Origin of the sequence: Pseudoalteromonas sp. SWYJZ12 (assembly GCF_015864395.1) — a bacterium.
Lineage (GTDB): Bacteria > Pseudomonadota > Gammaproteobacteria > Enterobacterales > Alteromonadaceae > Pseudoalteromonas > Pseudoalteromonas arctica.
Genome location: NZ_JADYXH010000023.1, coordinates 1 through 57,671, shown reverse-complemented (window position 1 = coordinate 57,671; position 57,671 = coordinate 1). Strand labels below are relative to the sequence as shown.

General features: G+C 38.2%; 48 protein-coding genes (1 of these 48 running past the window's edge). 21 read left to right on the top strand and 27 right to left on the bottom strand.

The window, feature by feature from the left end:
• From I6F42_RS17885 to murJ, 13 genes are all read right to left on the bottom strand, one after another.
• A protein-coding gene (locus I6F42_RS17885) for a type IV pilin protein (RefSeq protein WP_010555102.1) crosses the window boundary here: on the bottom strand, positions 1-35 show its 5' end (the start). It extends 388 nt beyond the left edge of the window; 35 of the gene's 423 nt are visible here — the first part of the coding sequence; it begins with the start codon at positions 33-35; its stop codon lies off the left edge, out of view.
• A 10-nt stretch (positions 36-45) separates the two neighbouring features.
• Positions 46-3,318, bottom strand: a complete 3,273-nt coding sequence (locus I6F42_RS17880) for a PilC/PilY family type IV pilus protein (RefSeq protein WP_197152958.1) — start codon at positions 3,316-3,318, stop codon at positions 46-48.
• Between the two features lies 1 nt (position 3,319).
• Complete coding sequence (locus tag I6F42_RS17875; RefSeq protein WP_197152957.1) at positions 3,320-3,850, bottom strand: pilus assembly protein PilX; 531 nt, start codon at positions 3,848-3,850, stop codon at positions 3,320-3,322.
• Entirely contained in the window at positions 3,838-4,848 is a 1,011-nt protein-coding gene (locus I6F42_RS17870; RefSeq protein WP_197152956.1) for a PilW family protein, read from the bottom strand. The genes I6F42_RS17875 and I6F42_RS17870 overlap by 13 nt, the downstream gene beginning before the upstream one ends.
• Position 4,849: 1 nt before the next feature.
• On the bottom strand, positions 4,850-5,416 hold the full coding sequence (gene pilV, locus I6F42_RS17865) for a type IV pilus modification protein PilV (RefSeq protein ID WP_197152955.1): 567 nt from the start codon (positions 5,414-5,416) through the stop codon (positions 4,850-4,852).
• A gap of 183 nt (positions 5,417-5,599) precedes the next feature.
• Positions 5,600-6,301 carry a LytTR family DNA-binding domain-containing protein gene (locus I6F42_RS17860; RefSeq protein WP_197152954.1) on the bottom strand — a complete coding sequence of 234 codons (702 nt, stop codon included), beginning with the start codon at positions 6,299-6,301 and terminating at the stop codon, positions 5,600-5,602.
• Entirely contained in the window at positions 6,298-7,332 is a 1,035-nt protein-coding gene (locus tag I6F42_RS17855) for a sensor histidine kinase (protein WP_010555108.1), read from the bottom strand. The genes I6F42_RS17860 and I6F42_RS17855 overlap by 4 nt, the downstream gene beginning before the upstream one ends.
• A 39-nt stretch (positions 7,333-7,371) precedes the next feature.
• A complete protein-coding gene (gene ispH, locus I6F42_RS17850) occupies positions 7,372-8,301 on the bottom strand; it encodes a 4-hydroxy-3-methylbut-2-enyl diphosphate reductase (RefSeq protein ID WP_007581370.1) in 930 nt (309 codons plus the stop codon).
• Positions 8,301-8,741 carry an FKBP-type peptidyl-prolyl cis-trans isomerase gene (gene fkpB / locus I6F42_RS17845; RefSeq protein ID WP_002958231.1) on the bottom strand — a complete coding sequence of 147 codons (441 nt, stop codon included), beginning with the start codon at positions 8,739-8,741 and terminating at the stop codon, positions 8,301-8,303. Before fkpB ends, ispH begins: the two co-directional genes overlap by 1 nt.
• Complete coding sequence (gene lspA, locus I6F42_RS17840) at positions 8,738-9,238, bottom strand: signal peptidase II (RefSeq protein WP_197152952.1); 501 nt, start codon at positions 9,236-9,238, stop codon at positions 8,738-8,740. Before lspA ends, fkpB begins: the two co-directional genes overlap by 4 nt.
• A 12-nt stretch (positions 9,239-9,250) precedes the next feature.
• Positions 9,251-12,079 (bottom strand): isoleucine--tRNA ligase, encoded by a 2,829-nt coding sequence (ileS, locus tag I6F42_RS17835; RefSeq protein WP_024589422.1) that lies wholly within the window; start codon positions 12,077-12,079, stop codon positions 9,251-9,253.
• Between the two features lie 5 nt (positions 12,080-12,084).
• Positions 12,085-13,035 (bottom strand): bifunctional riboflavin kinase/FAD synthetase, encoded by a 951-nt coding sequence (gene ribF / locus I6F42_RS17830; protein WP_024607280.1) that lies wholly within the window; start codon positions 13,033-13,035, stop codon positions 12,085-12,087.
• 84 nt (positions 13,036-13,119) lie between these two features.
• Complete coding sequence (murJ, locus tag I6F42_RS17825) at positions 13,120-14,658, bottom strand: murein biosynthesis integral membrane protein MurJ (RefSeq protein ID WP_374939251.1); 1,539 nt, start codon at positions 14,656-14,658, stop codon at positions 13,120-13,122.
• A gap of 295 nt (positions 14,659-14,953) precedes the next feature.
• On the opposite strand from murJ, the gene rpsT reads away from it, so the two are divergent.
• A complete protein-coding gene (gene rpsT, locus I6F42_RS17820; protein WP_002958225.1) occupies positions 14,954-15,214 on the top strand; it encodes a 30S ribosomal protein S20 in 261 nt (86 codons plus the stop codon).
• 75 nt (positions 15,215-15,289) lie between these two features.
• On the opposite strand, the gene I6F42_RS17815 is transcribed toward rpsT, so the two are convergent.
• Positions 15,290-15,673 carry a response regulator gene (locus I6F42_RS17815; protein ID WP_008168737.1) on the bottom strand — a complete coding sequence of 128 codons (384 nt, stop codon included), beginning with the start codon at positions 15,671-15,673 and terminating at the stop codon, positions 15,290-15,292.
• A 113-nt stretch (positions 15,674-15,786) separates the two neighbouring features.
• Here I6F42_RS17815 and I6F42_RS17810 point away from each other — a divergent pair, with 113 nt between their 5' ends.
• Both I6F42_RS17810 and I6F42_RS17805 read left to right on the top strand, forming a co-directional pair.
• Positions 15,787-16,230, top strand: a complete 444-nt coding sequence (locus I6F42_RS17810) for a hypothetical protein (protein WP_010555112.1) — start codon at positions 15,787-15,789, stop codon at positions 16,228-16,230.
• Positions 16,231-16,336: 106 nt separating this feature from the next.
• Complete coding sequence (locus I6F42_RS17805) at positions 16,337-16,582, top strand: hypothetical protein (protein ID WP_002958222.1); 246 nt, start codon at positions 16,337-16,339, stop codon at positions 16,580-16,582.
• 204 nt (positions 16,583-16,786) lie between these two features.
• Here I6F42_RS17805 and I6F42_RS17800 read toward each other — a convergent pair whose 3' ends face one another.
• Both I6F42_RS17800 and I6F42_RS17795 read right to left on the bottom strand, forming a co-directional pair.
• Positions 16,787-16,933: a hypothetical protein gene (locus tag I6F42_RS17800; protein ID WP_010555113.1), complete on the bottom strand. Its 147-nt coding sequence runs from the start codon at positions 16,931-16,933 to the stop codon at positions 16,787-16,789.
• 97 nt (positions 16,934-17,030) lie between these two features.
• Positions 17,031-17,951 carry a glyoxylate/hydroxypyruvate reductase A gene (locus I6F42_RS17795; protein WP_010555114.1) on the bottom strand — a complete coding sequence of 307 codons (921 nt, stop codon included), beginning with the start codon at positions 17,949-17,951 and terminating at the stop codon, positions 17,031-17,033.
• 129 nt (positions 17,952-18,080) lie between these two features.
• On the opposite strand from I6F42_RS17795, the gene I6F42_RS17790 reads away from it, so the two are divergent.
• The gene (locus tag I6F42_RS17790; RefSeq protein WP_010555115.1) at positions 18,081-19,787 is read left to right on the top strand and encodes a GNAT family N-acyltransferase; all 1,707 of its coding nucleotides are present in this window, start codon (positions 18,081-18,083) and stop codon (positions 19,785-19,787) included.
• A gap of 47 nt (positions 19,788-19,834) precedes the next feature.
• Here the strand turns inward: I6F42_RS17790 and dapE are convergent, their stop codons facing one another.
• A complete protein-coding gene (gene dapE / locus I6F42_RS17785; protein WP_010555116.1) occupies positions 19,835-21,019 on the bottom strand; it encodes a succinyl-diaminopimelate desuccinylase in 1,185 nt (394 codons plus the stop codon).
• 263 nt (positions 21,020-21,282) lie between these two features.
• Here dapE and I6F42_RS17780 point away from each other — a divergent pair, with 263 nt between their 5' ends.
• On the top strand, positions 21,283-21,936 hold the full coding sequence (locus tag I6F42_RS17780) for an OmpW family protein (protein ID WP_002958218.1): 654 nt from the start codon (positions 21,283-21,285) through the stop codon (positions 21,934-21,936).
• 80 nt (positions 21,937-22,016) lie between these two features.
• Here I6F42_RS17780 and I6F42_RS17775 read toward each other — a convergent pair whose 3' ends face one another.
• Positions 22,017-22,550, bottom strand: coding sequence for a thioesterase family protein (locus I6F42_RS17775; RefSeq protein WP_002958217.1), 534 nt, complete (start codon positions 22,548-22,550; stop codon positions 22,017-22,019).
• A 105-nt stretch (positions 22,551-22,655) separates the two neighbouring features.
• Between I6F42_RS17775 and I6F42_RS17770 the strand changes: the two genes are divergently transcribed.
• Positions 22,656-23,150 carry a hypothetical protein gene (locus I6F42_RS17770; RefSeq protein WP_010555117.1) on the top strand — a complete coding sequence of 165 codons (495 nt, stop codon included), beginning with the start codon at positions 22,656-22,658 and terminating at the stop codon, positions 23,148-23,150.
• Between the two features lie 28 nt (positions 23,151-23,178).
• On the opposite strand, the gene tyrR is transcribed toward I6F42_RS17770, so the two are convergent.
• The 3 genes from tyrR to bcsE form a co-directional block, all read right to left on the bottom strand.
• The gene (tyrR, locus tag I6F42_RS17765; protein ID WP_010555118.1) at positions 23,179-24,735 is read right to left on the bottom strand and encodes a transcriptional regulator TyrR; all 1,557 of its coding nucleotides are present in this window, start codon (positions 24,733-24,735) and stop codon (positions 23,179-23,181) included.
• A gap of 193 nt (positions 24,736-24,928) precedes the next feature.
• Positions 24,929-26,509 carry a cellulose biosynthesis protein BcsG gene (gene bcsG, locus I6F42_RS17760; RefSeq protein ID WP_010555119.1) on the bottom strand — a complete coding sequence of 527 codons (1,581 nt, stop codon included), beginning with the start codon at positions 26,507-26,509 and terminating at the stop codon, positions 24,929-24,931.
• Between the two features lie 169 nt (positions 26,510-26,678).
• Positions 26,679-28,301, bottom strand: coding sequence for a cellulose biosynthesis protein BcsE (gene bcsE / locus I6F42_RS17755; protein ID WP_197152950.1), 1,623 nt, complete (start codon positions 28,299-28,301; stop codon positions 26,679-26,681).
• A gap of 114 nt (positions 28,302-28,415) precedes the next feature.
• Here bcsE and bcsR point away from each other — a divergent pair, with 114 nt between their 5' ends.
• The 12 genes from bcsR (at position 28,416) to I6F42_RS17695 (ending at position 48,407) form a co-directional block, all read left to right on the top strand.
• Positions 28,416-28,619: a BcsR/BcsP family cellulose biosynthesis protein gene (gene bcsR, locus I6F42_RS17750; protein WP_010555121.1), complete on the top strand. Its 204-nt coding sequence runs from the start codon at positions 28,416-28,418 to the stop codon at positions 28,617-28,619.
• A gap of 8 nt (positions 28,620-28,627) precedes the next feature.
• A complete protein-coding gene (bcsQ, locus tag I6F42_RS17745; RefSeq protein ID WP_010555122.1) occupies positions 28,628-29,344 on the top strand; it encodes a cellulose biosynthesis protein BcsQ in 717 nt (238 codons plus the stop codon).
• Position 29,345: 1 nt separating this feature from the next.
• Complete coding sequence (gene bcsA, locus I6F42_RS17740; protein WP_197152942.1) at positions 29,346-32,015, top strand: UDP-forming cellulose synthase catalytic subunit; 2,670 nt, start codon at positions 29,346-29,348, stop codon at positions 32,013-32,015.
• Positions 32,008-34,254: a cellulose biosynthesis cyclic di-GMP-binding regulatory protein BcsB gene (bcsB, locus tag I6F42_RS17735; RefSeq protein WP_024589434.1), complete on the top strand. Its 2,247-nt coding sequence runs from the start codon at positions 32,008-32,010 to the stop codon at positions 34,252-34,254. Before bcsA ends, bcsB begins: the two co-directional genes overlap by 8 nt.
• A complete protein-coding gene (gene bcsZ, locus I6F42_RS17730; protein WP_010555125.1) occupies positions 34,254-35,384 on the top strand; it encodes a cellulose synthase complex periplasmic endoglucanase BcsZ in 1,131 nt (376 codons plus the stop codon). Before bcsB ends, bcsZ begins: the two co-directional genes overlap by 1 nt.
• The gene (locus tag I6F42_RS17725; RefSeq protein WP_010555126.1) at positions 35,375-39,193 is read left to right on the top strand and encodes a cellulose synthase subunit BcsC-related outer membrane protein; all 3,819 of its coding nucleotides are present in this window, start codon (positions 35,375-35,377) and stop codon (positions 39,191-39,193) included. Before bcsZ ends, I6F42_RS17725 begins: the two co-directional genes overlap by 10 nt.
• Positions 39,194-39,439: 246 nt before the next feature.
• Positions 39,440-40,933, top strand: a complete 1,494-nt coding sequence (locus tag I6F42_RS17720; protein ID WP_010555127.1) for a peptide MFS transporter — start codon at positions 39,440-39,442, stop codon at positions 40,931-40,933.
• A gap of 146 nt (positions 40,934-41,079) precedes the next feature.
• On the top strand, positions 41,080-43,827 hold the full coding sequence (locus I6F42_RS17715) for a metallophosphoesterase (protein WP_010555128.1): 2,748 nt from the start codon (positions 41,080-41,082) through the stop codon (positions 43,825-43,827).
• A 303-nt stretch (positions 43,828-44,130) separates the two neighbouring features.
• The gene (gene hppD, locus I6F42_RS17710) at positions 44,131-45,177 is read left to right on the top strand and encodes a 4-hydroxyphenylpyruvate dioxygenase (protein WP_010555129.1); all 1,047 of its coding nucleotides are present in this window, start codon (positions 44,131-44,133) and stop codon (positions 45,175-45,177) included.
• 136 nt (positions 45,178-45,313) lie between these two features.
• A complete protein-coding gene (gene fahA, locus I6F42_RS17705) occupies positions 45,314-46,627 on the top strand; it encodes a fumarylacetoacetase (protein WP_010555130.1) in 1,314 nt (437 codons plus the stop codon).
• 144 nt (positions 46,628-46,771) lie between these two features.
• Positions 46,772-47,935, top strand: coding sequence for a M23 family metallopeptidase (locus tag I6F42_RS17700; protein ID WP_010555131.1), 1,164 nt, complete (start codon positions 46,772-46,774; stop codon positions 47,933-47,935).
• Entirely contained in the window at positions 47,925-48,407 is a 483-nt protein-coding gene (locus tag I6F42_RS17695) for a polymer-forming cytoskeletal protein (RefSeq protein ID WP_024607173.1), read from the top strand. Before I6F42_RS17700 ends, I6F42_RS17695 begins: the two co-directional genes overlap by 11 nt.
• A gap of 21 nt (positions 48,408-48,428) precedes the next feature.
• Here the strand turns inward: I6F42_RS17695 and I6F42_RS17690 are convergent, their stop codons facing one another.
• Positions 48,429-48,902 (bottom strand): hotdog fold domain-containing protein, encoded by a 474-nt coding sequence (locus I6F42_RS17690; protein WP_193226136.1) that lies wholly within the window; start codon positions 48,900-48,902, stop codon positions 48,429-48,431.
• 183 nt (positions 48,903-49,085) lie between these two features.
• Here I6F42_RS17690 and I6F42_RS17685 point away from each other — a divergent pair, with 183 nt between their 5' ends.
• The 3 genes from I6F42_RS17685 to I6F42_RS17675 all read left to right on the top strand — a co-directional run bounded on the left by I6F42_RS17685 (position 49,086) and on the right by I6F42_RS17675 (position 51,458).
• Positions 49,086-50,285 (top strand): multidrug effflux MFS transporter, encoded by a 1,200-nt coding sequence (locus I6F42_RS17685; protein ID WP_007581320.1) that lies wholly within the window; start codon positions 49,086-49,088, stop codon positions 50,283-50,285.
• Positions 50,282-50,926, top strand: coding sequence for a LysE family translocator (locus I6F42_RS17680; RefSeq protein ID WP_010555134.1), 645 nt, complete (start codon positions 50,282-50,284; stop codon positions 50,924-50,926). Before I6F42_RS17685 ends, I6F42_RS17680 begins: the two co-directional genes overlap by 4 nt.
• A gap of 67 nt (positions 50,927-50,993) precedes the next feature.
• On the top strand, positions 50,994-51,458 hold the full coding sequence (locus I6F42_RS17675) for a methylglyoxal synthase (RefSeq protein ID WP_002958191.1): 465 nt from the start codon (positions 50,994-50,996) through the stop codon (positions 51,456-51,458).
• Positions 51,459-51,477: 19 nt separating this feature from the next.
• Here I6F42_RS17675 and yegD read toward each other — a convergent pair whose 3' ends face one another.
• The 5 genes from yegD to I6F42_RS17650 all read right to left on the bottom strand — a co-directional run bounded on the left by yegD (position 51,478) and on the right by I6F42_RS17650 (position 57,202).
• Positions 51,478-52,842: a molecular chaperone gene (gene yegD, locus I6F42_RS17670; RefSeq protein WP_007581315.1), complete on the bottom strand. Its 1,365-nt coding sequence runs from the start codon at positions 52,840-52,842 to the stop codon at positions 51,478-51,480.
• A gap of 62 nt (positions 52,843-52,904) precedes the next feature.
• Complete coding sequence (locus I6F42_RS17665) at positions 52,905-53,747, bottom strand: DNA ligase (RefSeq protein ID WP_010555135.1); 843 nt, start codon at positions 53,745-53,747, stop codon at positions 52,905-52,907.
• A gap of 33 nt (positions 53,748-53,780) precedes the next feature.
• On the bottom strand, positions 53,781-54,437 hold the full coding sequence (locus tag I6F42_RS17660; RefSeq protein WP_010555136.1) for an HAD family phosphatase: 657 nt from the start codon (positions 54,435-54,437) through the stop codon (positions 53,781-53,783).
• Positions 54,438-54,512: 75 nt separating this feature from the next.
• A complete protein-coding gene (locus tag I6F42_RS17655; RefSeq protein WP_007581307.1) occupies positions 54,513-54,812 on the bottom strand; it encodes a hypothetical protein in 300 nt (99 codons plus the stop codon).
• A gap of 116 nt (positions 54,813-54,928) precedes the next feature.
• Positions 54,929-57,202, bottom strand: coding sequence for a TonB-dependent receptor (locus I6F42_RS17650; protein WP_010555137.1), 2,274 nt, complete (start codon positions 57,200-57,202; stop codon positions 54,929-54,931).
• Between the last annotated feature and the right edge of the window lie 469 nt (positions 57,203-57,671).

The following is a 57,671-nucleotide window of genomic DNA, read 5'->3' as shown; positions in this document are numbered from 1 at the left end:
TCAATTAAGGTAAACCCACGTTGTTTTTTTATCATTCAAACCTCCTTAATCGTCTTCATTCTGTATGTTTTCATCATTTTCTTCACGCTTATAAATATATGTTTGTTGTGTTTTAAACCCAAACCCCAATGCTTTGTCATTAACAAGTTGTATCTTATCATCTACAACTTTTAATCCTGGGCCTGTAATTTCAAGTGGTTGGAGCGGGTTTTCAGCATTTTCACCTTTGATGCCCGGACCAATTAAATAAAACTGACTTTTTACTTCCTCATCAGGATCATCATCGCATTTTCCGTTATCATCACTATCTGCACATGAAGAACCAAAATAAAGTTGGGGCGTATCTGGCACCTCTGTACTTGTAGCAAATTTCAGATCGTCATAAACTTTAGTACCGTAGTGTAAATGAAATGCGTAAAGAGAGCCCCCTCCTCCACTTAATGAGCATTGATTTTTAATTGATGAATCCAATGTAGGAGTAAAAGATGTAAAATAAGCAACCCCACCAACAACGGTTGCTGCTGCTAATGACTTTTCACCAGTAGCTAGTTTATAACGCCACCCAACAAAATCATTCGCAAGTTCATCTTCTAATTTTACAAACTCAGTTACATCATCTAATGCACTACCAAATTTATCATTATTCATCCCCATTAACATACTGGGCGTTATAGTTTGAGGCGCAGATTCGAATAATTTAGTAACTGTATTTTCATCTCTAATCATAAATAATTCATCAGCAGTGCCTCCTCCATTAGGATTAGAACGATTTCCACTACCAATCACAATTGCATCATAAGGTGTATCTAATCGAGTGACTACACCATCATCGGTTATAGTTACTTTACTAAACATAGTTCTCGCCACTACGGGCTTGTAAAAAAAGCGTCTATCTACATCACTACCAAGATCGGCTAACTGAAAATGACTAAATTCACCTTCATCTGATATATCTATACGCCAAATACCTCCACCGGTATCTGCAGCATATATACGGTCAGTATAGCCATCATAATTAGAATCCAATAACGTTACATCAGCAGCAATACTATATTCTCCCTTAAACTGAGCATCCTTAGATGCATCTTCCTTAGGAGCTAAAATCCAAACTTTCTCACCTGTTTTTGCATCAACGATATAAATACCGCGGCCAACTTTGTCTTTAGTTTTTATATTAGCTTTATCGGCATCATTCGAATCTTTATTGTCATCATAGCCTGCCCCAAATATTAAAAGGGGGGTATTTCCTTTTGATTTTATATAAGCAACTTGGGGTTTAGACCACGTTTGGCCAAGGTTTTTATATTTCCCTTCGCCGCCTTTAATAGTCCACATTAAACTTGGGGAGTCTGGCTTTGTAATATCTAAGCCATAATAATTACGACCGCCTCTGCGCATACCTACAGCAGCCCAGACTTGGTCGCCTTTATTTGCGTTAATAGTTCCATCATTTAAACCTTTATCATTTAGGCTCTTATTGTTGAAATAAACGCTAATAGGCCCATCTATACCGTATTTTTTGCTACTCTCTTTTTCTCGAAGCGGCTTAATAATTTTGTATAGTTCAGATGGGATAAATGCCCAACTTTCACTAACTTTATTGTTCGTATCATCGTCTTTAAACATATGCAAAAAACCAGCATTAGTACCAATTAGAATACGAATGTCACCGTTACCATAATCTATTGCAACTGGCTTTGAGTGCAGTGGATCACCAAATATATCACCGCGCACTGCTGATGATGAAAATTCATTATCAACATCAACTCCACGCGCCCAGTCTATAGTATTTTTTAAGTCAGATTCATTTACATCAAAAACAACAGCAGCTTTTTTATTAGTGTCATAGGCATCTTCAATCTTATCAAGATTAAAATCTATTAATGCATTAGTATTTGCGTTTGTAAGTATATTACGAGTTTTGTCACTGCTTATTAATGCTGCATTGACTCCACCCTCTTTTACAGAGCTACCATCGGAAGTTCCATCAGGACTCCAAAATGTATGCGCACTCGTCTTTATAAGGCCATCACTATCAAACGCTTCTATATCTTTGGAATCAATAACTTTGTTACCTGATAATTTCAGTTTTTTTAGATTACCACGCCATCTAGTATGCTTTTCAGGATAAAACATACCTAAGTATATGGCATCTCGACTACGTGTTTGATCTACATTATTGCTTGCAACAGAAGGGGCTGTAAAAGTACTATTTTCCTGTCTAATTTCCGCTACGGCATTATTTAAAGCTTCAGAAAGCTTTTCTGGTGTAGTTGCAGGTAAATTTTTACCACCACCTAATGTTGAGGCTAGTTTTAATAAGTTTTGACCTTTTTCAGTCATGCCAGAACCAAAGCCGATGGTATATAGACGCCCTGTTTCATTAATATCGGGAGTAGATGGATACAAATCAACAATAGTGTCGCCTGTTCCATGAATAACTTTAGCAAGCTGATGCAGCATGTTATTATAATAGCGATCACCGTTAGTTAAATAACTACCAAAATACTTATTATGCTCAACGCTAATGTCATAATCTCTCTCATTATCACTTCCCGAAGATGGGTCTCCATCAGTCATATAAATTATATTTACTGAGTTATCACAGCGCTTGGCTTCAGCTACACTATCAGAAAAAGGAGATATATAAGAGTAACTAGAAACAACATCTTCTAAAACGAAATTACATGTTTCTTTTTTATTCTTTCCATTCTTTCCATTATTCCCATTCTTTCCATTCTTTCCATTATTCCCATTCTTTCCATTATTCCCATTATTCCCATTATTTTGAGTGACACAACGCTCAACTTCTTCTTGGGTAACAATTGCAGATTCGATACCTGCATCTCTTTTATCTCGATCTACCAGAAGAGCATAGTTCAACTCTTTTCCTGTAATATATAAATACGCTTCCCATAAAGTTTCAGCAAGAGGCGTTCCACCGCTAGCTGGAAGTGATTCTATAGATGCATAAATATCAGAGGCAGGGCTACCAATGCCATTTAATACGTAGCCCCCCTTGGTACCATTAAAACGCATTAATCCGAAATCGATTGAGTCCTTATTATCATTGACTACTTTGCTCATAGCTACTTGAGCTGCTTTAAGTCTACTAACACATGAACCAGAACAGCTGCTACTTCCTGTACTTGAAGAGTAAGCCATACTCCCAGAGGTATCAAAAATTAATAGTACTCGCGGTTTTTCATCTGAATTAGCATCTTTATTTACGTAAAGCTCAATATCCTCAGCGTGTGCATGCATATTAATTGCTGATGTAAATAATAAAGCTAGTGTTATATAAAGTTTAAATTTCATATTAAATTCCCTTACCCGTACTGGCCATCTCTTGAGCTATACCTGTCACAATAGTTAACTGGTGCTTGCTTTTAGAGCCATATTCTATCGTAGTAGATACTTGAACCATGTTGCATGAAACACCCGCTGTAAAACTATAACTACGAGGGCAATTAAGTTCTAATAAACCATTATTTAAGTTCGTCATTATACTTTTCATTTCGTGTCCAGGCTCTGTAATATCTTTTTCTGGTATAGTGATTTTATTACCATCACCATCAAGCTTACCCGAATCTGTAGCGATCTCATCTGGAGTAAGAAAAAAGTCACTATCAGCACCTTCTTTAGCTTCTGACGCAATCACTCTTTGCACTTCGCCAATCAATTGATTTTCTGCAACTTCTCGTTCTTGCGCTGCATTAGTAATTTTAATATCAATTGTACTACTACTCATAAGAGTAACTGCAATGCCGGTAACTGCTATCACCATAATTAATGCGGTTAAAAGCACCACACCTTGTTGCTTACTTGGTAACAACTTTAAATTTTCCATAGATTACCTCCAACATTACTTAAACGAATAGTTGTTGTGAAAACAGTGCGCCTATAATTATCATCAAAACTTATTTCCCTAGGAGTCTCTCCTTCCCCAAGTATGTATTTTTTATTTTTTATTTTTAAACCAGGATCGGGTTCTAGTGATCTAATTAATAAGAAAAGTTGAACGGTTAAAATACCTTTACGGTTTTCCCATTCTGTAGCAGTTATATCTGCAGCACTTTTATAAGTGTCAACCTTGCTATCACTGTTTGTGTCAAGACCAAAAAGAAAACGCATATTTTCAACACCTTCCATTATCGTTTCAGTGTTCATTTTTCCTTTTACTAATCGTTTTCGTTTTAATACAGGTACTTTTATTTTTTTATTATTAACTTCATACTCTTGCTCTGAAATATAATAAACATGGTGACTATATGGCCAAATAGTTGCGTTGATATTTGTCGGAGTATATTTACCGGTTACAAAACTTGCTTGTTCTTGCTCGGCAATAAAATAATCTATGTTATCGGTTGTACTGTTAGTACCTGTAATACCATTATACTGGGAATCTCCTTGTAAAAATTTAAGTTGGAGAATATCGGTCTCTTTATCATCAGCAGGAATAATGCCATCGTTTATGCAATTCAGGTTATCTTTGCTCTTAGTAGTTTTTGCATAAATAGTGCGAAAATTACTACTACTAGTTAAATCTGGAAAGCTGCCGTTATTAGTCCCCTCTGAGCAATCACCTGTAATCGTCGTTGCAGAAACGGTTGTATTTACTGCAGTGAACGAGTCATCGTAATAAGTTCCCCAAAATCCAACTTGCTCAATATCACGTTGCATAATATTTATAGCTAAGCGTCCTGACTCTTGGAGTTCACCAATGGTCATCGTGTCCTTTGTAGTTAATTTCATGCCAAGGTAAGTAAACATGACACCACCTAAAATTAAACCGCCAATAAATAGTGAAATCATAACTTCAACAAGAGTAAACCCTTTTTGCTTCATATTAACTCCTCACATATATATAACTGGTTAAAACCACTAAACGGCGTTTATTGTTAGTTTTATTACCACAGGTGATTTTTCCTGTATCTGTATTTGCTTTAAACTCTTGTCGCCCTTGCCATGATATAATTACTTCAATGTTGAACCCTTTTCCTCCAGTATCTGCCACTGATGTTGGATTTATACATATTGTCGCATCATCTAAAGTACCTGTATTTTCACGAGCTTGAATGGCACGTTTCCATTGCACTATATCCATATCCGCTATTGCTGATGAATTACAGGGACTTCCAAAACAAGCCTTAGTTGTAGCAAGTGCACCGCTACTATCTATTTTCGCCTTTCCATATTTTTCAATAGATGCAATGGTATCGTTGGCTCGGATACGCTGCACAATATCATTACCAAGTGCAACTGCAGCAGCACGTTGCATAGAGTCAAAGCTCGCCTGCTTTGCTTTTGCTTGCAAGGCAACTGCACCTAAAAGGCCAAAACTAAGAATAATAAATGCAATTAGCACTTCAATCAGAGTGAAGCCTCTTTGCACTTTTACGTGAGGTGATTGCATAATAAAACCAAATAAAAATTATCTGATTATAAGTTTATGCTATTTATTTGAGGAATCAATGAGGACTAAGACAAGCGGTTATATTTGTTGATAAACGGTTAATTAAATCGGCTCATTCAACAAAACAGTAGTAATTAAGCGTAAATGCATTTAAGTCAGAGGCAACTTAATTGCGAAATAAGTCTAAAGCGTATTTTTAACTAATTTAAGCTCGCGGCGGCTCACTGGCAATAACTCACTGCACCCTTGTAGCTCAATCATATGATTGCCATTCGCTTTTGAATGCAAAGCAATTACTTTTTGTTTATTCACTAAAGTATTGCGGTGAATTCGTAAAACATATGCGGGATATTGCAGCTCTAATTGCTTTAAGCTTTGTTCAAGTAAAGCCTCTCCACCTGAGAATATCATTTTGGTATATTTTTCTTCTGCACTAAAGTACAAAACATCATTTATATCAACACTACGTAAAGTACCCGCTAACTGATAAGATACTTTTACATTTTGTTGTTTTTGAATATGTACTTTATTTAAACGGCCTACTTGCTTAAGTACCTTCTGCAGTGATTGCTCTGTAATAGGTTTAACTAAATAACCTGCAGCACTTAACTGTAAAGCATCGAAGGCATGCTCAGGGTGGGCAGTTATAAAAACAACAGCAGGAGGTAGGGTTAAACTATTAAGTTCATTAGCAACTTGTAAACCATTCATACCGGGCATATCAACATCTAAAAAAATCAAATCTGGCGTTTGCTTTTTAGCAAGTGCTAAGGCTTCATTACCATTACTTGCCTCACCTTGCACAACTATACTTTTATCATGTGCTAACAAACGGATTAAGCGAGATCTCGCCAGAGGTTCATCATCAACAATGAGTACATTCATACACTGCCCTCAATTAGCTTAGGGATAACGACCTTGACCCTAAACACATCATTTTTATTAGTAATTGTTAACTGCGCTTTATTTTTATAATAAATATTTAATCGCTGGCGAATATTTTCAAGCGCCATTCCGTTATTAGGCCTAGTTTGAGCATTAGAAATTGTTATAGGGTTAGAAACAATCATGGTTATATAGCCGGTAGTGATATGTAGCTCTACTTTTATTTCAGCACCATGCTCACTTGTTTCAACGCCATGGCATACGGCATTTTCAATTAATGGCTGCAGGGTTAAGCAGGGAATACTTAGTGCTGGCAGCTCATTGGGGATTTGCCAATCAACCCTTAAACGGTTACCAAAACGCCATGTTTCAAGTGCGATATATTGTTTACTCAGCGTTATTTCATCTTCAAGAGATACATTCTTCCCCGAGTGCATTGCAGCCTGCGATAAAGCGGCTAGTGCTAAAATGGCTTGCTCTGCTGCATCAGCGTCATGATGAGTAAGCTCTGCGGCAGTGTTTAAACTATTATATAAAAAATGAGGGCGTATTCTAGCTTGTAAGGCATCAAGCTCTGCACGAGAAAGTGCTTTAGTTTGCTGCTCTTTTTCAAAATGAATTAATAAAAATTGGACGAATAAAGCCGCCAGTAAAGCCACTATAATACAATTGCGAAGTGTGAAATAAATTAGGTTATTTGTATCATCTATATCAAAAGCAAAATGAGAAAATAAAATACTAAAAATACAGGTAGATAATAAAAAAAAGGCAAAAAATAGACTTAATTGAAAAGTTTGAGTACGTTTTTGTAAGAAAAATCTACAGAAGTATAAAGAAGAGGTACCGACTAAAACAATTAAATGCATAAACAAACTAATGATCCCAAGTCGTAGCCAAATATCTCCTTCTACATTAGGTGCAAAAGCTAAAACAATAGCAATAACTTGAGAAACAATAAGCGTGGCTAATACGCCTCGCTCATTAAAAAGAGCCGAAAAAAGCAAACCATCATTTTGAAGTGACTTGCTCATAACGACTCTCCTTTAATCTAAATGTTTAATATATTTAAATTAACGTAGCTCTACAGGAACAGCAAATACTATATTTTCTACTTCACCTGGGTTCTCAACAACCTGTGTGCCACCTAGCTCTTTTAATCGGCTTATTACTTGTTGTACAAGTACTTCTGGCGCAGATGCTCCCGCAGTTACGCCAACTGATTTAGAGCCTGAAACCCACTGCTCTTGTACATCAGTTGCGTCATCAATTAAATAAGCAACTGTGCCCATTTTATCTGCAAGTTCACGTAAGCGATTAGAGTTAGAGCTATTTTTAGCGCCAACAACTAATAGCACATCAACTTTATCAGCTAAGTCACGAACAGCGTCTTGACGATTTTGCGTTGCATAACAAATGTCATCTTTACGAGGTCCGTCAATTGATGGAAACTTATTGCGTAGCGCATCAATAACATCTGCTGTGTCATCAACTGAGAGTGTTGTTTGGCTGCAATAAAAAAGATTTTCAGCATTTTTTACATTAAGCGCAACAACATCATCAACGGTTTCAACAAGATAAATGCCACCGGCTGAGTTATCATATTGTCCCATTGTTCCCTCTACTTCAGGGTGGCCATGGTGTCCAATTAAAATACACTCAATACCTTTACGACTCGCACGTGTAACTTCCATATGTACTTTAGTTACAAGCGGACACGTTGCATCAAATACTTTTAAATCACGACGTTTAGCTTCGCTGCGAACAGCTTGCGAAACACCATGTGCACTAAAAATAACAATGCTGTCGTCAGGTACTTGATCAAGCTCTTCAACAAATACCGCACCACGACTTTTTAATCCATCAACCACATAGCGGTTATGTACTACTTCGTGGCGCACATAAATTGGCTTTTCAAAAATATCTAGGGCGCGCTCAACAATACTAATAGCACGGTCAACACCAGCGCAAAAGCCGCGTGGATTAGCTAGTAATATTTCCATTAACCTTCCACCTCAATAATATCAACTTCAAACGTTAAACGTTGGCCAGATAAAGGGTGATTAAAATCAATCGTTACCGACTCACCTTGCACTTCGCGAACTAATCCAGGAAGCTCAGTACCGTCTGGTTGAGTAAACGCAATAATTGCACCTACCTTAGCTGGTGTTTCTGGGCCAAATTTACTACGGTCAACGTAGTAAATATTATCTGGATTTGGCTGACCAAACGCATCTTCAGGTTCTAATTCAAACGTTTTACTTTCGCCTGCAGTTAAACCTAATAAACACTTTTCGAAGTTTGCCGTTAAACTGCCATCGCCCATTGTTAATTTAGCAGGTTTGTTGTGCACCTTGGTAGAATCGGCGGCAGAGCCATCTTCTAATTTAATAGAAAAATGGAAAATAACTTGCGAGTTTTCACCAATTACAGCTTGGCTCATGCTTTATGCTCCTTCGGACTCTCGCCGGTAAAGGCATCAAATAACAATAATGCTGCGCCAATACAAATAGCGCAATCAGCAATATTAAATACAGGAAAATGTGAGTCTTTATAAAATACGTGAATAAAGTCGATTACATAACCATACGCAATACGATCGTATAAATTACCAATAGCGCCTGCAAGTACCAGTGCATAAGCACCGCATAGTACTTTGTTTGTTGCAGGTAAGCGTTTTAGCCACCACACAAGCAAAGCACTAATAGCAATAGCAATCGCACTTAAAAACCAACGCTGCCAACCACCCGCTTCACTTAAAAAGCTATAAGCAGCACCATAGTTATGCACATAAGTAATACTAAAAACAGGGAGTAAGTTTATCGACTCTTGATAAGCCATAGTCCCTACAACAAGTGTTTTACTGGCAAAGTCTATTACTAATAGTAATAGACTCAACCAAAGCCACACTAAACCACTTTTTTTGGCTAGTTTGCTCACTAAGAATAACTCCTAAGCGAATTGACGCTTTTCGCCTTCGCCGTCAACATTACTTACACAACGACCACAAATTTCAGGATGAGCAGGGTTAACACCTACATCTTCGCTGTAATGCCAACAACGCTCACATTTAGCAGCATCTGTTGCAGCAACACTAATGAATAAACCTTCAATTTCGGTAGCTTGTGTATCAGCTGGCTGACTATCAACTTCAGAAACATTTACGGCCGATGTTAATAATACAAAACGCAGTTCATCACCAAGCGCATTTAATTTAGCGGCAAGCTCTTTACCAGTAAATAAATTAACCGTTGCTTGAAGCGTTGCACCAATGACTTCTTCTTTACGTGCAGCTTCTAATAAGCGGTTTACTTCGTCGCGTACTGTTAGAATTTCTAACCAGTCATCGTTACTAAATTGGCTATTTGTTGGCGCTTGTAAGCCATCGTACCAAACAGATGTAAATACGTAGTCACTACGCTCACCTGGTAAAGCTTCCCAAATTTCTTGTGCGGTAAAGCTCATAATAGGTGCCATCCAACGCGTCATTGCTTCTGCAATATGATAAAGCGCTGTTTGACAAGAACGACGTGCATGGCTGTCACTCTTAGCTGTGTACTGACGATCTTTAATGACGTCTAAATAGAACGAACCAAGCTCACCCGTACAGAAGTTCATTAGCTTTTGCGTTACTAATAGCATTTGGTAGCTATCGTATGCGGCTAAAATTTCGTCTTGCAACTGAGCAGCACGACCAACAATCCACTTATCAAGCTCAACCATATCATCAACAGCAACTTGATCTGTTTTTGGATCAAAACCATTTAGGTTAGCAAGCAAGTAACGGCTAGTGTTACGAATACGGCGGTAGCGATCGGCAGAGCGTTTAAATATTTCATCCGACACAGTCATTTCTGCCGTGTAATCGGTAGAGGCAACCCATAAACGTAGAATGTCGGCACCTAGTTTATTCATCACATTTTGTGGTGAAATAACATTACCTAGTGACTTAGACATCTTGCGGCCGTTTTCATCAACAGTAAAACCATGAGTCAATACTTGGCGGTATGGCGCATGACCATTAATAGCCACTGATGTCATCATTGATGACATAAACCAACCACGGTGTTGATCAGAACCTTCAAGGTATAAATCAGCTGGACCAACCAAGTCTTCACGTGCGTCTACAACACATGCGTGAGAAACACCTGAGTCAAACCATACATCTAGCGTATCTTGCACTTTCATGTACTGCTTGGCATCTTCTTCACCAAGTAATGTAGCTGGTTCTAAATCGTACCATGCCTGAATACCAGATTTTTCAACTAGCTGTGCAGCTTGCTCAATGAGTTCTTGAGTATTTGGATGAAGTGCACCGGTATCTTTATCTGCAAACAATGCAATTGGCACACCCCAAGTACGTTGGCGAGATATACACCAATCTGGGCGGCTTTCAACCATGTTCGAAATACGGCTTTCGCCCCACTCTGGCAACCACTGCGTGTTTTTAATTTCTTTTAAAGAATCTTCACGCAAGTTAGCCTGATCCATACTTACAAACCATTGTGGTGTAGCACGGAAAATAATCGGTGTTTTATGGCGCCAACAATGTGGGTAACTATGAGTTATAGCATGATGATGCATTAATGCACCGTGCTCTTTTAATACTTCAATTACGCTCGCATTTGCTTTAAATACATGCTGACCTGCAAAAAGTTCAGTATCTGGTAAATAAACGCCATTAGCGCCAACAGGGTTAGCTACTTCAAGGTTGTAATTTAAACCCGCCACGAAATCTTCTTGACCATGCCCTGGTGCTGTATGTACAACACCGGTACCTGAGTCAGTCGTTACGTGTTCTGCAACAATCACGGGTACATTAAAATCATAAAAAGGATGGGCTACTTGTAAGTTTTCAAGTGCAGCACCTTTTACATAACCTAATACGTGGAAGTGATTAAAACCAAAGCGGTCCATTGCATCTTTAACAAGCTCAGAGCCTAAAATTAGACGTTGTTGTACGCCTTCATCTTCAACCTGCACCAATGCATATTCTAAATCGGCATGCACAGCTACTGCGCGGTTTGCTGGAAGCGTCCACGGTGTTGTTGTCCAAATAACAGTACCAACACTGCCTTCACCTTTATGACCATCAGCCAAATCAAATGCACTTACAACAGCATCTTGATCAACAAATGTAAAACGTACATCAATCGCTGGTGATTGCTTATCTTGGTATTCAACTTCAGCTTCTGCTAATGCAGAACCACAATCTGTACACCAATGCACAGGCTTAGCACCTTTATGCAAATGACCTTTTTCAATAATACGACCAAGTACACGAATTGCATTCGCTTCAAAGTCAAAGTTCATTGTTAAGTAAGGCTTATCCCAATCTGCAAATACGCCTAAACGTTTAAAATCAACTTTTTGACCTTCAACTTGTTTTTTAGCGTATGCACGGCATTTTTCACGAAACTCGCTCGCGGTTACTTTTACGCCCGGCTTGCCTACTTTTTTCTCAACCATTAACTCGATTGGTAAACCATGACAATCCCAACCTGGGACTAATGGTGAATCAAAGTCAGATAATGTTTTAGACTTAACAATAATGTCTTTTAATATTTTATTAACTGAGTGGCCTAAATGGATATCGCCATTTGCATACGGAGGGCCGTCATGCAAAATAAAGGTCTTTTTACCTTTCTTAGCGCTGCGAATTTGACCGTACAGGTCGTCTTCATACCATGCTTTAAGCATTTTTGGTTCACGTTGTGCCAAATTGCCACGCATTGGAAACGGTGTTTCCGGTAAGTTCAAAGTATGTTTATAGTCGCTCATTTATCCTACATTCCGTCTCTATCGGCTACCTGATTTAAACCAAAACACTGCTTAGCGGCAGCAACATCAGTTGCTATTTGCGCCGTTAATTGTGTTAATGTCTCGAATTTTTTTTCGTTGCGAAGTTTTTTTATTAACTCCACATGCATAAATTGTCCGTAAATATCCTGTGCGAAATCAAAAAGGTGAACTTCTAATAATGCACGAGTTCCATTAAATGTCGGCTTATTGCCTACATTTGCAACTCCAAAAATCTGTTTTCCTGCAATCGTTGCTTGCACTGCAAACACCCCGTTGACAGGACACACTTGGCGTTTTAGGGCAATATTTGCCGTTCTAAAACCGAGTTCACGTCCTCTTTTCCAGCCGTGTATAACACGCCCAGAAATAGCATAATCGTGACCAAGCATTGTTTTAGCACTTGCTAAGTCACCAGATGCCAAAGCATCTCGTATTAAAGTGCTGCTTACTCTAGCATTTAATTGACGAAAACTCGCGGTGCTTTTTACGTCCATGCCCGCTTGCTTGCCCATGCTAGCAAGTAAGTCAAAGTTACCTTGGCGCTGTTTTCCAAACTTAAAATCATCGCCAACAGTGAGAGCTTTAACACCTAACTTTTTAATCAAAATATCATTAACAAATTGCTCAGCATGCATGTTTGCAAATTGCTGATTAAAGCTAATGCAAATAACTCGCTCAATACCTAAATCACTAAGCAAACGTAGCTTATCTCGTAAGCGCGTTAGCCGTGCTGGGGCATTGTTTTTAGCAAAAAATTCTTGTGGCTGGGGTTCAAATAGCATTACAGTGCTAGACAAACTATGCGCTTTAGCATCAGTAAGTAAGCCTTTTAGTACTTCTGCGTGGCCTAAATGAACACCGTCAAAATTACCAATAGTTAACACACAACCAAAGTGGTGTGGGCGAATATTGTGTATACCTCTAATTAACTCCATGCCACCTAATGCCTTGTTTAGCGAGCTATTAATTACGACTAAAAATTAATTAAAGCCGCAGAGTTGCCGATTATAATCTTTTTTTTAGTTTGATTCAGTAATTGCTACACTTTTTATCGTATTTAGTCTAACGCCCATCAAAAATAGCATTGCAAAGTAACTAATACCTGCCAAAGCCACGAGTGCTATTAATAAGACTACCTGCTGTGTAAAAGCCCATGTAGCCCAGTAATAGTAACTGCTCACAAACCATGTAACAGCTCCCATAACCATACTTGCAACAACACATTTTAGTGTAAAGCGCATACTCATTGATGAAAATTGATACACATTTTCTATTTTAAGCTGCCTATACAGCAAAAATGCATTACAACTAGCCGATAGCGAAGTAGCGAGTGCTAACCCTAAATAACCAATAAAAGGAGCCAGCATAATATTAAATACCATATTCAACACTAAGGTAATAATACCAATACGCACCGGCGTTTTTGTGTCTTGACGAGCATAAAAGCCAGGAGCAAGTACTTTAATCAGCATAAAGCTTACAAGCCCTACTGAATATGCGACTACGCCTAAACTTACTGCTTTAACATGATCAACACTGTCTTCTTTAAACGCACCGTGGTCGAACAATACGGTGATAATAAGCGGGCTGATGATCATTAGACCTATCATTGCTGGTAGGCCTAAAAATATAACAAAACGCACCCCCCAGTCGAGGGTATGCTGAAAGTCACTACTTTTTTTACTGCTATGTAACCTAGAGAGCGCCGGTAAAATAACTGTCGCAATACCAATACCAAATAAGCCCAATGGAAATTCAATTAAACGGTCTGAATAATAAAGCCATGCAATCGAGCCTGTCATCAGTAATGAAGCAATCATGGTATCAAGCAACAAATTAATTTGGCTAATAGATACACCAAACAAAGCAGGAAGCATAAGTTTACGTACTTTTTTTACGTTTTCGTCTTGCCATGCCCAGCGTGGACGCGCCAACATTTTTGCACGGTATAAAAATGGAAGTTGAAACAATAACTGCACAACGCCACCAATAAATACGCCAATTGCGAGAGAATAAGCCCCGACACTAAATTTATCATGTAAAAAAATTGCACACGTAATAATAGAAACATTGAGTAAAACAGGTGTAAATGCAGCAACAGCAAAACGGTTATACACGTTCATTACCGCACCACTAAGCGCAACTAAGCTTACAAAAAACAAATAAGGGAATGTAAATTTAAGTAATGAACTTGCAAGTTCAAACTTTTCGGCATTGGGTCCGCCCTGCCACCAATCTATAAACCAACCGGTGCCAAACAATGCCGCAATAACGGGTGAAGCAACAACACCTATAATAGTGACAATCAGTAAAATGGTTCCTAATGTGCCTGCTGCTTGTGCAACAAAAAGTCTGACCTTGTCGTCGCCTTGCTGTTCTTTAATTTCACTCAGCACAGGTACAAATGCTTGTGCGAAGGCACCTTCTGCAAATAAACGACGTAAAAAGTTAGGAATACGGTTAGCAAATAAAAAAACATCAGCCGCCGCACTTGCGCCTAATAAATTGGCAACAACAGCATCTCGAACGAGCCCTAAAATACGCGATATCATAGTCATACAACTAACAATCATACCGGAGCGAAATAAACCTTTTGACACCTTAAACCTACTCAAAAATCCTCAAGATAGGCGATTATGCCACAGTCTTTTTTATAAATCGCTTTAAAGCACTAGGCTGGGGGTCTGTGCTTTGTTACAATGTCGGTATTAACTGCTAAAGCGGCAAATTGATGCTCGTTATATGGTGCAGTTTTTCTTGGATTGTTAAATTTAAATTGACATCCATGATAGAAACAGGCATATTCCACGGCCTTTAATTTAAGCTTTATTTTAAGATTGTTAGGAGCAAACCTTGGCTAACATCAAGTCTGCAAAAAAACGCGCTATCACAAGCGAAAAAAACCGTCAGCACAACGCAAGCCGTCGTTCAATGATGCGCACTTACTTCAAAAAAGTAATTGTTGCTATTGAAGCGGGCGATAAAGAAGCTGCACAGCAAGCTTTTTCTGTTGCTACACCTATCCTAGACCGTTACGCAACTAAGGGTCTAATTCACAAAAACAAAGCAGCTCGTCATAAGAGCCGTATAGCAGCTAAGATTAAAGCTCTATAATTTGTTTTTGATAGAATATAAAAAACCGGCTTTTGCCGGTTTTTTTTTGTTTAAATTTTAAATGTACTTACTTTATTAGACATTTTCTAACTCTGGATAAAACTTCTTAAGCATTGCAGCTATTTTTTTAGGTGTAAATGGCTTTACTACAAACCCTTTAGCGCCTTTATCAATTGCATCCTTAACATTCTCAATACCTGAATGTGCAGATACCATAACCACATTTGTCTCTGGGCTTAATTCATTGATTTGTGCAATCAAATCTTTACCATCACCGTCTGGTAATTCAATGTCTAAAAAAATGATATTATAATTTGCAGCTTGGCACTCACTAATACATTGTGAGGCAGTAGATGCTTCCTTTACGTTATCTATCCCTAAGTGCATGAGCGTTTGGCTCAAAAAACTACGCACTGTGCTAACGTCATCTACAATTAAAATTGATAGCTGCGTATTCATCTTTATTCCTCGTAGGCTATAAGCTAACTTTAAGTTATCATAATAATTAGCTTAGTATATAAATTTACTCATTTAATTATAGAGACCTACGGAAAAAAGGCCAGATTTGCTTTATGTCTAAAACCCCAAATAAACAATCGTTGCTAGGTAAAGCACCGGCAAGAAAAAAAACAGCGCAAAAAAGAAAACCTCAGCGTTCTACTCAGCGCCCTTCACCTGGCGAGTTAAATTCCAGTGCAAAGAATGATATAAGCCAAAAAACAACGCAAAAAAAAGGACTGTTTATATCACTCGCTGTCGTTGCTGTAATTATTTTAGCTTTTCCAAAGCCTACCTTACTCACCTATAAAAAATTAGGGATGGTAAGTGAGAGTGTTTACTGGCCCGGATTCTTTGGCAAGGGGGCTACTTTAATTGATTCAAACTTACACCCCACCTATGATTCTAGCCGTGAGTCCCTTTATTTATGCAGTGACTTACAAAAACCGCAGAGCTGCCAAAAGTATCAAGTAATTGCTGATAATGGTTTATTTTCAGCAATCGGTAGCCACTTTTAGCATTAAAAAAACTAATCTGAAAATTTAAAATTACTTGGTTGAAAGGTGCGCAAAAGATCAACATAATGGCGCTCCTTTTTTCAACAACTGAACTATTGAAACGACCATGCTAAACGAGCTAGATTGGCTTTTAAATACTACACTACTTGCACTAGGTTTAGGTGCATTCTTTATTAACCAGATAACACTGCTGCGCGTTGCCGCCATTAGTGCGTGTGGTTTATTATTCTTATCATTTAGCTTAGATCTTATGTCGTCGAGTGTTATTTCAAATATGAGTTTAGTGTTGATCAATACTTTTTACTTGTTTAAAGTTTATACATTTGGGCAATTTAATGTAACCCAAAGTTAACAACTTTTCCCTAGAATATTTAATAGCCCAGCATTGCTGGGCTTTTTTTTGTTAAGAATTTAAAAATATTAAAAAGCACTTTCAATCAAGATGAAAATTAGAGCTTCAGGGGCACACAAGCACTACTGTGAAAATAATGCTTGTATACTGCTAAAAAGAGTCACGAGAAGAAACACGAAAAAAGAGGAATACATAGTAAGTAGGTTAGTCCGCTATTGTTAACTCGCTTTGGGTTTGTATTTTAGAAGGAGTATCCTCGGCATTAGCCTGATTAAACCAAGCTGAAACACCAAGTATAATAATTGAAATAATAACTAGGCTTAATTTAACGCCACTTTGACTCGATTTCATAACACCCTCTTTGTATTTTTTATTAGTGAGAATACCTTTTACACTAATGAAAATTACAAATGTTAACAAGCTGTTTTTTAAACTAATTAGCTATCAGCTAATAACCTTTAGTTCTATCTATTGGGTTATTAAGTACTAACCCCTTATTCAAGCATTCAATATTATCGGCTATTTGCTCTATAACACTATTTAAATCAGAAATCGCCGCGCAATGTGGTGTAAGCGTTATTTTGGGGTTTCCCCAGTAAGGGTGATTCGACGCTAAAGGTTCTTGATCAAATACGTCGAGTGTAGCTGCGCGTAAGCTATCGTTATTTAATGCACTTAGTAAGTCTTGTTCAACAACATGAGCACCGCGTGCCACATTAATAACAACAGCATGTTTAGGTAGCTTTGCGAGCATTGAGTGATTAATAATGCCTGTCGTTGCTTGCGTAAGGGGTAATAGACATACAAGGTAGTCAACATCAGAAAGCATACTATTGAGGCCTTCCTCGCCATAAAAAATTTCGACATTAGTCGCGTTTTTATTACTTTGCGCCCAGGCACTTACCTTAAAGCCATTATTTATAAGCTTTTGCGCGCATGCTTTACCTAATTCACCAAACCCAAGTATGCCGACATGTTTATTACTATGCGCCCGCTTTGGCTTCCATGTTTGCTGTGTTTGTTTAATGTAATATTCTTTTAAACGTAACTTTTGAGCTAACACATGTGTCAGTACATATTCCGCCATATCTTCAGCTAGTTGCATGTCAACAATGCGAACTACTTCAACACTTTCGTCGAGTAATGTTAAATCGATACTGTCTACGCCAGCACCAAATGACGACACAGCCTTTAAGTTAGGTAGCTGTGGCCACATAGATTCTGGCGCTTTCCACGCAAGTACAAAATCCACATCATGTGCGTTTTTGCAATCAGGCCATTGCTCTATCCGCGTATTTGGTAATCGCTCTTGTAACTTCGTTATTAGTTTTGTGTTGTCACGCCCAGTTATAGCAACCAATACCGACATAAATTCTCCTAACAATACACAGTTTATAAGTTAGCACTTTAAAAAGTCACACTACTGCAAAGTAACTGTCACACCCTTTTTTTAATCTTACATGTATGGCGAATAGGCCAAACGGAATATGAGGTTAATATGATAAGTGTTGATAAAGTAATTGCTGCAAACTTACCACAACTAGAGAACTCTCCAAAAGTAAAAGGTTTAGTAAAAAAAGGCCTAGGCTACTTATTACATGAACAAGAGTTTGTTGCTTTTGGTGATGCCTACCCTCACCTACAAGGATTAGAATTTGTTGAACAAGTGCTCGATGAACTCAATTTTGATACGCGCTATAAACCTAAGCAGATAGAACATATTCCTAATGAGGGTAAACTTGTTATCGTTGCTAACCACCCTATTGGTTCATTAGATGCTTTAGCACTGATTAAAGTACTTTCAACTGTAAGACAGGATTTAAAAGTAGTGGCAAACCGCATGTTGATGTCGGTTACTCCAATGCACTCACTTTTACTCCCCGTAGATAACTTATCAGGCATGAGTAAGAAACAAGAGCTTAGTAATATACAAAACCATTTAAAGGATGAAGGCGCATTACTTATATTTCCGGCAGGAGAAGTATCGCGATTAGGGCCAACAGGTATTAAAGACTGCAAATGGAATAGTGGCTTTTTACGTATGGCAAAAAAAGCTAACTGCCCTATTTTACCTATTTATATTAAAGCCAAAAACAGTCCACTTTTTTATGGTACATCAATGATTTATAAACCTTTGGCAAGTTTACTATTAGTGGCCGAAATGTTTAAGCAGCGCCAAAAATCTTTAGAGTTTGAGATTGGCGCCTCTATCCCTCCTGAATCTTACTTAATAGAAAATCTTAAAGATAAAGAAGTTGTAAACCTCATCCGTAAACAGCTTTATAGGCTTACAACAAAAAAAGCTCTGCCGTTAAAAACACAAACACCTATCGCTGTTCCCGAGTGCAGAAAAGAGCTAAAAAGAGCAATTGAGCAATGCCAACTACTTGGTAAAACGCAAGACGGTATGCATATTCATCTATACCAATATGCAGGTAGCTCACCTATTTTTAGAGAGTTAGGGCGTCTGAGAGAAATAGCATTTAGAGCAGTCGGTGAAGGTAGTGGTAAGCGTCGTGATATAGATAAATACGATATGGATTACCAACACCTTGTACTGTGGGACCCAATGCAGCTAGAGCTGGTAGGTGCTTATCGATTAGCCTGTGCACAACAGATAATACAAAAACATGGCCGCGAAGGTTTGTATACTGATAGCTTATTTTCTTATACCGACGCTATGACGCCCTATCTAAAACAAGGAATTGAGCTTGGTAGAAGCTTTGTACAGCCTAAATATTGGGGACGTAAGAGCCTCGACTATTTATGGTATGGCATTGGCGCTTTTATAAAAAGCTATCCACAGTACAGATACTTGTTTGGTGCTGTAAGTGTATCAAATGCTCTACCCGAGCAAGCAAAAGCCATGCTCGTTTATTACTATCAGCATTACTATAAAAGTGGTATTGAATTAGCTACGCCTAATAATGAATTTAAATTAACTGAGCAACAGCTAACCCAGTGCAATACTCTTTTTTGCGGCAATGACGTAAAAGAAGATTTTGTAGAGTTAAAGCATGTGTTAGCTAATATGGGAGCTCAAGTCCCTACTTTATTTAAACAATACACTGAACTTTGTAAACCAGGTGGCGTGCAATTTTTAAGCTTTAGTATTGATCCCGATTTTAATAATTGTATTGATGGATTGGTATTGGTCGATCTTGAAAATGTAAAAGAAAACAAAGCCAAACGTTATTTAGAATAACCAATAATAAGAGAGTGCTTTATATTTATAAAGTACTCGATTTATATTTAATTATTTATAAATATCTGCTCTAGTAAAGTTGTATAAATAGCTTCAATTTTAAGTAAATCACTAATAGATACGTGTTCATTAGCTTGATGAATCGTATTGTTTCGCACACCACATTCAATAACTTGAGTATGGGGACTGGCAAAAAATCGTCCATCCGATGTCCCTCCATTTGTACTTAGTAATGGGTAACTTGAAGTGTTTTTGTAAATAGCCTGCTCAATATGAGTAAGTAAACTCCACCCCGTATTATGGCTTGTATAATAAGGCTCGCATGGGCGTTCCCACTCAATTGTAAAATGCTCAGCAAACTTGTTTAGGGTATTCATTAATTGCGTTTTAACTGCTGCGCTACTGTAACCGTGGCTATAACGTACATTAAATGTAATCTCACAATGACTTGGCACTAAATTATCGACCACATTATTTATGTTAATTCCAGTCACTTGCAGTGTGGTTTTTGAGCTAGTCACATCGAGTAACCAGATCTGATCACTCAAGCTATTTACTATTTTTGCAGCAATATGAGCAGCATTGAGTGTGTTTTGAGGATAAGCTACATGACCTGCCTTACCAGTAACTAAAATCCGAGCTGAAAGCGCACCACGACGGCCATTCTTAACCGTATCGCCAACTTGTGCCACACTTGATGGCTCCCCGACAATACAGCCATCTAATACAACACCTTGCTTGGCAAGCTTATTAACTATTTCTTGAGAACCAAATTCAGCCTCTCCCTCTTCATCTGACGTGATAAGCCAGTAAAGAGTCCCTACTTTAGCGGATTTACTATTAATTAACTTTTTTGTGGCGCTAAGCATGGCGGCAACACCCCCTTTCATATCGGCCGCCCCTCTACCGTATATTGCATCATTTCGCACTCGCCCTTCAAAAGGAGGACTTAACCAACCGCTACTTGTTGCTGGTACTACATCAATGTGCCCTGAGAAAGCAACACATGGGCCTTCTTTGAATTTTATGCAGGCAATTAAATTGGTTACACCATTTATAGTAAATTGCTCGCAACTTAAACCTAAACCCAACAATTTAACTGCAAGCCAATCAATTGCACCCGCTTGGTTAGGGGTTACTGATTCAAAGCGAATTAGTGTTTGTAAGTGCTCTACAACTTCTTTTTGAATATCCGTTGTTTTTGATTTTTTTTCGAATGCTTCTAAAAACATGTTAAACACACTTTATTATTTAATGTGCCTTTATTAAAACGTGAGTTTATGACTAAGCGATGTCAGCCTTAATACATTCATATGACTGTTGATGAAATAAATATGTCAATCTTTTCAAAAGCAGAACGACGCTAAATTTAATCTAAATCAATAAAGCATTCCACAAGGTTAAAATGTTTTTTAAACTTTGATCTAGAACAGGTTTTCATTTTTATTGCTCGGTAATAATAGCGCCAATCAAACAGTAGTTCTTGGAGAACAACATGAAAACTCAAATTAGCATCGCATTATTAACCTCTTTATTAGCACTCTCTCCAGCTGCACACGCTAACTTTAGCGTAAATGTTGGCGCTATTAACGTAAACCCTGATAACAGTAGCTCAGCAATTAATGAAGCACCTACGCTGGGCCTTAAAGGTGATTCAGATACTCAACTAGGTATCACTGTAGATTATGCATTTAACGATCAATGGGTGTTAGAACTAATAGCAGCAACACCTTTTTCACACGATGTAAATGGCGCAGGCGGCTTAGCAGGCAACAAAATTGCAGATATAAAACAGCTTCCTCCTTCTTTAGTTGCGCAATACCACTTTTTAGATACAAGTTATGCGCTAAGACCTTTTATAGGCGTAGGCATAAACTACACTGCATTTTTTGATGAGCAACCTTCTCAAGCACTTAAAGCGACGCTAGGAACAGACGATGTAGAAGTAAAATTAGATGATTCGTTTGGCTTTATGGCTCAGGTAGGTGCTAACTATAAAATTGATGCAAACTGGGGTTTACACGCCATGGTATCAATTATGGATATTGATACCGATGCCACTGTTTATGCTAATGGTGCAAAAGCACTTACATCAACTGTTGAGCTTGACCCCGTTGTTGCTATGTTCGGTGTTAGATACAGCTTTTAAAGCATATATAAAGTAGTACGTAGTTACCCAATTACAATGTGTGTTAAAAGGCCGAAAGGCCTTTTTTTCATTTGTAGAGATTAGGGCAGGTTACTTAACTTTTTCTGCTCTAGCATTTCTTTCCAGTGCATAACTTCACTTGGCAATATAGGTGTTTGGCCATCAAAACCAGCCACTTCAAGCATTTCTTCAATACTTATAATACCTTTTTTACTTTTAAATACACCGCGTACATAAGCAATAGCATGTAAGCCTCGTTCTGAGTGAAACTTTTGCTCAATATAAAAGTATTTATGATCCCATCCAACTAACTTAGTACTTATTGTATATCGCTGCATAGGCTTAATATCACGAATATAAGTAATAGCAGTTGCGTTAACAATCGGAAACCAGCGACGCTTCATTATTTGTTTAAGCAAGCCAACGCGCTCAGTCATCCAAGTTCGAGATAAATCCATCATCGCGAGGTAACGTGAGTTTGTTAAATGTAAATTAATGTCACAATCAGTAGGTAGAGCTTTGTAATCAATATCTACCGTATCAAGTAAATTTTGATATTGCTTGTTACGTTTAATTTTAAAAAACAATAATAAAAGTCGAATATATAAGTTCACAAAAAAGGTCTTACCAGTTAAATTTACTCGAGTGTAGCATAGCCCCTTGCGAAGACGAATATTCTACTTTAATCTTAAATCACTATTACAATAAAAAGATAACTCATGAAGTCAAAACTAAAAATCATTACTGCGCTAACTCTATTAGTGCCTAGTTATAATGCTTTTGCCGATTTTTCATTACCGGGTAAAGGCTCTGTTACTTACCCTACTGGTGTAGTTAAAGAATTTAAATTTGGTTTTGAATGGCAGCAAAAAGCTGAAAAATTCACTATTGGCTCTAAAAGTTACAATATGGAGCAGATCCCTAGCTCTTACTCGGTAGCTATCACGCTTTCAAAAGATGACAGCCAAATATGGGTGCAAGAATTTAATAATGGATTTATTGAAGAGTTTGAATGGCAAATTGGCGAACATAAGATCACTTTAAAAAAGCAGCAATTTAGCGACCCCGTAAAAGGCGATTATGTTATTGAACTTAATGGCCGTAGCTATTTTTTCACTCGTAATAACGCCAGCATTGTAATGAACTTTAACGAAGAAGGTATCGAGACGATTGCAATTGACGGGGTAACAAAAAATATGGGCACTAAAAATTAGTCCCCATATTTTAATTTATTTAGGCCAATTACACTTTTACTGTTTTTCGGTTAATACCGTAATCACGTAACTTATTAGCTACCGCGGTGTGACTTAGGCCCAATCGCTTAGCTAACTGACGTGAGCTTGGATAAGCTGGGTAGAGTTTGCGAAGTAAAGTCGCTTCAAAACGTTTAACAGCTTGATCTAGTGAGCCTTCAAAATCAGACTCTAAATACCCTAAATCATGGGTAAAAGTTGGTAACTGTAAATGCTCTACGCGAAGCTCGCTATCATCTAGTAACGACACTGCGCGGTAAATTGCATTTTCCAGCTGACGAACATTTCCTGGCCACGGATACTCTTGTAAAAAGCTCAAACACTCTTGTGATAAAACAGGAATTGCATGACCATTTTGTTGCGCATATTTTTGAATAAAATGCTCTGCAAGTGGTCCTACATCTGCTTTTCTATCTCTTAGTGGTGCTATTTCTAAAGTAAGCACGTTTATACGGTAATATAAGTCTTCTCTAAAAACCCCTTCTTGTACCATTGCAGGTAAGTCTTTTTGAGTAGCGGCAACAATACGTACATTTACTTTAACTTCGTTCTCATCGCCTACTTTTCTAAACGTACCATCTTGTAAAAAACGCAGTAACTTAGTTTGTAGTTGAGTCGACATTTCGCCAACTTCATCTAAAAATACAGTTCCACCATCGGCTTGCTCTAATACACCGCGCTTTGGCGCTGCATTTTCTTCGTACCCGGCATAACCAAATAACTCAGACTCAGCAACATCATCAGGAAGTGAAGCACACGACAATGCAATAAAAGGTTTAACAGAACGATTAGATGCGTAATGGCACGCTCTAGCTAATAACTCTTTACCTGTACCTGTTTCACCAGTAATCAAAATAGGGGCTTCTAGTTGCGCCATTTTGCGTGCTTCGCGTACAACTCGGCGCATTGCCGTACTAAAGTTATGGATAGTAGCAAAGCTTTCTTGCCCGTAACGTCTAAATGCACTGACTTGCTGCCCTAACCGACTTTGCGATTTAATGTTAATAACCGCACCAGCAAGCACATCACCTTCACTACCTTGAGGCACTGCAATTGGCAAAATGTCTGCAATAAAATCCTCACCAGCAACTTCAACGCGAGTAGTTTGTCCGAGTACTTCTTTACCTTCTAACCAGCGTGTAAAGTTAAAGCCTTTAAGCAGGTTATTAATATTTGCACCAATCACGTCTTTTTCAATTAGCTGTAAGTCTTTACATGCTGCATCGTTACATAAACGCACCCAGCCTTTAGCATCAATAGAGATAACCCCATCAGGCAATGCACGTAGTAAAGTATTTAATTCGTTGTGTTCACGCTCAGATGGTAAAAATGCAGTGGTACGCACATCATGTACACCGTCGATTAAACGTATCGATGGCATAATTTTTTGGAATTGTTCAAATTCAATTTCGGGAAAACTAACGTACATACGACAATTTACAGAATCGACTTCAATTCCTTTCAAATCAACGCTGTAGTTAACTAATATATTAAGGATTTCTTGAGCAATACCAATTCGATCAGCACAGTGAATATCTAGACGCATACATCCTCAAAGAAGGAAAAACTATATTAGCCGAATAATACGCTAAGTCGCTTTGAGAAGGTAGTTTATTGTAAACATTTTTGGACAAAATAGCTTTTAGAGCCAAAGGGTGGGATGTAATTAAACGAAGAAAAACAGCACTGATATTTATATTTAACTATACCAGTGCTGTTTATTAAATCTTATTATGAGACTACTTACCTTGTGGGTAAGCTGACCAATCACCACCATCTAATTGTATGAATGGTCTTTGGTTAACATACATCATTATTGTGCCTTCATTTTCAGCAACTTTAGGTGCTTTAGGTAGGTTTTCAAGTAAATTAGCAACACTATTATTCCCACCAAACACATCAGTTTGCAGCGTCTTACTTACCAGCTCTGAAAGCGCAAAGTAACTTGTTGAATCATCAACCACAATTTGCGAGTAGTTTTGTACGTCTGGGCCTATAAATTTAATCGCTACAGGTACAGACACAATTGCAGGACTAGGGATTTCACGTAATCCTGCAAATTGTACTTTATCACCTTTTAAGTTAGCGCCGTGTTCAGGCACTATCATTAACATAACGTTGCGACCACGCTTTTCTAATTTTTTTACAAATTGGTTAATATCAGCAAATAAGTTTTTATGTCTGATTGGGTATGTCTCTTTACTATTCACCCTTGGTTGATTCTCTAGCTGATTACCGTCATGTAAACTTGTGGTGTTATAGTACATCGCACACGGCTTACAATCATCAGCTTGCTCTAACCAACCATCCAGCACAGCTTCATCTGAGTAAATAGGGCTATTATCAAAACCTCGAAGCGCCACTGGCATTGAATCGATATTAAATGGCGTGCTATCTAGGCCACCGTACTTATTTATTAAACCTTTAAACTCATCAAAATGTCCGTCGTGATTCATCACAACATTATTTTGATAACCTAGTTTTTCTAGGTTTTTAAACAAGTGACATTGTTCAGGTGCCTCTTTAAATAATGCCGTTTGACTAGTTTGGCCACAACTAGCGCGCAGTAGCCTTACCGCAGCTGGTCCGCTGTATGATGTAGCCGAGTTAAAGTCTGAAAACACCACATCAAAGTCTTTATACATATCAGTAACACTTACACCAATAGCATTTAAATCAGCAACAGCCATTGAGCATATGTTCAAAATAATTACATCAAACAGTTCACCATTTACCTGGCTTGGAAAGTGACTCATTAATAAGCTTTGTTGTTGATAAAAATCAGCTAATTTTTGATCAGGAGATTGTGCTGCCTGAGTGATCACTTGTGTTTGAGGATTACTTTGACTCTGTGTAACCGGCTCAGGGTTAGCCACATTATTAACGAATTGTGATTGAGAGTTACCCCCTTGCCATCCTACAACTAACAGCCCAACGATAGTGACTGTTGTAAAGCGTATCCATTGCGATGTATACCAAAAACACACACTAATTACGAACAAAGCCAATAACATATCAATGTTAATAACACGGGTTAATAACTCAATAAAGTAACCAAAACTAAAATCTTGAACGTTACCCGCTTGTTTAGTCAACCTGTTTATTGGTGGCAACCATGAGTCTTGGTAAAGTAATACCACAGCAAACACAGCACCTACTATATGTTTTGCCTTCTCTATTAATGGCGGTTTAAATTTAATCGCAAGCAACGCAGCAAAAGCCGCATTAGTTAATACGTTAAAATCAATTGCACCATAATAAAACAGAGCAAACTTAACTAAAAAATAAAGGTTCCAAACCCCTAAACCTGATAATTTCACTTCTTATCCTTTTTTACTGTATTTGGTGTATAAGGCTCTAGTACTTCATGTTTAAAAGTAAGCTTATAATAATATTTTGTTATTTGAGATAAAATGTATTTGCCTAGCATACAAAGCACCGCGCCAAGCACCATTGCAAGGAACACGGTAATTAAAAGCTGATTCATACTCATAAGTTATCTCTTAATTTCATTATAAAAGGCTTAGCATCTGGGCGGCTTTTGCTAGAAAATTCAGGTGTGTTAATATTTTCAGTAACGCTGTTTGCTATATCAGGTGCAAATTTATAGCTATCATTCTCGGCAAGTTTTTGCGAGAAATCTACAACACTCTTACCTTTATAAAAACGCCTTAATTGTTTACATTCTTGTTGAATGTAAAAGTGATCAGAAATTACATTTTGCTGTACAAAAAAATCGCTTGTTTTTAATTTAAACAAATGCTTAATCGCATTATCAACGTCATTTTCTCTACAAGCATGCAAATATAAATAAACTGTATTATCTGCAATACTAAATACATCACCTTCGCGTTTAATATGAAATAAATGCAAAGGGTGTATTGGGTCGATTCGTGGCAGTAATTCAAGCTTTACTAGCACACCGCTCACACCTAAATTAACGGCTGAGTCACTATGAATTTCTACTTGTTTCGTAAACTCAATGAAAGGTAAATATCCTTTCGAAAAGGTATTTTCAGTGTATTTTAAAACATCCTCAACTGAGGAAGGTAAAGGCCTTGAAAACTTAAAACCTTGAATAGATTGCACTTGTGAAAGCAAACGCGAAGGCTCTGAAAAGCTATACAAAATTAGATTTACACCCAAGGTTAAAAATAAGCACTCATCTTGATGGCGAATAACACCATCAACATTTTGAATAACAAGCTTTAACCATCGTCCGCAGTTTTTTCTAAGTTCAAAACACTGCTTACCCAATAGCGCCAAATCGGTGTAACGCGTAACTGCAAAAATTAAGGTGGCTGCTTCTACTTTTGGGCCTTTGTTAAATAAATCATTATTATCTTTTACACTATTATAATGCATCGGTAACTTAGTACCTTCGGGCACAGCACTTTGCACAAGCCAAACATCGTCTTCATCGGCAAAGTCTGAGTGTTTAAGTGCTTTACTTTCGCTTACTGTTCCAGTTTGGACAACAAACTGATTACCACTTAATAATAATTGGTAATGTTCACCAGCAATAACCCCCCTGCTGTGACGCCAATAATCATATTCAAGTACTCGAACCGCAGAGTCGTTATCAACAAATACCAGCCCATCAAATACATTGTTTAATCGTCTAAATAAAAAGCGATAATTAGCAATATCAGGCCCAGATATTAAAAATAATAATGTTGCCCCCGTACGACGAACAAAATCGTTGTACCCCTTCATCATCAGTTCTAAGCTTTTTTCACCAGCACTGTTTAGCAGTCTCGTATTAAAGTGAACAAAAACAAGCGCTTCGTTTAGGCGTTTATAAGCACTTATCTCTTTTATAATACCTGAATTAATTCGCTCAATTGAATAGTGCAGTGTTTCTGGAGTCAACGAAAAGGGATGTACTCGATTATGCTCATAAGCATAATTTAATGGCGCAGAAAAAGAAGAATCAAAAAATGACTCAACCTCTTGAGAAACTATAAATATATCATTAATTAAACTTGGATTAATTGCATGTAAAGCAAGCTCGATCACTAAATTATCTAAAGGGGCTAAAACAGCATAACTTGAAGCCAATTTTAACTCTTTTGCAACAGGCTCTAATCCCGTTATGTTAAAGTTATGCACTTGAAATGCCCTATTAAAAATACTTTTTTACTAGTTTTAACCGTTATTCTATATATAATAGCTAAATATTGTCTACTTTTAATCAAAATAATTAACGTAACTACAAAGGTGAAGATGAATAACTTAAGCTCTAAAAACTCACAAACGTTAACATCAAGTGACGTAGAAAACCTTGTACTGCGTTTTGGTGGAAAGAGCGATGACTACATAGAAATTGTAAACAAACAGCAAAATAAAAATACAATTAATAAATATGCATTACTTAAAGAAATAAATAACGAACTAAACATTCAAACTCGTTCAATTAACGATAGGTAAAACATCCGTTGCAAAGAGTTTTCATTAAAGGTATCAAAGGCGGCTTAGGTAGCACTTCTGTAGTTGCTAACCTTGCGTGCGTACTAAAAAGATCTGACGTTGATGTTATTGCTATCGATTTAGATACTAAAAGTGACTTAGGTTTGCATTTTGGTTTACCGTGGAAATACACCAAAGGCTGGAGTAATGAAGCCTGCATTGAAGATGCACTTGCGCATTTTCATCAAGATAACGATGGTGTTATATTTTTACCGTTTGGTGACAACGATGACACTAGCATCAATGACATCACTACCATGGTCGATAAATGCAAAAATCTAAATTACAGCGACCAAGCCTGGGTACTTTTTGACTGTCCTTCGCATATCAACCTTCCTTACTATCCGTTAGAGAAAAACGATATTGTAATTGAATTGGTTAATTGCGACGCTATTTGTCACAGCTTAATTTATAGACGCCTACAAACACTCAAGAATTCAGATAACAATTGGAAGCATTACTTTTTAGTTAACCGCTATAATTCTGCATCAACGCTAGAATTTGACTTGTTTTCCCTATGGCAATCAACACTTCCTCTTATAGCTCCCTTTTTTATCAACAGTGACGAAGTTATCAAAGAGTCAACCGCCTATAGAAATGTAGCACTCAATTGCGCGCCATATAGTATCGCAAACGATGACTTTGAAACGCTAGCTGGTTGGCTAGTTAGTAAAGCGGCCTTATAAAATGAGTATTACACTATTTTATCAGCGCCCCATTCACAGCACTTTATACTTGCTGCTGAGCATTTTATTTACTGATAAGTTAGTTCGGTACATTTTATTCAAGTTTCATAGCTACTTTAATCAACACAAAGTAAATGTAATTGAAGCTTTTTTAATGCCATTTATTACACTTTTAAGCTCACTATTTATAAACATTAAGCAGCATAAAATCAGCTTTGAGTTTACCCTTTATGACTACTACCCTCATTTAAGGCTACCTTACCGAACCTATATTTACTCAAATATATTACGCTTTGTTATACAAAGTATTTTTTTAGTATTTTTTAAAAACCAACTTAAACCGAGCTCAGTAAAAGAAGATGCCATTAATTATTTTTACGGTGGCGTTAGCTTTCTTTTAAGGCAATTACGTTGGTTTGATTTAAAGTTAGGTAAATTATTAAAGCGCCTACTATCAAAAAATAAAAAAGGTCCTAAAAAAAGTGCTACTAAGGCAATAGCTGATGCGCGTGTATGGCAAAATAAATTAGTTAAGTATGTCATTCTCGCGTTTATTTTATTTTTATTAGCAATATTCATTACAATTCCTTTTAGCTTAGAAGCTCAAGCCATTTTTATAAGCTTTATTTTGTTAGTTGCGTATGCACTTAAGCGGGTAAAAGGCCAAATGGCAACCATTGTTATGATCACCCTGTCAGTAACTACGTCTTCTCGTTACTTATGGTGGCGTTATACTGAGACTTTAAATTGGGATGATCCGCTTGCACTTGCACTAGGTGGCGGCTTACTACTTGCTGAAACTTATGCCTGGCTTGTACTTATTTTAGGGTTTTTCCAAACAATTAATCCACTTGAGCGAAAACCAATACCTTTACCAAAAAATACTGACTTATGGCCAACGGTTGATGTATATATTCCAACTTATAACGAGCCATTAAGCGTTGTAAGACCCACTACTCTCGCTGCTTTAAGTATCGATTGGCCTGCAGACAAGTTAAATGTTTATATATTAGATGATGGTAAGCGCTCAGAGTTTAAGGAATTTGCAGAGGAAATTGGAGTCGGCTATTTAGCTCGTTCGGATAACAATCATGCTAAAGCCGGTAATATGAATAGCGCTATGCGCTATACTGATGGCGAATATATTGCAATTTTTGATTGTGACCACGTTCCTGCTCGCTCGTTCTTACAAATGACAATGGGACAGTTTTTAAAAGACAGTAAAGTGTGTTTGGTCCAAACACCGCACCACTTTTTCTCAGCAGACCCATTTGAGCGAAATCTTAATAATCACAGTCAAATCCCTAACGAAAACATGTTGTTTTATGGACTAATTCAAGACGGTAACGACATGTGGGATGCAACCTTCTTTTGTGGTTCTTGCGCCGTATTAAAACGAGCAGCACTTGATGATATTGGCGGCTTTGCGTTTGAAACAGTAACTGAGGATGCTCACACGGCTCTTCGTATGCAGCGAGCTGGTTATAAAACTGCTTATATAAACATTCCACAAGCCGCAGGTCTTGCCACCGACAGTCTATCAGCGCATATAGGTCAACGAATTCGCTGGGCGCGTGGTATGGCGCAAATATTTAGACTTGATAATCCGTTAATGGGTAAAGGCTTAAGCTTTCCTCAACGGTTATGTTATATAAATGCAATGCTGCATTTCCTTTCTGGTATTCCCCGCATTGTATTTTTAACAGCCCCTTTAGCGTTGATATATTTTAACGCGTACATAATTTATGCCCCTTTTATCGCTATTTTTATCTATGTGGTGCCAACGTTAATTCAGATAAAAGCAACTAACTCACGCATTCAAGGTAAATACCGTTACTCCTTCTGGGGGGAAGTGTATGAGTCAGTACTTGCTTGGTACATATTAAAACCAACTACCGTTGCTTTATTTAATCCTAATAAAGGTAAATTTAACGTAACCGAAAAAGGCGGTTTAAATGATGAAGAGCATTACGACTGGGGGATTTCAAAACCGTATTTAATTCTCTTACTTATTAACTTACTTGGAATAATAGTGGGTGTATTACGTCTGTTTTTAGGTGATTCAAGCCAGATTGGCGTACTTATAATAAGTATGGGTTGGGCTTTTTATAATATTATTATTTTGGGTGCTGCGGTTGCGGTTGCTGCTGAGGCTCGCCAAGTGAGGCACTCGCATCGTATAAAGGCAAACTTTCCTGCCGGCGTTCGTTTAGCAAATGGTCATACTTTAAAAGTAAAAATAACGGATTATTCAGATAACGGTGTAGGCATAGAGACTGAACACGCACATTTATGCCGCGTTAACGATAAAATTGAATTACTAATGAGTCGCGGTAACAAGCAATTTTCGTTTACAACTTATGTATGTAATACCCGTAAAAAACAAATTGGCCTTACACTTAAAGATTTATCTCTCGAAAAGCAAAGAGCTTTTATACAATGTACTTTCTCCAGAGCAGATGCTTGGTTAGATTGGCAAAATAACTTTAGACATGACCGTCCATCGTATAGCTTCAAAGAAGTGCAAAAAACCAGTTTACGGGGCTTTAGTAATTTATTATTTCATGCCCCAAGAGCGTTACAACCTATAATTAAGTTTATGACTAATACTGTCATTTACATCAATTCATTTACTCCAAAAAAACCGATAGTGCATAATAATTATGATTAAAAAGTTACTTAATACATTTCTAACATTGTTACTTATTAGTAGCGCATATCAAGTACTCGCTATCGAGCCTATGCACGACAAAACTATGTTTGTAAATGGCTACCCTGAGAGCGCTCAGGTTTCTAGTTTACGTCTTAGCTTTGAAAAGTTAGGGTTCAACGACTATAAACTCGACGGCGTGAATAATAATTCTCGAGTCGATTTCACAAATAGAATTGATAAATTAAGCACTAATCTAAAGCTTAACTTTTCGTACACCAACTCACCTTCATTGCTGGCTAATGTATCGCATTTAAAAGTTTATTTTAACGATAACTTAGTTACTGTTTTACCTATTAATGAGCAATTAAGTATTGTAAAAAATACGGTAAGTCATAGCCTAGACCTAAATGCTAAATACATTCAAGACTACAACCAAATTCGCTTTGAACTAGTTGGCTACTACGACTTACGATGCCAAGATTACTTTAGCCGCTCAATTTGGACTGAAATAAACAAATCAAGCCACATCACGCTTGATCAAAAACAGTTAGCAATTGATAGCCGCCTTGAATATTTACCAGAACCATTTTTTGATGCTAAAGATTACAACAAATTAAACTTACCTTTTGTATTTGCAAGCACACCTAATACACAAGCAATAGAAGCTGCAGCCACTTTATCTAGTTGGTTTGGCGCACAAGCTGACTGGCGTGGCGCTAACTTTCCAGTCGTTTTAAATAAAGCACCAGAGCAGCACAGTGTGGTGTTTATTACTAATGACTCAAAACCTGATTTTTTAAAAGATTACCCAGATGTTGAAAAGCCAACCGTCGAGCTAATTTCTAGCCCTATTCACAGATACAATAAAATGCTGTTAATTTTGGGGCGTGACGAAAAAGACTTAAAAACAGCGGTCACTGGTCTTGTATTTGGTCATAAAATTATGACTGGCCGAAGTGCAAGCATCGAGGCTATTAACAAACTCCCACTGCGTAAAGCTTATGATGCGCCGAGATGGCTAAGAAACGATCGTCCCGTGCACTTTGACGAGCTTATTGACTACCCAACTCAGTTACAAGCTGAGGGTCTTAACAACGGCCCTATAAAATTAAATGTTCGTTTTGCACCTGATTTATTTACTTGGCGTGAAAAAGGTATTCCTATTACTTTGCAATACCGTAATACGCCAGAGAGCGAAACCTTAAATTCACGTTTAAACATGCTAATAAACCAAGAATTTATAAGTGGTTTTTTACTTGATAAAAAAGACACATCGTTAACTACCGCTAAAACGTTGCTGCCTTTAATTGCTAATACAGACACAACGCAAAGCGCTGAAGACTTTTCATTAGACGGTATTAATCTTGCCAGCCGAAATGAGTTAAATTTTGACTTTAGATTTGCAGTACTTAAAAAAGGCGAATGTGCCGTTGCTCCACCTGGTGGCGAGTACGGGGTAATTGATGGAAACTCTAACATTGATGTAAGTGGGTTTGATCATTACATGGCTTTACCTGATTTAAATGTATTTGCAAACAGCGGATTCCCATTTACAAAATACGCAGACTTACAACAAACTTTAGTATTGATAGATGAAGTTCCATCACCTAAAGCACTATCTGTATTGTTTAATTTAACAGGCCACTTTGGTGCTATTACAGGCTACCCAGCTCATAGAATAAGCGTTGCTCATTTAAATCAAGATGCCAACTTAGATGATAAAGACATCTTAGTAATCGCAAAACCTAATAGCATTGCTAATAACTTAGATGAAGATGCGCAAACCAATATCCTGCTTGATAATAATCAGCGCGCTATAAAACAAGCCATATACAATGGTGCTTACGATGAGCAGACAACAGATAAAGTCCAAGTAAGTATAAAAAGTAGTGGTGATATGGCCGTTATTACTGGCTTTCAATCACCGTTTGATTCAGAGCGTTCAATTGTATCGCTTAGTGCAACATCACAAAAAGCCTTTACTCTACTTGATGATGCGTTAATGAGTTCAGAAGCTCTTGCGCAAATTAAAGGCAGTGCTGCGGTCATAAATTCTCAAGGCATTAAAACAATTAAAACTGATGAGCAATATTTTGTTGGTCACATTCCTGTGCATACCCTAATTTGGTTCCATTTATCGGATCACCCATTTGTACTGGCACTATTGTCTATTTTAACACTACTGTTGATCTCATTTATAATATGGCGATTACTGCAAGCATTAACATACAAGCGATTAGCTGAAGGAGATAAGTAATGAAGTCACTCATTAATGTATTTTTTACCGTGATTGCATTATTTACCTTTAATGCCAATGCACAAATAGAGCAATGCCAACCATGGGATGCATGGCAAACGTTTAAAAGTAACTTTATAAGCCAAGATGGTCGCGTTATTGATTTGGGGAGTGAGCAAAAAGTCACAACCTCTGAAGGCCAATCTTATGCCTTATTTTTTGCTGTTGTAGCAAATGACAAAGCAATGTTTGACTTAGTGCTTGATTGGACGCAAGAACATTTATCAGAAGGTGATTTAAGCACTCGTTTACCGGCATGGCAATGGGGTGTTAACAATCAAAATGTTGGCGGAATTTTAGATTCAAATCCAGCGTCTGATTCTGACTTATGGATAGCATACAGTTTATCGCAAGCTGCTATTCTTTGGGATGACCGCCGCTACAGCATATTAGCAGCCGTACTTGCACAGCGGATAATGCGTGAAGAAACCGCCTATATTTCGGGCTTAGGTTTATCATTACTACCCGCCCCTACTGGTTTTGAATTTGATAATGAGCGTTTTAAGTTAAACCCAAGCTACTCACCGTTATTTATTTATCAGCAGTTTAAAAAGCTTTATCCACACTCGCCTTGGCATCAACTGCACGAAGGCTCAGCAAAGTTGATTTTAGATACAGCAAAGCAAGGTGTTAGCCCTGACTGGGTAATGTTTGATGCAAATAACGGCTTTTATTACGATAAAAAAACGAGCGACTTGGGCAGTTACAACGCTATTAGAGTGTATTTATGGGCAAGTATGATGGCAGACAACGCACCTTATAAAAAAGAGCTATTAGCGCAATTTAACCCTTTTATAGAAACAATTAATAAACGTGGTTACGTGCCTTTAAATACTTTTGCTAAATCAGGAAAATCTGAAAAAAGAGGCCCTCTAGGCTTTAACTCAGCTCTATTACCTTTACTAGCGACTAATAACGATAATTCTACAGTAATGGCGATTCAGCAAAAACTAATGATTGATAAATCATTTACCCAGACTCGTTATTACGACAGCGTACTTAACTTGTTTGGTACAAGTGCTTTAAATAAGCGTTTTTCAATTACAGCAGATGGGACGCTACAACCGGTATGGAGCACTGAATGCCGTTAAGGTTTGCCCTCGCTTGCACATTAGCGCTTAGCTCTGGATTAAGCGCTAACACAGTCAATGATATTGATACGCAATCTGTTGATTGGTTACTAAGCCAAATAGGTATTGGTGAAGCACAGCAAAATAAAAAACTAGTTGAAGATAGCTTGCGAAAGCTAGTCGCTATTGCCCCTGCCCGCATAGAAACACAGTGCGCAGTAGCGCGTTATGATTTTGCCAATGGCGAATCAGCGAAAGCCAACCAATTACTAAGTAAAATAGATAATGGGCTTACCAAACAAGCTCCGTGCGTTGAAAAGCTAAAAGTCCTTTCGCGTACTGAAGGAAAAGACAAATCTTCAATTCAGCAAGCTAAATTATTGGCTCGCGCGGGTCGTTATGAACAAGCTCGCGAAATCTATAATAATATTTTTAAAAACGTCTACCCTACATTAGATTACGAGCTTGAGCATTTAAGCTGGTATGGACAAGATAGCTCCCAATGGGAAAGTGTTAAAAGAGGCTATAATAAATTAGCTCAAAGCTACCCAAGTATTGCGCAGATAGAAATTGCTTATGCCCGTCACCTACTTAGGCGTAATCTTACAGATAAAAAAGCGATTGATATTTTAAGTAAATATGGCGCAGGCCCTACTTTTATTAATGAAGTAGAATATATTTGGCTTAGTGCTTTGCTAGAAATGCCCTTAACGGATGATACAGTTAAGCAGTATCAGCGCTATTTCACTCTTTATCCCTTTAGTAGTAAAGGTGAATTACAATACCAAGATTTTCTAAAAGATTATAAAAAACGTCAAACACTTCTTGCCGACCCCGCCTATCAGCTTTGGGTTAGGGGCGATAGATTACTTGAGAAAAATAAACTTGCTGCCGCAGAGCCTTTACTTTTAAAAGCTTTAAGAGGCCGACCGCAAGACGGCGCTATAATGCGAAGCCTTGGCACACTCTATTTACGCCTTGGTGAAAACCAAAAGTCGTATCAATATTTTACTCGTGCACAAAAGTACACAACTGAGTTCGCTGAACGTGAAACACTACAAGAATTAGCAAAAACAGCTAAGCTTTGGCTTTATATACGCGAAGCTAAAAATGCCATTAATAATAAAGAATTTAAAACGGCTAAGCTTAAGCTTGATTTAGCAGCCACCTTAGAACAAGAAACTAATACAGTAATATATAACAAAGGTTTATTACAATTTGCTCAAGGGCAATATTCACAGGCTGCACTTACATATCAAATTGTTTTAAGAAGTGATCCACTTAATAGCAGCGCTTTAATAGGTCTACTTGAAATAGCTGAATTAGAGCAGAATGAAAAAGCCCTAACCTCTTTTTACAACAGCTTATCGTTTAATCAAAAGAAACTAATTAAAGAATCTTATTCTGTATCTTTAAGTAGTCAGTACCGCGCAAAGGCAAATACGTTTGCACAGTCGGGAGATTTAGAGCAAGCCGAAAAAGTATTAAAAGACGCTATTGAAATAGCGCCAGAACAGCCTTGGTTATACTACGATTTAGCCTTTATATACCAACAAAAGGGGCTGACAGAAGAGGCCCGCGCTTTATTTAATAATGTGCTGTGGCAATTTCCGTTAAACCCTCAGATTCGTTACAGCCACGCGCTTTTTTTACGCTCCCTTGATGACTATCAAGGTGCTATTAAAACCTTGCAGTACATTCCATTTAAATCCAGAGATAAAGACATTATTGCGCTTGAACAGCAGCTGCAACTTAATGAGTCTTTAACACAAAGTGAGCGCCACCTTGATGCTAAAAACAAAGCCACTGCAATCTATCATTTAAGCAACCTAGAGGCACAAAATTTAACACCCGCTATGCAGGCAGAGTTATCGCGAAGCTGGTATCGAATTAATGAAAAAAAACACGCTATAAAACTTATAAACAAAGCACTGGAAGCTGAGCCTTCTCTTTCTGCTTATTGGCAAACACTTTATGGTGAGTGGCTTTTAGAGCAAGGTGATGAAAATAAAACGAAGCAATGGTTTGAAAAGTACGTATTACCAGAGAGCGCAACTGAAAACGAAACAACTCAATATGTACAGCTACAAAATAGCTATATTACTCAGTATTACAATGGTAGTGATTTAATCGCGAAGCTTAACCAGCTGGATCAAAAATATAAAAATACTCCAGCAACAACTACTGCCCTTATTAATGCAAATTTAGCACTTGAACAGCGCGAAGCGGCCGTTATTTTGTATCAGCAAAAAGTACAAAATAAACAAACCATAGAGCCTCAAGCACTACTCGCTATTGCTAATGCATACATAGAACTTGGGGACGACTTTCAAGCAAAAGAAGTTACGCAAAAAGCGATTACGCAAACCACATCGCAAGAAGGTTATTTGCAACGCCAAATCATGTCATCTCTCAATGAGTTTAATTACTCAGGGGATGCACTTTACTTAGCTAAGCAACTTGTTGAAAAGTCACCCAACGATCAAGAACTACGTTATTTAGGCGCTCAAGTAGCCAGCAAATTCAACGAAACCGAACAAGCACAATCTTGGTACGCGCAAACCCTATTTCCTAATCGTACATTAAATGAAAAAGAGCTTTACGGAGCGCTTTCAAAAATAGATGAAAACGATGAATGGTATGTAAACGGTGCTAAAAGAGAGCTAATAAACGAGCAAAACAAAAACCAAGCATACATTGCTATTGGTGTTAACTTTAGTGGGCAAACAAGCACCGAAAGCGAAGCAACACTTGGTGCGGGTTTAGTCCCGATTGAAGCTTACTTTCCGCTTTGGCAAGGCCAAGGGTTTATTAAAGTAGACCCGACTACTATCAGCGCACAAACAACGCGCTTTGATGAGCAATTTGCTGGCAGCCGCTATGGACAAGGTGCTTTATGTATTTTTACTTGTTCAATCGATGAAGTAACACCACAGGAAAGTGGTGTAGATGTAGGTATTGGTTGGCAGAACGGAAACTGGCGTGTAGATGTAGGTACAACTCCACTTGGCTTTTTAATTGAAGATATTGTATGGGGTGTAAATTACGCAGACAGTTTTGGTGATTTTGGATACAGCCTAGAACTTGAAAAACGCCCAGTTACAAGCTCGGTACTTTCTTATGCAGGTCTTAAAGATGTAAAAACAGGTGAAGTTTGGGGTGGTGTACGCTCTACAGGCCTAACGGCTAATGTATCACACGACTTAGGCGGAAAATGGGGTTTTTGGTCAAGCGCCGACTTTACCCTATATAAAGGCCAAAATGTAAAAGACAACCAACGCTATCGTATGATGGGTGGTACTTATTACCGTGTAATTAGCAATCAAGAGCGTGAATTTACCGCAGGCGCTAGCTTATTACATTGGGCATACAAGTATAATTTAAGTGAAGAAACATGGGGTCATGGTGGTTATTACAGCCCACAAAACTATGTAGGTTTATCTGTGCCACTCACTTATGACGCGCGTTGGGGCGATGATTTTGTTTATCGATTAAAAACCGGTGTTTCGTACTCGCAAACAAAAACTCAATCTATTGATTTCTTCCCCAACAACACTAATCTGCAATTAGACGCATACGCTATAGAATCAATAACAGGTGTTGATCCTGTATATGAAGGTGAAACAAGTTCTGGTGTTTCATATAATCTTGAAGGTAGTTTTGAGTATAGAATAACGCCGAATTGGTTCTTTGGTGGCTACTTAGCCATCGATCGTTCTGACTTTTACGAACCAAATTTTGGTCAGCTTTATATACGTTACTACTTTAATCCTGTGTACGGAACACTTGAGTTTCCAGGCACCCCTATTGTTCCTTATGCTGAGTTTTAACTTGGCATAAGGTGATACACCGCGAACACTTCCCCTAGCACTAAGGTATATGTATACTTGAGCGCAATTGTAACTAGGATAAGGGTGTGTCTCTTACCTTGTGGTGTTACTGCCGTATAGCAAATCATTATCTTAGCTACAAATAATATACTGATGGTCGAGCATTTTAGTGGTTACAAATTCTAAAATAGCTAAAGCAAAAAATTATAAGGCCATTACAACAATTCTTAAAGTTAGGAAGTAAATATGAGTTCAGCTCCAGATAGTGGTTGGTGTGGCCACCCTAAAGGACTTTCGACATTGTTCTTCACTGAAATGTGGGAACGAATGAGTTATTACGGTATGCGAGCTATGCTCGTATTATTCATGACAGCAAGCTTACAAGAAGAAGGCCTTGCCTTTACTGTTGCATCAGCTGCTGCAATTTATGGTTTGTATACGGGCGCAGTATACTTTTTAGGCTTACCTGGTGGTTGGCTAGCTGATAGATTGTTTGGCGGTCAAAAAGCAGTATGGTATGGCGGCATAATTATTATGATTGGCCATATTATTTTGGCTATTCCACATGATTATTCTTTCTTCATTGGCTTAATATTTGTAGCAACAGGTACTGGTTTGCTAAAACCAAATATCAGTGCAATGGTCGGCCAACTATACAGTGATACAGATGAGCGTCGTGATGGCGGTTACGCTCTTTATTACATGGGTATTAACATGGGTTCTTTAATAGGTTACTACGTATGTGGTTACTTTATGGAGAACGTAGGCTGGCACTGGGCATTTGGTGCAGCAGCTGTCGGTATGGCCATTGGTTTAGTTCAGTACAAACTCACACTTAATAACTTACCAGAGCACAGCGCTTTACCTGCTAATCCACTTGGTCCTAAAGGTACTTCACGTGCATGGATTGGTATTGCTGCATTTGTAATTGCTGCTGCTGCAGTTACTACGGCTGCAATGACCGGCGCAATTGTAATCAATCCAACAGTGGTTGCAGGTTACACAGCGATTGTATTTACTATTATCTTTTTTGTTTATTTTGGTGTTATTTACTTTACAGGTAAATTAACCGATGCCGAAAAACAAAGAATGTGGGCACTATTTTTAGTCTGTATTGCTTCTGCATGTTTTTGGTCTGGCTTTGAACAAGCCGGTTCGTCATTAAACCTATTTGCCCGTGATTACACCGACCGATTTATTGGTACGTTTGAAATCCCTACAACGTGGTTTCAATCATTAAACTCACTGTTTATTATTGCTTTATCGCCATTTTTTGCAGCACTTTGGATTAACTTATCTAAAAGCTTAGTGTCACCTAGCTACAGCGTTAAATGTGCAATTGGCTTAATTATCATGGCATCTGGCTTTTTAGTTATGTTTATGGCGGCTCATTACGCAGCTGAAGGTTTAAAAGTAGCGCCTTACTGGCTTGTTACTACGTACTTTTTACATACAGTGGGTGAGCTTTGTTTAAGCCCTGTAGCGTTAAGTGCTGTAAGTAAGTTATCGCCTAAACGTTACACTGGTCAAATGATGGGTGTATTTGTATTAACTTACTCAATCGGTAATATTATTGCAGGTTTACTTGCTGGTAATTTCGATCCGAACAATGTTGATGAAATTCCTAACTTATACTTACAAATTGCATTATTTAGCATTGGTGTTGGTGTTGTTTTAGTACTAATGACTTTTAAAGCTAAAGTATGGGAAAAACAAGGGTTAGAAGAGAAAGCCTCTTAATTGTTATCTATTTTAAATATAACAACATAACCGATACATTCCTCCATAGCGTCTATGGGGGAATTTTTTTATTCAACTTTGCCCCACTCTCGTTAACTGGTATTATGTCCTGATTGATTATTGAATAGACTCAGGGACAGCAGTATATGCATTCATTAACATTATTACGTGCCACTCTAATAGCATTTCTCCTTATTTTTTTATCTGCCTGTGGTGGAGCCGAAGATCAAGTTACAGTAAATCCAAATGATCCTGTAGAGCCTGAGCCTAGTGGCTTAATTATTACCAATGCTAATGGCTTACAAACGTCATTAGATGAAGGTAACTTTACTATCAATGCCCCTGGGGAAATAGTGGCTAGCGATACCGAAATAACCTACGAAAAACTAGTCCTTGATGAGAATAATCAAGCAAAAAATATCATTTCAGATATACATACGCTTACCCCGAATACACTTCAACTTTCTAGCCCAATGACAATCACTATAAAAATACCTGACGACTATGTATTAGGCGGCCAATTAACTATTGCGCGTTTGAGCGGAGACTCTTGGTCAAGTATTACTAATTCAACAGTATCGCAAGGCTTTGTTAGTGCACAAGTAAACCAACTAGGTAGCTATGCAATAGAAATGCAACGTACGGTGGCATTTTCTGATATTGGCCCTACATGTGATGCAAATGCAACAGAGCAATCTATACGATTTGTTCACGTTGCCGACATGCATGCTCGCTTTGGGTATCAAGAGCAGTATTTTAGTCGTATCAAGGCTTATTATAAAAAAGCGTTAAGCGAATCTCCGCATACATTATTTACCGATGGTGGCGATGATTACGAAAAAGGGACCGTTGCAGAGCAAATATCACAAGGCTTAGCCTCTGATGAAACCGTAAAGCTAATGGCTTTTGATTTACGTGTTTTAGGGAATCATGACTATGCATGGGGTCCTGAAAAGCTGCTTGAGTTTTCACAAGACGATAATGCCATTGTACTTGCAAGTAATACCCGATTTGAGGGAGAGCAAAATAAGAGCTTTGGCGGTGTGGACTTTGCTAAAGTACAGGTTGGCTGCATAACATTGGGTGTGTTTGGGATGACGTCAGTACCATGGGATGAACTTGACGAGCCAATTGAAGATGACCCTATTCCTGACTTTATAAAACAATTTAAAATGAGTTGGAAGTGGCAACAAATCGCACAAAGTATTGTAAGCCAATACAGCGGTGATGTTGATTACATGATAATGCTAAGCCACTTAGGTAAAGGAACTGACGTTGAGATAGCAACCAATGTGCCCGGTATAGATTTAGTGCTTGGTGGGCATACTCATGGTGGTGAAGACTTTATAGAGCTTGAAAATAATGCTTTAGTCATTCAACCAGAATTTTATGCTCGCGGAGTCACCGATTTAAATTTAGTATTTAATACTGCAGATAAAGCACTAAGTCGTTACGATTATCAACATGTAGATACGCGAACATCTATAGAACCTGACGAAGAAACCAAGCTAGCTATCGATGAAATAATGGGCCGATATGCACCCGATGCTGATACAGAAATTGCCATTTCAGAAAACTACCCAAGTAGCTTTGAAGTTGCAGAAATAACAGCACTTGCAACTAAACATTCAAGCTCAATTAACGCAGCGCTGCTTAACCCTGAACTTGTACAAAAAAGATGGACGCCAGGCACTGTTACACAAGAAGATTTTCACAAAGCATTTTATGTTGAAAGACAGCCTTCAAACACACCTGGCTTTAATTCACTGTATCAAGTAACTGTTACAGGGACTGATTTAAACACAATGATTGCCAGCCAACCCGATTGGTTTGCGTTAAAGCCAGAAGATATTCAAGTAACAACAAATTATAATGTCGCTTTATTTAAAGGTGCAGCACTTAATCCAGATTTATTTTTTAGCAGTGTTACTTTTAATGATGTAAAGCCAATTGCCGAAGCATGGTGGCTACTTGATCAATACGCGCGCTTTAGAACAACTCAATGTCTTCACCTTGATACAGACACACAGCTTAATGCTTGCCAAGATGTTGCAAATATAACAATTTGGAACTTTGACGATCCAACAAACCCACTGACCCCAGACTTTGGTCCATCGGTTTTAAACTACTTTGACCCAGAAAATGACGGTTGGGGCCCCGAAGACACCCGCTATGAGACAACCACTGATCTTAATATTGGGGATTTAACTGATGGTCCTTCTGGTGTAATGGCTTTTACTGATCACTCACCTACAGAGGGTTTAAAAATTGAATTAAACACACAAGCAAATGGTGATTATGCTAATGACGGTATGGTATCTGACTACACTCTAATAATGGATTTATATTGGCCATCAGAAGATAGCGATTCTTATCGTGCGATAATGCAAACTGAAACAGTAGATTATTTAGAAAACGATGCAGATATATTTATTGATCCCAGTGGCGGTTATGGTGAAGCGACGTTTAAAAGTGGATATTTTGGTGATACTAAACCAGAAACATGGCATCGTGTAGCGTTTGTGTTTTACACAGCACCAATAAATGGTGTATTTGAAGTATATATTGATGGTGAATTAACGGGTGTAAAAGAATTTGGAGAAATAGACCAACGTTGGGCTCTCAACAAAGCAGTGCTCTTATTTACTGATAATGGCTACGAAACAGTCCCTGGTTATTTAAATGCCTTACTCTATGCGGGCCGTGCTATGACCCGTGGCGAAATTAAAAGTATGGGCGGCGCACAACAAAAGTTGTCCTTTGAGCAACCGACGCGAGTGTTAAACCAAACGATTGAACGTCACTATCAAGCTGCGCCAGCGATAAAAACAAACCAATGGATTGAGCAACGTAACAAGTTCTTTGGTGGCAACTCTAAAAGTGTAAACAATTAAATACAACCAAGCTTTTGCTTGTTCATTCTAAAAGGAGGCTTCACGCAGGTGAACTCTCCTTTTTATTATTTAAAAACAACACATTAAGAATAAAAACCACTATTCAATCCTATACCATATAACTTCATTTTACTTAACTGTATTACAAACACGTAACTTTATAATAACCGTCCTATAAAATTTACACATACACTACACACTAAATAGTGCCCCCCTCTTCCCCAAATCAAAAATCTGGTTGATTATCTACGGCAATATGACAACAACACATAATCGCAGTGCTTAATTGCGGGAGTAATAATAATGAGTGAAGTAAATAACTATTTAGGTTTAGTCGGTATTGAATTTACCGAATACGCAACACCTGATGCTGATTATATGGATAAAGTATTTACTGATTTTGGCTTCTCTAAGCTTAAAAAATTCAAAGGTAAAGACATTGTTTATTACAACCAAAACGATATTCATTTTTTACTGAATAACGAGCGTGAAGGTTTTTCTGCAGAATTTGCTAAAAGCCATGGTCCTGCTATTTGTTCGATGGGTTGGCGTGTTGAGAATGCGCAAAAAGCATTTGAAACTGCAGTAGAGCGTGGTGCAAAACCAGCCACTGATTCAACACATAAAAACATGCCTTACCCTGCAATTTATGGCATTGGCGACAGCCTAATTTACTTTATTGAAAATTTTGGCGACAAAGGCACTATTTACGAAAGTGATTTTGAAGATTTAGAAACGCAAAATGTTGTAGAAGATAAAGGCTTTATCCGAATCGATCATTTAACCAATAACGTTTATAAAGGCACCATGGAAAAATGGGCTAACTTTTATAAAGACGTATTTGGTTTTACAGAAGTACGCTACTTTGACATTAAAGGTCAAAAAACAGCGCTTATTTCGTATGCACTTAAATCGCCATGCGGCACCTTCTCTATTCCAATAAACGAAGGTAAAGGTAACGATAACAACCAAATTGATGAATACCTTGGTGAGTACAACGGCCCAGGCGTTCAACATTTAGCGTTTTTAACAGATGACCTAGTAAGTTCTCTTGATAAGCTTGATAAATCAACAATTGCAACGCTCGATATTATCCCAGAGTACTACGATACTATTTTTGACCGTGTACCTTGGGTAGCTGAAGATAAAGAAAAAATTCGTAAGCACCAGATACTCGTAGATAGCCAAAGTGAAAATTGTTATTTATTACAAATTTTCTCTAAAAACTTATTTGGTCCAATCTTTATAGAAATGATCCAACGCGTTGATGATGGTGGCTTTGGTGAAGGTAACTTCCAAGCATTATTTGAATCAATCGAACGCGACCAAGAGCGTCGCGGCGTTTTATAAAATATTTGAGTAAATTAAAAGCAGCGAACTTCGCTGCTTTTTGTCATTTTAATATTTAAAAAGTATGGCGCCAAGTACAAGTATGATTAAATAAACTATACCTTGTCGCCATACAGTAAAATCCAAAGGAAATGTAATGAGCCTAATTAACGAAACCCACGATATTAATTTAACCAGCTGGGTAGAGTCAGCTAATGTTGATAATTGCGACTTCCCTATTCAAAACTTACCGTTTGCAGAGTTTCGCCGTAAAGGGTCTGATGAGGCCTTTCGTGGTGGTGTTGCAATTGGTGACCAAGTAATTGATTTAGCAAAACTGAGTAAATTAAATGTTTTAACAGGTGACGCTAAAACAGCCGCTGATGCAGCAAGTGAAGCAACTCTAAATACATTTATGGGTTTAGGGGGGCAGTATTGGTCAGCACTTCGTTTAGCGCTTTCAAAAGCACTACGAGCAGGCTCTGAGCACCAACAAGCGCTTAGCGATACGCTAGTAGCACAATCTGATATAGAGTTTTCTTTGCCTTGCCGTATCGGTGATTACACTGACTTTTACACTTCTATTTATCATGCTACAGCTGTGGGTAGTTTATTTCGTCCTGACAACCCATTATTACCTAACTATAAATGGGTACCTATTGGTTATCATGGTCGTTCTTCATCTATTGACGTATCGGGTCAAACATTTCATCGCCCTAAAGGCCAAACTAAGGCGCCTGATGCAGAAGTGCCGTCATTCGGTCCTTGTAAACGCCTTGATTACGAACTAGAACTGGGTATTTACTTAGGTAAAGGCAATGCACTGGGCGATGCAATCGCGATTGAAAATGCAGAAAACCACGTATTTGGCTTTTGTGTGTTTAACGATTGGTCAGCTCGCGATTTACAAGCTTGGGAATATCAACCGCTTGGTCCTTTTTTAGCTAAAAACTTTGCCTCAACTGTATCGCCTTGGATTGTTACAACCGAAGCGCTAGCACCTTATAGAACAAGCTGGACGCGTGATGAAAACGATCCACAGCCTATGGACTATTTAGAGTCAAAAGCGAATCGAGACCAAGGTGCTTTTGATATTCAAATGGATGTTAAAATCCAAACGCAAAAAATGCGTAGCGAAGGCCATAACCCAACGCGTGTATCAACATCTAGCTTTAAGCACTCTTACTGGACTGTGGCACAAATGGTTACTCACCACACAGTAAATGGCTGTAACTTTATGCCAGGTGACATGTTAGGTTCGGGCACTCAGTCGGGCCCAACGCACGAAGAAGCGGGTTCTTTACTTGAACTATCTCGTGGCGGTAAAGAAAAAATTACGCTAAGCAATGGCGAACAACGTAGCTTTTTAGAAGATGGCGATAACGTTATTATGCGCGGCTGGTGTGAAAAAGAAGGCTATGCACGTATAGGTTTTGGCTCTGTAGAGAGCACAGTACTGCCTACAAAGTAATACGAGTATTAAAAATAATTATTAAAAGGGCTGCTTACTAAAAGCAGCCCTTTTTTATTAATTTTTGAACAGTTACAATTTTTTTCTAGCTTTTTTAACTCAAATTGCTATCTTAATTCGGTTAATAGCCAGTGTTTATATGCCATGTCAGTATTTATAAAGTCTTTTTATCATAAATTTTTCCCAGCTCGTCAGCTACTTATTCGCCAAAATGGCGAAGTTAAGCATGTTGTTTTAGCCTCTTGGTTTCAACTTCTTGTAGCATCGCTTATTTTAGCCACTTTTGTTTGGCTGAGTATTTCGAGCTTTCGTGTTTACACACAAACTAATAAAATATCTGACATAGAACAAAGTCAAATAAACAAACAAACACTTTGGCAACAAAAAGTCAGTGAACAGCAAGCCCTGCAAGCAACGCAATTAGAACAACTTGCAATACTTGAGCAAAAGCAGGCGCTACTGCAAAACATGATAGAATCCCTTCCCGCTTCGATTAGCAAAGATGTCATTAAGCTTGATACAGAACTTGATGTACCTATTAATGAAAATGGCAATGAGTTTCATGAGCCATTAGTCGATGAAAATCAAAAAGGTAAACAAGCACAGTTAATCGCTCCAATTACATTCGCAACAAGAGTGGCCAACTTAAATAATCATTATGAGCAAAGCTTTAACTTTTTAGATAACCAAATTAGCGAACGTCACCAAGCTATTTTAGCTATGGTTAAAGGCGCAGGAATTGAGTCAGCGCTTGAGCAACACTTAATATTAAGTGCCCAAACGACCGCACAAGGTGGCCCACTTGATACATTTAACGAAACAAAAATTCCAAGCCATTTTTTAGCTATCGTTGATAAGTTATTAGCATTAAATAATTTAGAAAACTTTTTAACTGAACTACCAAACACCCTGCCTTTAGCTAAAGCTAAATATTATATTTCGAGTAGTTTTGGCCTTAGAAAAGATCCCATGAATAGTAATCATGCCTTTCATAAAGGAATTGATTTAGCCGGGTGGCATAAAACCGAGATATTTGCCCCAGCAGACGCTGTAGTGCTTCGTGCCGGTCGCAATGGTGGTTATGGTAACTTTATTGAGCTTGAACATAAAAACGGCTTAGTGACTCGATTTGGACACTTAAATAAAATTAAAGTAAAAAAAGGTCAATCAATCACTAAACATGATGTAATCGGTTTAATGGGCAGCACAGGCAGAAGTACAGGTACTCATTTACACTACGAAGTATTACTTAACGGTAAACAAGTCAATCCTCTAAAAATAACAAAGGCGCTTTCTCGTGTTTGGTAGAAAAAAACAAAAAACAGTTAGCTCTAATTTAAAAAGAGTAAATCACACTCCGTCTATTATTTCTGAAGACGTACGCCTTACAGGCACTTTAGTTAGCCAAGGTGAAGTACAGCTTGATGGCCGCATTGATGGCGATATAAAAGTGGAGCATTTAGTTATTGGCTCAACGGGTGTTGTTGAAGGTATTGTTGAAGCTAAAAGCGTTATTGTTAAAGGCAAAGTTATTGGCTCAATTAATGCCAGTGAAGTAAAAGTACAAAGTGGCGCTCATGTTCATGGCGATGTGTTTCACGATACATTGAGTATTGATGCAGGTGCAGTAATTGAAGGCAGTTTAAAACAGCGCTTTGAAAAAGAAGAGCCTGAACTAATTTCGAAAGAACTAAAACCCGCAAAAGAAGTTAAAGCATTGTTGAAGGAAGATGGCAGCGACTTATCATTTGTAAATAAACAAGCCGCTGATAAAAGCTAAGTCAAATCAGCTTTACGTAAGTTACTTTTTCTCAGTAATGTACATAGTAATATCTGCAGTGAAAACAAGCTCATTGCGGGTATTATACAGTTTAACCGGTACTACTAAGTCTTCTTTATCAATCCACTTGTGTGGTAAATCAATTTCAGCGACTGCTCTTACATCTGTATCTACTTTAGCCAAATACCTAACTGTCATGCCTTTTGGGATCCAACGATGCGTTTTAACTGGCACTGTTGCATCAACCATTACACCTGCACACAATTCAGCTAAGTTACACTGCGCAATAGCATGAATAGTTCCAATATGATTATGAACGCTGCGACGATTTTTAACCACCGCACTACAATGCCCTTCTCGAAGGTCGAGCACGTAAGGTTTCATTGAACCAAAATATGGCGCTTTAAAGCAAACAGCTTTAGTAAAAAGCCAATTCCCAAAAGGTAGACGCTTAAATTTATGCCATGTTTGTACAAGTGCAGATTTATTACTCATTATTATTTTCCATCAACAGTTACTTTTTTCAAATTAACACATCAGACCAGTTTTAAAAAGTGCATTTACACTGCCTTTTTAGCTTAATCCAATCAAAAAATAAAAATGACAACCTATGCAGGGGTCATAAGCCCTTTCTTTTTTACGAGTGCCCACCTAAAATACTCGGCAAAAGGAGACTCAATGCAAACACAGCCCGCTAAACCTAATATGACTTTGTTACTTATCCTAGCGTTACTCGTTATATTTTGCCCTATGGCAATCGATATTTACTTACCCGCTTTTCCTACTATTGCAGAACAATTTGCAGTTACAGAACAACAAGTTCAGCAAACCGTTGCTATTTTTATGCTAACAGTAGGTTTAGGCCAATTAATTGCGGGGCCTTTGGCCGATAGGTTTGGCCGAAAGCCAGTGGCTATAGTGGGTATAAGTTTATATGCAGGCTCAGCATTACTTGCCTATTACTCGCCTTCTTTTGAAGTATTGATGATTGCACGTGCCCTGCAAGGTTTTGGAGCCTGTGCCACATTTGTTGTCGCATTTGCGATAGTGCGTGACAAATATGGCAGTGAACGAAGTGGACAAATGATTACCTACCTTAACGGGATTGTGTGCTTTATTCCGGCAATGGCACCTATTTTAGGAGCTTGGCTTACCGTACAATTTGGCTGGCGTATGAACTTTATGTTTTTAACCGCGTTTGCCATTGTAGGGCTTGTTGTTACGCTATTCTTTTTTAGAGAAACTCGTCCTGCTGATAGCCATTATCAGGGGCATATTTTAGATTTACGTCGCTTTACACCTATTATAAAAACACCGGTATTTTTGTTTAATAGCCTAATTTGCATGGTCTCAATGTCGGCAATATTAGTTTATGTGACGCTAGCTCCAGGCTGGCTTATTACGCATTTAGGCGGCACTGTAGCCGACTTTACTTTTTGGTTTACGTTAAACGCCGTAATAAGTATTGTCGCTAGTTTTATTTTACCAACGTACATTAAACGAAATAGCCAACGTGCTTTGCGTGTCGGTGTGAGTGTACTGGTTTTTTCAGGCGTTTTAATGCTAGCCCTTAGCGGTATAGAGACGGCATTTGCGCTTATGTTACCTATTTTAATTGCAGCATTAGGCTTTGCTCTAAGTTTAGGCTCAGCTGCAGGTATGGCTCTGTCGAGTTTTCCTAAACAAGCAGGCACAGCCTCGGCATTACTTGGTGCTATGCAAATGAGTGGCGCGAGTATACTCGTTGTTTTAACCCAATATTTGGGGTTAAGTACACCGTGGTTAATTGCTTTTCACTTATTATTGCTAGTTCCGCTTTGGCTTATTTTAATGAGCAAAAAAGCACATACTTTACACCCAACTAAAAGCGCTCAATGATCAATCCTGATTTTTTAGTCTCGTTTTTATTAGCCAGCTTTTTAATGGCTGTAGCACCTGGGCCATCAAATGCATTTTTGATGGCACAAACATTTGCTAATGGTCGAAGCGCCGGTATGCAAAGTGCTTTTGGTTTTGCATTAGGTGGGGTTATTCATACTCTATTTGCTGTTGTAGGCCTAAGCGCAGTCCTAAAAGCTTCCCCAAGTGCCTATGCCGCAGTGCAATATGTAGGCGCAGCATACTTATGTTATTTGGGGCTTATGATGATTAAAGGCACGCTAAAGCAGCCAGAGCCTATATCTGATGACAAGCAAACCGATAAACCGCATATAAGTACCAGTAAAAAAAGTAATGTCATGTTTCAAGCCATGATGACTGAAGTACTAAACCCTAAAGTGGCGCTGTTTTTTATTGCATTTATTCCGCAATTTGTAGATCCAACGCTTTCATCTGCTACTTTTCAACTCGCTTTTTTTGGCTTGCTTTACCCTATTTTTGCTTTTCCGATTGACTGCACGTATATTTATTTTGGCGACAAAATTGCACAGTTTTTTAGACGTAACCCAAATAGCCAACTTTGGATTGATAGGATCACCGGCATTGTATTTATAGCCCTTGCTATCAATCTATTATTTTAACTAACCTGCACTTTGGTTAAGAGATTTATTACCCAGAGTTTAAGCTAACTAATAAAAAAGAATCAGCATGGAACAAAAAACACAATCTCTTCCCGCACAAAAAAATATTGCTTTGGTTGCCCACGACGGTAAAAAAGCAGCATTAAAATTATGGTGTGAAAAGCACAAAGAAATACTAAGTAAGCACACTTTATATGGCACAGGTACTACAGGGCATTTAATTCAAAAAACCACGGGACTTGATGTAGTTCAGCTATTAAGTGGCCCTATGGGCGGCGATCAACAACTTGGCGCTAAAATAGCTGAACATGAGATACATGTTTTGATATTTTTTTGGGACCCATTAGCATCACAGCCTCATGACCCTGATGTTAAAGCACTGCTGCGTTTAGCCGCTGTTTGGAATATTCCGGTGGCGTGTAATGAGGTGAGTGCAGATATGTTATTAAGCTCACCACTTATGGATGTAGAGCTTGAACGTACATTGCCAGATTACGAAAAATACCTCGCAACCCGACAAATAGATCTTTAAACCTCAATTGTAATCTAGGTTATTTATAAAGCATGCTGGCCCATTTAGTCAGGCCAGCAGTTACACTACCAAAGTGGTCCCCGTTAACCATTTTTATATTACCTAAGTGCTCACTTAAAGCCGCTTTAATCAATGGTGACTGTGCACTACCGCCTGTTAAGTAAATAATGTCTGGCGTGGTCGCAGCGTCGCTGATTGCTTGTTTTGCTAAAGTAACTATTTGGCTAATACTACTCTCAACGGCAACAGCTAAATCGCTTACCGATACATTTTTATTCAGCCCACTATCTAAAAAGCTTAAATCACAATCAAACGCACTAGCTGACGAAAGTGCTATTTTAGCCGCTTCACCTTGTTGTACTAACTGATGACCCTGCTTGTTTTGCTGTAAATGTATTAAACGCTTATAAAGCTCAGGTGCACTTACATCACGTAATTGTGCATTTAGCTCTCGGGTATGGCTTTCACTATAGAATTGGCTTTGTAAATTTACATCGTTAATTTTACACGCTTGCCAAAACGCTTGATTAGGCAAAGGTAGACCTGATTTAAACGTACTGCCTAAACCCAATAACGGCATTAAACCATGAAAGCTCAAAGCAATATCTAAATCGTTTCCGCCAACACGTTTACCACTGTGAGATAAAAAATCGCCATCGCGCTGGCTATTTCCTCTAAAACTCGGGCCCATTTGTACAAACGAGCAGTCACTCGTACCACCACCAATATCAATAACGAGTACTTTTTGATCCTGAGTTAAATCACTCTCGTAATCGATACCCGCAGCAAGTGGCTCATATAAAAACTCTACGTCTTTAAAACCAGCGCGTTTAGCAGCACGTTCTAAAATACCGACCGCTTGTTGATTTGATTGCTCACCACCCACAGCTTGAAAGTTTACTGGGCGACCAATCACTGTTTGTGTAAGTGTTTTACCTAAAGAGAGCTCAGCGCGTTGCTTAATTTTTAAGATCATCGCGGTTGCGATATCTTCAAAAAAGTTAATTTGACCTTGCTTTAAACCTGTTGCGCCAAAAAATGATTTAGGGGACTTAACAAAGTAGCCTTCTTCAGGGAACTGCACGTACTCGCTAATCGCTTCACGACCAATAAATAGGGTTTCATCTGAAGGCTGTAAATCAAGGTCTGACTTAATACGAGGTAAGGTATTTAATAATGCTTGGCGCTGTGTTAAAAAGTCATGCTCATGGGCTGTGCCATGTAAGTGCTTAGCAACAAAGTCAACAACCAAGGCACTGTGATGAGTGTAAAGTGTAGACGGTAAGTAATGTTTTCCTTGCTCTAGCGGTACTAATTGAACATTACCCTCGCTCATTACACCCATAGCACAATTAGAACTACCGTAATCAAAACCTACAAACATACTTCACCACACATTACCAAAAAGGCCGCGCAATTTAGCACACTTTGTAAAAATTATAAATGTTATAAACTATCTCTTACTCGTAAAAAACTAGCAAAACGCGGTAAACCGTTTTTTGTTAATCCATGAAATCGGTACGTTACAGTGCTACCTATCTCAGGTGCAGTGGAACGTTCTGCATCACTAAACCCTGTACCAATAGAAAACACCTGCCCTTGTGCTGTTTTTACCCTTAATGCCCCTAACATACCTTGGTATTTTCCTTTACCTGGTAAATGCGCAATCACAACCGCTTCTGCATCTAAATAAGGTTTTAATTTTAGTAATGCATTGCTTCGGCCATTGCTGTGCTTAGCACTAGCCAAATGTAGCATTACGCCCTCGCCGCCCTGCTTAGTTATGTTTTCAAAATATTCTGTGAGCTGCTCATTATTAGTAAAGCTATATTGAACTACAACGCTAATGTGCGGCGAGTTTAGGCTAGTAATAAGCTCATTATAGTTTTTATAACGAGTGCTAAAAGGCAGATTTTCATCTGGCATATCAAATACTTTATAAGTAATAGTTTGCCAATCATGATTATTAGGTTTTTTAGTTCTTACTATGCCACTAAGCTTAGAAAAGTGCTCACGCTTGGTCCATAGCTCACCATCAAGCCATACATTTGGCAATGGCGCTGTAAACCAACTCGGCGCATTAATAATATTGCCCTTGCGAGTAACAAACTGCGTGCCAGTCCATATAGCTCTTACGCCATCATATTTTTCACTGACTAAATACTTACTTACATCGTAATGTTTAGTTTCGTTATATACTTTAGCCAGTAAAACAGAAGGTTGTGCTGCACTTATACATTGCGTAAAAAGTACAACAACAATTAAAAGCAGGTATTTAATAGTAAACATTGGCGCATCCAAGCAAGTAAAAGTTGGCTTAAACTATAGTTGAGATTGCACCCATTGCCAAAACTCATCTAAGTTACTCATTTTATATGTAGCTTGGCTAAAATCGTGATCTTTTGTGTGGCTATTAGCAATGGCTACAACACGTAACAAGGCGTTGTTGGCCGCCGTAACGCCGGTAAATGTATCCTCAACGGCTATTGTATTGCCTGCCTGTATATTTATCTGCTTAAGTGCCAGTAAATATGGGTCTCCAGCAGGTTTAGGATTAGTTACATCGTCTTTTGTTACCACGGTGTCAAACAGCTCATAAAATCCTAAACCTTTAAGTATTGGCATAGCTTCACTTTTAGCACTGCCCGTTACTAGCGCCATTTTTAAGCCACTCGCTTTTACAGCTTTCAACGTTTGCTCAGTAAACGGCATCAGTGGTGGTAAATGTGTTATTACATATTCGCCAAATAAGCGGTATTTTTCATCCGCTAAAAACTGTGCGCTTACTGATAAGTTATGCTCTTGCTTAATTTCGATTGCAGCTTCTAAAGTGGGTCGTCCTGAAAAGCGCTGACAAAAATTATTTTCTAAATAACTAACACCATAAGGCTTAAGTAGTTTACTCCAACATACAAAGTGCATGCTTTCTGAATCAACTAATGTGCCATCCATATCAAATAATACTGCTTCTAATGTCATCCTCATTCCTTATTTAACCTAAGCCAAATTTTGACAATAAAAAAGGCGCCTTAAGCACCTTTTATTAAATTGTTGTTATTGCGTTAAGCCAGCTGGTGGCTCACCCGTTGCTTCTTCACCCGTATCAACATCAACAAGCTCGTAGCCACGCGTTTTACGCATAACTTTAAGTACAGGCTTTTCAAATGCTGTTTTTAAACGATCTGAGTCATCTTTCAACTCATCAAGTGTTGTACCAAAAGGGGCTGCGCCTGTTTCTGACCAGTTAGTCACTTTACCGTTCAGGTTATATTCTACTTCGTGTATTTGATATTGCGCTGCTTCGTCTTTCGTTGCTTCACAAAAAATTACACGGTAATTCCAAAATCCAGCCATTGCTCTTCTCTTTAAATAAACCAATTAGGCGCTACTTTAGCAGCTCTAAAAGGGGTTATACAAATAAAAAAGCCTGCGCAATGCAGGCTTTTAAAGTAAATACTTTTAGCTATTAGTTAGAAAAATCTAACTTTAAACTCAGCACCTACGTAACGTTCTTCGTTAACAATACCCGTATTGTTATTAAAGTCTACAGCTCCAATAACTTGTTGCTCGTCAAATAAGTTACGAACAAAAGCGGCTACTTCGTATTCGTAATCGCCTTCAGACCATGTGTAACCTGTACGCAAACCTGTTTCAATAAGCTCTTTACCTTCAAACTCTACTGATTCGTAAAGGAACATATTGATTTTACTACGATAAGAAATATCACCGCTTGCGAAGAAGTTACCATCGGCAAGTTCTTTAGTGTAGCGAAGCGTAAAGTTAGAGATCCACTCAGGAGCATGCGGTAAGCTATTACCATCAAGAAATACTTTACCGTCTACTACAGGGTCTGTAATATTTAACGTTGGACGATTAGGAGCTGCAATACTTAGATTGCTATCTTTGATTTCAGTTTTATTGTAGCTTAAGTTAAATGTAGCATTAAATTCGTCACTTAATACCCACTGCGAGTCTAGTTCAAAACCATAGCCTGTTGTTTTATCAGCATTAAGCAAGCGGTTAAAGTTAGCACCACCACCAACAGCGGTAAGTTGCTGGTCATCCATTGTGTAGTAAAACACAGTGGCATTAACACGGCCTTGCCCGTCTAGCACGTCTGATTTAATACCAGTTTCGTAAGAAGTGATTGTTTCTGATTCAGCAGTCGTTACATCATTACCAAACAAAATACGACCTTGTAAACTCGGTGCGCGGAAGCTGTTAGCTACGCGGCCGTACCAGTTAATATCGTCGTTAACTTTATAGTTTGCTGATAAATCCCAGCTAATATGATCATCGCTCACATTTTGTTTAACAGGTGGTAACGGACCGGCACCAATTGGGCTTATAGTACGGTAAGCTACAAAATCTTTATCATCGTCAGAGTAACGAAGACCTGCGGTTACTTTTAAATCATCTGTAAAGGTATAATCTACTGAGCCAAATACAGCCCAAGCAGTTGTATCTTGTTGCTGACGAACATAACCATTTAAAACACCATTATTTGAAGTGTCATAACTAAAGTTTTCAATTGTTAGCTCTTCATCAAAGTAAAATACACCTACTTGATAATTTAAATCACCATCAAAGTTACTAGATAAACGTAGCTCTTGCGTTAACTGGTCGTGATCTGGAATGCCATCCGCACTTTCATTAAAAAATGGAATAGAATCAGGCCCCATAGCAACAGGAACATCATCTATTGAAAAGCCGCCGTAGCCACCATCGATATCGGCACGCGAATATATTTCAGCACTTTCCCATGCGGAGATAGACGTGATTGTGTGGTTTTTAAGTTCCCACTCAAGCTTTAAGCTTGCACCTTCCGATTCTACTTGTTGAGTAGAACGAGATGCTGCATCTTGATAAACAATATCGTTTTCAAAGTTGTCTACAAGCTCATTAGTACCTGGTTTAATTACGTTTGCACGAAAGGCAATAGGCGAGCCATCTAAATCACGTGTGTGATAGTTTAATAAAGCAGTAAAATCATCGCCTTCATATAAAAACTGAACACGTGCCGCTTTTTCAGTGTAACCACCTTGCTCGTCTTTAGCTTCAAAGCCTGGAGCTTGGTTATCAATGTAATCGTCTTTATCTTGCCATAATAATGAAACACGAGCAGATAAACGGTCAGTTAAAGCACCACCTACAGCACCACTTGTGTCTACAGCGCCACGGCTACCATATGAAACAGAGCCATAACCATCAAATTCTTGGCTTGGTTTAACAGTATCAAACTTAACAAGGCCAGCTGGCGTGTTACGTCCAAATAAAGTTCCCTGTGGTCCACGTAATACTTCTACGCGTTCAACATCAAATACTGGGAAGCCTTTTAAAATTGCATTTTCTTGAACGACTTCATCAACAACAAGTGATACTGGTTGTGATGCATTCAAATCGAAATCGGTATTACCTAAACCACGAACGTAAAAGCGTGGGAATGAACGACCAAATGAAGATTCAATAGATAAACTTGGAATTTTCGCATTTAAAAAACGAATATCCATACCAGCTGAGCTATACGCATCAAGGTTATCACCTTGTAGAGCAGATACTGCTACTGGTACTTCTTGAGCGTTTTCTACACGTTTACGAGCTGTTACTTGAATAACTTCTAGTTGATTACTTTTTTTAGCTGTTTTTTCTTCAGCAGCTAAAGAAGAAAATGAAGTACCTGCTACTGCAGAGAACAACGTTGCATTGATTAGGGTAGCTAACGTAGATCTTTTCATTGCTTTCATGTTGGGTTTAACCTTTTTTGTGCACTCTTGTTCAACGGTTTTTTGTGTTGCGCAATGTATTCATTGCGGGCTCGTTCAATTTTTCGCGACTTGCGTCATGCGCGCGGACCTTATTACCGAGAGTACAAAAACGATGTTATAAGGCTGAACGAACGATTAAGATTATACCATTGTGTGACAATTTTACTGCATAAATATAGACATAATTAGAAACTTTTTTGCAACATTTAACTACAAAATCACGTGTTTTTATCACTATTTAGATGCAAAATTCTAATATTAAGGACATATGTCCTTTATTGAGTTTAATAAAATAGAGTAGGAAGAAGGGATTGTTTTACATGTTAACCTAAAATAGAAACACCTGTGTTTTTATTAAAAGCCGCCCAAGAGCTAACACCGATCAGTTAAGGTATTTTTGATCGGTTGACCGATCTTTTGGTTGCTTCACAATACCCTTATCATCTTT

What these genes read in the sequence shown, in the direction of transcription:
- I6F42_RS17880 (WP_197152958.1), bottom strand. Translation starts at nt 3,318, where the DNA reads ATGAAATTTAAACTTTATATAACACTAGCTTTATTATTTACATCAGCA.
- I6F42_RS17875 (WP_197152957.1), bottom strand. Translation starts at nt 3,850, where the DNA reads ATGGAAAATTTAAAGTTGTTACCAAGTAAGCAACAAGGTGTGGTGCTT.
- I6F42_RS17870 (WP_197152956.1), bottom strand. Translation starts at nt 4,848, where the DNA reads ATGAAGCAAAAAGGGTTTACTCTTGTTGAAGTTATGATTTCACTATTT.
- pilV (WP_197152955.1), bottom strand. Translation starts at nt 5,416, where the DNA reads ATGCAATCACCTCACGTAAAAGTGCAAAGAGGCTTCACTCTGATTGAA.
- I6F42_RS17860 (WP_197152954.1), bottom strand. Translation starts at nt 6,301, where the DNA reads ATGAATGTACTCATTGTTGATGATGAACCTCTGGCGAGATCTCGCTTA.
- I6F42_RS17855 (WP_010555108.1), bottom strand. Translation starts at nt 7,332, where the DNA reads ATGAGCAAGTCACTTCAAAATGATGGTTTGCTTTTTTCGGCTCTTTTT.
- ispH (WP_007581370.1), bottom strand. Translation starts at nt 8,301, where the DNA reads ATGGAAATATTACTAGCTAATCCACGCGGCTTTTGCGCTGGTGTTGAC.
- fkpB (WP_002958231.1), bottom strand. Translation starts at nt 8,741, where the DNA reads ATGAGCCAAGCTGTAATTGGTGAAAACTCGCAAGTTATTTTCCATTTT.
- ileS (WP_024589422.1), bottom strand. Translation starts at nt 12,079, where the DNA reads ATGAGCGACTATAAACATACTTTGAACTTACCGGAAACACCGTTTCCA.
- ribF (WP_024607280.1), bottom strand. Translation starts at nt 13,035, where the DNA reads ATGGAGTTAATTAGAGGTATACACAATATTCGCCCACACCACTTTGGT.
- murJ (WP_374939251.1), bottom strand. Translation starts at nt 14,658, where the DNA reads ATGACTATGATATCGCGTATTTTAGGGCTCGTTCGAGATGCTGTTGTT.
- I6F42_RS17815 (WP_008168737.1), bottom strand. Translation starts at nt 15,673, where the DNA reads ATGAATACGCAGCTATCAATTTTAATTGTAGATGACGTTAGCACAGTG.
- I6F42_RS17810 (WP_010555112.1), top strand. Translation starts at nt 15,787, where the DNA reads ATGTCTAAAACCCCAAATAAACAATCGTTGCTAGGTAAAGCACCGGCA.
- I6F42_RS17805 (WP_002958222.1), top strand. Translation starts at nt 16,337, where the DNA reads ATGCTAAACGAGCTAGATTGGCTTTTAAATACTACACTACTTGCACTA.
- I6F42_RS17800 (WP_010555113.1), bottom strand. Translation starts at nt 16,933, where the DNA reads ATGAAATCGAGTCAAAGTGGCGTTAAATTAAGCCTAGTTATTATTTCA.
- I6F42_RS17795 (WP_010555114.1), bottom strand. Translation starts at nt 17,951, where the DNA reads ATGTCGGTATTGGTTGCTATAACTGGGCGTGACAACACAAAACTAATA.
- I6F42_RS17790 (WP_010555115.1), top strand. Translation starts at nt 18,081, where the DNA reads ATGATAAGTGTTGATAAAGTAATTGCTGCAAACTTACCACAACTAGAG.
- dapE (WP_010555116.1), bottom strand. Translation starts at nt 21,019, where the DNA reads ATGTTTTTAGAAGCATTCGAAAAAAAATCAAAAACAACGGATATTCAA.
- I6F42_RS17780 (WP_002958218.1), top strand. Translation starts at nt 21,283, where the DNA reads ATGAAAACTCAAATTAGCATCGCATTATTAACCTCTTTATTAGCACTC.
- I6F42_RS17770 (WP_010555117.1), top strand. Translation starts at nt 22,656, where the DNA reads ATGAAGTCAAAACTAAAAATCATTACTGCGCTAACTCTATTAGTGCCT.
- tyrR (WP_010555118.1), bottom strand. Translation starts at nt 24,735, where the DNA reads ATGCGTCTAGATATTCACTGTGCTGATCGAATTGGTATTGCTCAAGAA.
- bcsR (WP_010555121.1), top strand. Translation starts at nt 28,416, where the DNA reads ATGAATAACTTAAGCTCTAAAAACTCACAAACGTTAACATCAAGTGAC.
- bcsA (WP_197152942.1), top strand. Translation starts at nt 29,346, where the DNA reads ATGAGTATTACACTATTTTATCAGCGCCCCATTCACAGCACTTTATAC.
- bcsB (WP_024589434.1), top strand. Translation starts at nt 32,008, where the DNA reads ATGATTAAAAAGTTACTTAATACATTTCTAACATTGTTACTTATTAGT.
- bcsZ (WP_010555125.1), top strand. Translation starts at nt 34,254, where the DNA reads ATGAAGTCACTCATTAATGTATTTTTTACCGTGATTGCATTATTTACC.
- I6F42_RS17725 (WP_010555126.1), top strand. Translation starts at nt 35,375, where the DNA reads ATGCCGTTAAGGTTTGCCCTCGCTTGCACATTAGCGCTTAGCTCTGGA.
- I6F42_RS17720 (WP_010555127.1), top strand. Translation starts at nt 39,440, where the DNA reads ATGAGTTCAGCTCCAGATAGTGGTTGGTGTGGCCACCCTAAAGGACTT.
- I6F42_RS17715 (WP_010555128.1), top strand. Translation starts at nt 41,080, where the DNA reads ATGCATTCATTAACATTATTACGTGCCACTCTAATAGCATTTCTCCTT.
- hppD (WP_010555129.1), top strand. Translation starts at nt 44,131, where the DNA reads ATGAGTGAAGTAAATAACTATTTAGGTTTAGTCGGTATTGAATTTACC.
- fahA (WP_010555130.1), top strand. Translation starts at nt 45,314, where the DNA reads ATGAGCCTAATTAACGAAACCCACGATATTAATTTAACCAGCTGGGTA.
- I6F42_RS17700 (WP_010555131.1), top strand. Translation starts at nt 46,772, where the DNA reads ATGTCAGTATTTATAAAGTCTTTTTATCATAAATTTTTCCCAGCTCGT.
- I6F42_RS17690 (WP_193226136.1), bottom strand. Translation starts at nt 48,902, where the DNA reads ATGAGTAATAAATCTGCACTTGTACAAACATGGCATAAATTTAAGCGT.
- I6F42_RS17685 (WP_007581320.1), top strand. Translation starts at nt 49,086, where the DNA reads ATGCAAACACAGCCCGCTAAACCTAATATGACTTTGTTACTTATCCTA.
- I6F42_RS17680 (WP_010555134.1), top strand. Translation starts at nt 50,282, where the DNA reads ATGATCAATCCTGATTTTTTAGTCTCGTTTTTATTAGCCAGCTTTTTA.
- I6F42_RS17675 (WP_002958191.1), top strand. Translation starts at nt 50,994, where the DNA reads ATGGAACAAAAAACACAATCTCTTCCCGCACAAAAAAATATTGCTTTG.
- yegD (WP_007581315.1), bottom strand. Translation starts at nt 52,842, where the DNA reads ATGTTTGTAGGTTTTGATTACGGTAGTTCTAATTGTGCTATGGGTGTA.
- I6F42_RS17665 (WP_010555135.1), bottom strand. Translation starts at nt 53,747, where the DNA reads ATGTTTACTATTAAATACCTGCTTTTAATTGTTGTTGTACTTTTTACG.
- I6F42_RS17660 (WP_010555136.1), bottom strand. Translation starts at nt 54,437, where the DNA reads ATGACATTAGAAGCAGTATTATTTGATATGGATGGCACATTAGTTGAT.
- I6F42_RS17655 (WP_007581307.1), bottom strand. Translation starts at nt 54,812, where the DNA reads ATGGCTGGATTTTGGAATTACCGTGTAATTTTTTGTGAAGCAACGAAA.
- I6F42_RS17650 (WP_010555137.1), bottom strand. Translation starts at nt 57,202, where the DNA reads ATGAAAGCAATGAAAAGATCTACGTTAGCTACCCTAATCAATGCAACG.